This is a genomic window from Desulfoprunum benzoelyticum (assembly GCF_014201505.1).
Classification (GTDB): Bacteria; Desulfobacterota; Desulfobulbia; order Desulfobulbales; family Desulfocapsaceae; genus Desulfoprunum; species Desulfoprunum benzoelyticum.
Map to the genome: position 1 here is coordinate 1 of NZ_JACHEO010000020.1, position 56,479 is coordinate 56,479.

The 56,479-nt window shown below is 60.9% G+C and carries 51 protein-coding genes (1 of these 51 cut by a window edge); 27 read left to right on the forward strand and 24 right to left on the reverse strand.

Going from position 1 to position 56,479, the window contains the following annotated elements; genetic code table 11:
• Positions 1-107 precede the first annotated feature (107 nt).
• The 3 genes from HNQ81_RS14105 to HNQ81_RS14115 all read right to left on the reverse strand — a co-directional run bounded on the left by HNQ81_RS14105 (position 108) and on the right by HNQ81_RS14115 (position 3,648).
• The gene (locus HNQ81_RS14105; RefSeq protein ID WP_205240261.1) at positions 108-920 is read right to left on the reverse strand and encodes a DNA ligase; all 813 of its coding nucleotides are present in this window, start codon (positions 918-920) and stop codon (positions 108-110) included.
• A 204-nt stretch (positions 921-1,124) separates the two neighbouring features.
• Positions 1,125-2,486 (reverse strand): sigma-54-dependent transcriptional regulator, encoded by a 1,362-nt coding sequence (locus HNQ81_RS14110; protein WP_183351951.1) that lies wholly within the window; start codon positions 2,484-2,486, stop codon positions 1,125-1,127.
• Positions 2,476-3,648: a sensor histidine kinase gene (locus tag HNQ81_RS14115; RefSeq protein ID WP_183351952.1), complete on the reverse strand. Its 1,173-nt coding sequence runs from the start codon at positions 3,646-3,648 to the stop codon at positions 2,476-2,478. The genes HNQ81_RS14110 and HNQ81_RS14115 overlap by 11 nt, the downstream gene beginning before the upstream one ends.
• A gap of 350 nt (positions 3,649-3,998) precedes the next feature.
• Between HNQ81_RS14115 and HNQ81_RS14120 the strand changes: the two genes are divergently transcribed.
• Positions 3,999-5,084: a peptidoglycan bridge formation glycyltransferase FemA/FemB family protein gene (locus tag HNQ81_RS14120; RefSeq protein WP_183351953.1), complete on the forward strand. Its 1,086-nt coding sequence runs from the start codon at positions 3,999-4,001 to the stop codon at positions 5,082-5,084.
• A 240-nt stretch (positions 5,085-5,324) separates the two neighbouring features.
• Positions 5,325-6,071 carry a cytochrome c biogenesis CcdA family protein gene (locus HNQ81_RS14125; RefSeq protein ID WP_183351954.1) on the forward strand — a complete coding sequence of 249 codons (747 nt, stop codon included), beginning with the start codon at positions 5,325-5,327 and terminating at the stop codon, positions 6,069-6,071.
• A gap of 4 nt (positions 6,072-6,075) precedes the next feature.
• Here HNQ81_RS14125 and HNQ81_RS14130 read toward each other — a convergent pair whose 3' ends face one another.
• The gene (locus tag HNQ81_RS14130; RefSeq protein ID WP_183351955.1) at positions 6,076-8,184 is read right to left on the reverse strand and encodes a thioredoxin domain-containing protein; all 2,109 of its coding nucleotides are present in this window, start codon (positions 8,182-8,184) and stop codon (positions 6,076-6,078) included.
• Positions 8,185-8,368: 184 nt separating this feature from the next.
• On the opposite strand from HNQ81_RS14130, the gene rarD reads away from it, so the two are divergent.
• A complete protein-coding gene (rarD, locus tag HNQ81_RS14135) occupies positions 8,369-9,274 on the forward strand; it encodes an EamA family transporter RarD (RefSeq protein WP_183351956.1) in 906 nt (301 codons plus the stop codon).
• A 17-nt stretch (positions 9,275-9,291) separates the two neighbouring features.
• Positions 9,292-10,185 (forward strand): DMT family transporter, encoded by an 894-nt coding sequence (locus HNQ81_RS14140; RefSeq protein WP_183351957.1) that lies wholly within the window; start codon positions 9,292-9,294, stop codon positions 10,183-10,185.
• Positions 10,186-10,333: 148 nt separating this feature from the next.
• On the opposite strand, the gene HNQ81_RS14145 is transcribed toward HNQ81_RS14140, so the two are convergent.
• The 14 genes from HNQ81_RS14145 to HNQ81_RS14210 form a co-directional block, all read right to left on the reverse strand.
• The gene (locus tag HNQ81_RS14145; protein WP_183351958.1) at positions 10,334-11,617 is read right to left on the reverse strand and encodes a TRAP transporter large permease; all 1,284 of its coding nucleotides are present in this window, start codon (positions 11,615-11,617) and stop codon (positions 10,334-10,336) included.
• Complete coding sequence (locus HNQ81_RS14150) at positions 11,614-12,279, reverse strand: TRAP transporter small permease (protein ID WP_183352003.1); 666 nt, start codon at positions 12,277-12,279, stop codon at positions 11,614-11,616. The genes HNQ81_RS14145 and HNQ81_RS14150 overlap by 4 nt, the downstream gene beginning before the upstream one ends.
• Before the next feature lie 99 nt (positions 12,280-12,378).
• The gene (locus tag HNQ81_RS14155; RefSeq protein WP_183351959.1) at positions 12,379-13,386 is read right to left on the reverse strand and encodes a TRAP transporter substrate-binding protein; all 1,008 of its coding nucleotides are present in this window, start codon (positions 13,384-13,386) and stop codon (positions 12,379-12,381) included.
• A 262-nt stretch (positions 13,387-13,648) separates the two neighbouring features.
• Positions 13,649-15,781: a Tex family protein gene (locus tag HNQ81_RS14160; RefSeq protein WP_183351960.1), complete on the reverse strand. Its 2,133-nt coding sequence runs from the start codon at positions 15,779-15,781 to the stop codon at positions 13,649-13,651.
• 64 nt (positions 15,782-15,845) lie between these two features.
• On the reverse strand, positions 15,846-16,652 hold the full coding sequence (gene folP, locus HNQ81_RS14165) for a dihydropteroate synthase (RefSeq protein WP_337833460.1): 807 nt from the start codon (positions 16,650-16,652) through the stop codon (positions 15,846-15,848).
• Positions 16,649-18,625, reverse strand: coding sequence for an ATP-dependent zinc metalloprotease FtsH (gene ftsH / locus HNQ81_RS14170; protein ID WP_240191736.1), 1,977 nt, complete (start codon positions 18,623-18,625; stop codon positions 16,649-16,651). The genes folP and ftsH overlap by 4 nt, the downstream gene beginning before the upstream one ends.
• Positions 18,626-18,781: 156 nt before the next feature.
• Positions 18,782-22,006 (reverse strand): carbamoyl-phosphate synthase large subunit, encoded by a 3,225-nt coding sequence (carB, locus tag HNQ81_RS14175; RefSeq protein WP_183351961.1) that lies wholly within the window; start codon positions 22,004-22,006, stop codon positions 18,782-18,784.
• A gap of 73 nt (positions 22,007-22,079) precedes the next feature.
• On the reverse strand, positions 22,080-23,201 hold the full coding sequence (gene carA / locus HNQ81_RS14180) for a glutamine-hydrolyzing carbamoyl-phosphate synthase small subunit (RefSeq protein ID WP_183351962.1): 1,122 nt from the start codon (positions 23,199-23,201) through the stop codon (positions 22,080-22,082).
• Positions 23,202-23,769: 568 nt separating this feature from the next.
• Complete coding sequence (locus HNQ81_RS14185; RefSeq protein WP_183351963.1) at positions 23,770-24,315, reverse strand: hypothetical protein; 546 nt, start codon at positions 24,313-24,315, stop codon at positions 23,770-23,772.
• Positions 24,316-24,418: 103 nt separating this feature from the next.
• A complete protein-coding gene (gene cmoB / locus HNQ81_RS14190; protein WP_183351964.1) occupies positions 24,419-25,381 on the reverse strand; it encodes a tRNA 5-methoxyuridine(34)/uridine 5-oxyacetic acid(34) synthase CmoB in 963 nt (320 codons plus the stop codon).
• A gap of 11 nt (positions 25,382-25,392) precedes the next feature.
• Positions 25,393-26,139 (reverse strand): carboxy-S-adenosyl-L-methionine synthase CmoA, encoded by a 747-nt coding sequence (gene cmoA, locus HNQ81_RS14195; protein WP_183351965.1) that lies wholly within the window; start codon positions 26,137-26,139, stop codon positions 25,393-25,395.
• 221 nt (positions 26,140-26,360) lie between these two features.
• Entirely contained in the window at positions 26,361-26,741 is a 381-nt protein-coding gene (gene pspC / locus HNQ81_RS14200) for an envelope stress response membrane protein PspC (RefSeq protein ID WP_183351966.1), read from the reverse strand.
• On the reverse strand, positions 26,738-26,989 hold the full coding sequence (locus HNQ81_RS14205; RefSeq protein ID WP_183351967.1) for a phage-shock protein: 252 nt from the start codon (positions 26,987-26,989) through the stop codon (positions 26,738-26,740). The genes pspC and HNQ81_RS14205 overlap by 4 nt, the downstream gene beginning before the upstream one ends.
• Positions 26,990-27,024: 35 nt before the next feature.
• A complete protein-coding gene (locus tag HNQ81_RS14210) occupies positions 27,025-27,705 on the reverse strand; it encodes a PspA/IM30 family protein (RefSeq protein WP_183351968.1) in 681 nt (226 codons plus the stop codon).
• 189 nt (positions 27,706-27,894) lie between these two features.
• On the opposite strand from HNQ81_RS14210, the gene pspF reads away from it, so the two are divergent.
• From pspF to HNQ81_RS14230, 4 genes are all read left to right on the forward strand, one after another.
• Complete coding sequence (gene pspF, locus HNQ81_RS14215; RefSeq protein WP_183351969.1) at positions 27,895-28,929, forward strand: phage shock protein operon transcriptional activator; 1,035 nt, start codon at positions 27,895-27,897, stop codon at positions 28,927-28,929.
• Between the two features lie 106 nt (positions 28,930-29,035).
• The gene (locus HNQ81_RS14220) at positions 29,036-29,983 is read left to right on the forward strand and encodes a calcium/sodium antiporter (protein WP_183351970.1); all 948 of its coding nucleotides are present in this window, start codon (positions 29,036-29,038) and stop codon (positions 29,981-29,983) included.
• 220 nt (positions 29,984-30,203) lie between these two features.
• Complete coding sequence (locus tag HNQ81_RS14225; RefSeq protein ID WP_183351971.1) at positions 30,204-30,872, forward strand: biotin/lipoyl attachment domain-containing protein; 669 nt, start codon at positions 30,204-30,206, stop codon at positions 30,870-30,872.
• A gap of 31 nt (positions 30,873-30,903) precedes the next feature.
• Positions 30,904-31,839, forward strand: coding sequence for a biotin--[acetyl-CoA-carboxylase] ligase (locus HNQ81_RS14230; RefSeq protein ID WP_183351972.1), 936 nt, complete (start codon positions 30,904-30,906; stop codon positions 31,837-31,839).
• On the opposite strand, the gene recO is transcribed toward HNQ81_RS14230, so the two are convergent.
• The 3 genes from recO to HNQ81_RS14245 all read right to left on the reverse strand — a co-directional run bounded on the left by recO (position 31,830) and on the right by HNQ81_RS14245 (position 34,743).
• Positions 31,830-32,627: a DNA repair protein RecO gene (gene recO / locus HNQ81_RS14235; protein WP_183351973.1), complete on the reverse strand. Its 798-nt coding sequence runs from the start codon at positions 32,625-32,627 to the stop codon at positions 31,830-31,832. The two genes, HNQ81_RS14230 and recO, sit on opposite strands and share 10 nt — an antisense overlap.
• Positions 32,628-32,630: 3 nt before the next feature.
• Positions 32,631-33,632 carry a helix-turn-helix domain-containing protein gene (locus HNQ81_RS14240; RefSeq protein ID WP_183351974.1) on the reverse strand — a complete coding sequence of 334 codons (1,002 nt, stop codon included), beginning with the start codon at positions 33,630-33,632 and terminating at the stop codon, positions 32,631-32,633.
• Positions 33,633-33,726: 94 nt separating this feature from the next.
• The gene (locus HNQ81_RS14245; RefSeq protein ID WP_183351975.1) at positions 33,727-34,743 is read right to left on the reverse strand and encodes a peptidylprolyl isomerase; all 1,017 of its coding nucleotides are present in this window, start codon (positions 34,741-34,743) and stop codon (positions 33,727-33,729) included.
• 328 nt (positions 34,744-35,071) lie between these two features.
• Here HNQ81_RS14245 and HNQ81_RS14250 point away from each other — a divergent pair, with 328 nt between their 5' ends.
• The 14 genes from HNQ81_RS14250 to dsrP all read left to right on the forward strand — a co-directional run bounded on the left by HNQ81_RS14250 (position 35,072) and on the right by dsrP (position 48,449).
• On the forward strand, positions 35,072-35,575 hold the full coding sequence (locus tag HNQ81_RS14250) for a TlpA disulfide reductase family protein (RefSeq protein WP_183351976.1): 504 nt from the start codon (positions 35,072-35,074) through the stop codon (positions 35,573-35,575).
• 183 nt (positions 35,576-35,758) lie between these two features.
• Positions 35,759-35,965, forward strand: a complete 207-nt coding sequence (gene extJ / locus HNQ81_RS14255) for a selenite/tellurite reduction operon protein ExtJ (RefSeq protein WP_183351977.1) — start codon at positions 35,759-35,761, stop codon at positions 35,963-35,965.
• 193 nt (positions 35,966-36,158) lie between these two features.
• A complete protein-coding gene (locus tag HNQ81_RS14260) occupies positions 36,159-36,872 on the forward strand; it encodes a class I SAM-dependent methyltransferase (RefSeq protein WP_183351978.1) in 714 nt (237 codons plus the stop codon).
• Positions 36,869-37,582 carry a precorrin-2 dehydrogenase/sirohydrochlorin ferrochelatase family protein gene (locus HNQ81_RS14265; protein ID WP_183351979.1) on the forward strand — a complete coding sequence of 238 codons (714 nt, stop codon included), beginning with the start codon at positions 36,869-36,871 and terminating at the stop codon, positions 37,580-37,582. The genes HNQ81_RS14260 and HNQ81_RS14265 overlap by 4 nt, the downstream gene beginning before the upstream one ends.
• A gap of 54 nt (positions 37,583-37,636) precedes the next feature.
• On the forward strand, positions 37,637-38,464 hold the full coding sequence (gene ccsB, locus HNQ81_RS14270) for a c-type cytochrome biogenesis protein CcsB (RefSeq protein WP_183351980.1): 828 nt from the start codon (positions 37,637-37,639) through the stop codon (positions 38,462-38,464).
• On the forward strand, positions 38,454-39,737 hold the full coding sequence (gene hemA, locus HNQ81_RS14275; protein ID WP_183351981.1) for a glutamyl-tRNA reductase: 1,284 nt from the start codon (positions 38,454-38,456) through the stop codon (positions 39,735-39,737). Before ccsB ends, hemA begins: the two co-directional genes overlap by 11 nt.
• Positions 39,734-40,234 carry a hypothetical protein gene (locus tag HNQ81_RS14280; RefSeq protein ID WP_183351982.1) on the forward strand — a complete coding sequence of 167 codons (501 nt, stop codon included), beginning with the start codon at positions 39,734-39,736 and terminating at the stop codon, positions 40,232-40,234. The genes hemA and HNQ81_RS14280 overlap by 4 nt, the downstream gene beginning before the upstream one ends.
• A gap of 187 nt (positions 40,235-40,421) precedes the next feature.
• Positions 40,422-42,524, forward strand: a complete 2,103-nt coding sequence (locus HNQ81_RS14285) for a carboxy terminal-processing peptidase (RefSeq protein ID WP_183351983.1) — start codon at positions 40,422-40,424, stop codon at positions 42,522-42,524.
• A 195-nt stretch (positions 42,525-42,719) separates the two neighbouring features.
• The gene (locus HNQ81_RS14290) at positions 42,720-43,262 is read left to right on the forward strand and encodes an RsbRD N-terminal domain-containing protein (RefSeq protein ID WP_183351984.1); all 543 of its coding nucleotides are present in this window, start codon (positions 42,720-42,722) and stop codon (positions 43,260-43,262) included.
• Between the two features lie 64 nt (positions 43,263-43,326).
• A complete protein-coding gene (gene dsrM / locus HNQ81_RS14295) occupies positions 43,327-44,343 on the forward strand; it encodes a sulfate reduction electron transfer complex DsrMKJOP subunit DsrM (protein WP_183351985.1) in 1,017 nt (338 codons plus the stop codon).
• A gap of 47 nt (positions 44,344-44,390) precedes the next feature.
• Positions 44,391-46,019 (forward strand): sulfate reduction electron transfer complex DsrMKJOP subunit DsrK, encoded by a 1,629-nt coding sequence (gene dsrK, locus HNQ81_RS14300; protein ID WP_183351986.1) that lies wholly within the window; start codon positions 44,391-44,393, stop codon positions 46,017-46,019.
• Positions 46,020-46,046: 27 nt separating this feature from the next.
• Entirely contained in the window at positions 46,047-46,442 is a 396-nt protein-coding gene (dsrJ, locus tag HNQ81_RS14305) for a sulfate reduction electron transfer complex DsrMKJOP subunit DsrJ (RefSeq protein WP_183351987.1), read from the forward strand.
• Positions 46,442-47,266: a sulfate reduction electron transfer complex DsrMKJOP subunit DsrO gene (dsrO, locus tag HNQ81_RS14310; RefSeq protein WP_183351988.1), complete on the forward strand. Its 825-nt coding sequence runs from the start codon at positions 46,442-46,444 to the stop codon at positions 47,264-47,266. The genes dsrJ and dsrO overlap by 1 nt, the downstream gene beginning before the upstream one ends.
• 7 nt (positions 47,267-47,273) lie before the next feature.
• The gene (gene dsrP / locus HNQ81_RS14315; protein ID WP_183351989.1) at positions 47,274-48,449 is read left to right on the forward strand and encodes a sulfate reduction electron transfer complex DsrMKJOP subunit DsrP; all 1,176 of its coding nucleotides are present in this window, start codon (positions 47,274-47,276) and stop codon (positions 48,447-48,449) included.
• Positions 48,450-49,232: 783 nt separating this feature from the next.
• Here the strand turns inward: dsrP and HNQ81_RS14320 are convergent.
• Positions 49,233-50,027 carry a prepilin peptidase gene (locus HNQ81_RS14320; protein ID WP_183351990.1) on the reverse strand — a complete coding sequence of 265 codons (795 nt, stop codon included), beginning with the start codon at positions 50,025-50,027 and terminating at the stop codon, positions 49,233-49,235.
• Between the two features lie 67 nt (positions 50,028-50,094).
• On the opposite strand from HNQ81_RS14320, the gene HNQ81_RS14325 reads away from it, so the two are divergent.
• The 5 genes from HNQ81_RS14325 (at position 50,095) to HNQ81_RS14345 (ending at position 55,061) form a co-directional block, all read left to right on the forward strand.
• Positions 50,095-50,883 carry a dihydroorotate dehydrogenase electron transfer subunit gene (locus HNQ81_RS14325; RefSeq protein WP_240191735.1) on the forward strand — a complete coding sequence of 263 codons (789 nt, stop codon included), beginning with the start codon at positions 50,095-50,097 and terminating at the stop codon, positions 50,881-50,883.
• On the forward strand, positions 50,871-51,812 hold the full coding sequence (locus tag HNQ81_RS14330) for a dihydroorotate dehydrogenase (RefSeq protein WP_183351991.1): 942 nt from the start codon (positions 50,871-50,873) through the stop codon (positions 51,810-51,812). Before HNQ81_RS14325 ends, HNQ81_RS14330 begins: the two co-directional genes overlap by 13 nt.
• A gap of 109 nt (positions 51,813-51,921) precedes the next feature.
• The gene (locus tag HNQ81_RS14335) at positions 51,922-52,761 is read left to right on the forward strand and encodes a shikimate dehydrogenase (protein ID WP_183351992.1); all 840 of its coding nucleotides are present in this window, start codon (positions 51,922-51,924) and stop codon (positions 52,759-52,761) included.
• Positions 52,762-52,801: 40 nt separating this feature from the next.
• Positions 52,802-54,073, forward strand: a complete 1,272-nt coding sequence (aroA, locus tag HNQ81_RS14340; RefSeq protein WP_183351993.1) for a 3-phosphoshikimate 1-carboxyvinyltransferase — start codon at positions 52,802-52,804, stop codon at positions 54,071-54,073.
• A 172-nt stretch (positions 54,074-54,245) separates the two neighbouring features.
• The gene (locus HNQ81_RS14345) at positions 54,246-55,061 is read left to right on the forward strand and encodes a CsgG/HfaB family protein (RefSeq protein WP_183351994.1); all 816 of its coding nucleotides are present in this window, start codon (positions 54,246-54,248) and stop codon (positions 55,059-55,061) included.
• 68 nt (positions 55,062-55,129) lie between these two features.
• Here the strand turns inward: HNQ81_RS14345 and HNQ81_RS14350 are convergent, their stop codons facing one another.
• Both HNQ81_RS14350 and mltA read right to left on the reverse strand, forming a co-directional pair.
• Positions 55,130-55,930: an SAM hydrolase/SAM-dependent halogenase family protein gene (locus HNQ81_RS14350; protein ID WP_183351995.1), complete on the reverse strand. Its 801-nt coding sequence runs from the start codon at positions 55,928-55,930 to the stop codon at positions 55,130-55,132.
• Positions 55,923-56,479: the 3' end of a murein transglycosylase A gene (gene mltA / locus HNQ81_RS14355; RefSeq protein WP_183351996.1), read on the reverse strand. It continues 649 nt past the right edge of the window; 557 of the gene's 1,206 nt are visible here — the last part of the coding sequence; its start codon lies off the right edge, out of view — the gene reads right to left on this strand; it ends in the stop codon at positions 55,923-55,925. The genes HNQ81_RS14350 and mltA overlap by 8 nt, the downstream gene beginning before the upstream one ends.

The following is a 56,479-nucleotide window of genomic DNA, read 5'->3' on the forward strand; positions in this document are numbered from 1 at the left end:
ATACAATGGTTGATCGGTTAACCTATATAGCCTTACAAACTCAGCCGGTCCCGCAGCGCCTGCTCAAGCTGGCTGAAGTTCGATGGTAATCAGATTTTGAATTAACATCAGGGGTCGCTGCGCACCCGCAAATAGGTGGGAAAACGCGGCAAGCCCTTGGCAGTGAAACCGCGGTATCGATAGGTGATCACCGTGCCCACGGGCGGCGGATTGCTGCGCTCGGCATCGCTCAAACCTGAACCGATACGAAATTCGCCGTCTTCGTTACGACAGCTGAATGCGCCCAGCCTGCCTGTGTACTTGCCTTTACCGGGGTGGTGCGCAGTCACTGTGCATTCCGCATCGTGCACGCTTTTCAACTTGAGCAGCTGATTGCTGCGTCCGCCTTGATAGGGCGCCTTTGGATCGCGCAGCATCACTCCTTCCCCGCCACCCGCTTCTATCTGCCGTAAGAACGCCTGCACCTGGGCAAAATCGTGTACCGGTTGCTGCGGGATACAGACGATGTTGGCCTGTGGATGTGCGTCCAGCCATTTCTGCAACACCGCCAGACGCTCATAGAGGTTGCCTGGCGCCTCCGGCACGTCGAAAACGTGGAGCTTGAGCTTCGACCAGTCGCCGCGATAGCTGCGCACCACAGCGGAGATGCGCTCAAATTGCCCACGACCGCTATACAATTCGCCATCAAGGGCAAAGGGCGGAAAATCACGGGTAAATTCAGGGGGCGGGGTAAAGGCATAGCCATTCCGGCTGAGCAGTTGCCTGGTGTTCCAGAAGGCACGTACGCCGTCGAGCTTTTCACTCATGGCCCAGCCAAGCACATTTTGTTGTTGGTACTCTTTGGCCAGCAGCAGGGCTTCTGCCTGTGCGGCGCCATTGAATACAAGCATGCCAACAAGCGACAGGCAAAGACAGTGCATGCCGGTTTTGCAATTTAGCCAGAATTGACGGATAGTTGTCAACATTGCCGAACCTCTGTGTTGAGGAAGTGGAATTGCCGTTGGACTTTATAGTGGCCTTTGAAGGAATACCATTGTATCGGATTGTTGCATTAAAGATTTTCGCGCACTTTTTCAAATCCGCGTCGGTGGAGATGGTCCTTTCGTGAGCATATGCCCCCGGGCTCAACCCTGCCGGCCGAGTTTGTCGCGCAGGGTCTTGCGGTCGATGCCGAGGATGGCGGCGGCCCGGGTCTTGTTGCCGTCGACGCTGGCCAGCACCGCGCGGATGTAGTCGGCCTCGTGTTCGGCGAGGCGGCGGTCGAGCCGCCGGGGCAGATCGAGCACCGGCCGCAGCGTCGCCGGCAGGTCCGCCGGCTCGATCCGCTCGCCCTCGGCCAGAAGCACCAGCCGCTGCACCAGGTTCTCCAGTTCGCGGACGTTGCCGGGCCAGTGGTAGGCGACCAGCCGGCGCAGGGTCTCGTCACTGAACAGGGGCGCCGGCCGCCCCAGGTCGCGGCCATACCGGGCGCGGAAATGGTTGACCAGCAGCAGCAGGTCGTCGCCGCGCTCGCGCAGGGGCGGCAGGGGGATGTCGATGACGTTGATGCGGTAGTAGAGATCCTCGCGGAACAGGCCGCGGTCGATGAGCTGCGCCAGGTCCTTGTTGGTGGCGAACACCAGCCGGGCGTCGATCCGCACCGGCCGGCTGGAGCCGAGCCGGTGAATGATCTTTTCCTCGATGGCCCGCAGCAGCTTGGCCTGCATGGCCGGGCTGGCGTCGCCGATCTCGTCGAGGAACAGGGTGCCGCCGGCGGCCATCTCGAAGAAGCCGCGGCGAGAGGCGACCGCGCCGGTGAAGGCCCCCTGGACGTGGCCGAACAGCTCGCTCTCGATCAGATGCTCGGGGATGGCGGCGCAGTTGACCGACACGAACGGCGCCCCCCGGTGCTCGCCGGCGTAGTGGATGGCGCGGGCGACCAGTTCCTTGCCGGTGCCGCTCTCGCCGGCGATAAGGACCGTGGCCGCGGTTCCGCCGGCCCGGTCGATGAGCCGGAAGACCCGCTGCATGGCTGGTGAGCGGCCGACGATGCCGTGGGCGCCGTCGATTGCCGGGGCGTGGTCGTGGGCCAGCCGCCGCCGGGCGAGTTTGGCGACCACCGCGCCCACCGTTTCGACCAGCTCGTGCTCGGTGAAGGGCTTGGCCAGGTAGTGTTCGGCCCCGGTCTTGACCGCCTCCACCGCGCCCTTGATGGTCGGGTAGCCGGTGACCATCATGATCTCGGTGTCCGGCAGGGCGGCGCGCACGTGACCGACCAGCTCCAGGCCGCTGGCCCGGGGCATGCGCAGGTCGGTGATGATCAGGTCGAAGGGCGTCGTCGCGAGCAGGGCCAGCGCCTCCTCCACCGAGGAACAGGCGGCGACCCGGTAGCCCTGATCCTCCAGCTGGGTCTGGATCACCTCGCGCGCGTCGGCGGCGTCGTCCACCACCAGGATGCGGCAGTGTTCCGGGGTCAGGAGCGCCTCGGTCGGTCGATCAGCTGCCATGTTCCGTCCTCCCCTTCGCCGCGGCCGCAGCTTCAACCTCCGCATCCCTGCGGGTTGGCAGGGAGATGGTGCAGATCGTGCCCCGGCCCGGGCGGCTCTGTACGTCGATGCGCCCGCCGTGGGCAGTGACGATGCCGTGCACCACCGACAGCCCCAGGCCGGTGCCCTCGTCCACCTCCCGGGTGGTGAAGAACGGCAGGAAGATCTGCTCCACGGTGGCCGCGTCCATGCCGGTGCCGGCGTCGGCCACGACCAGGCGCACCTCGCCCTCGCCCCGCTCGGTGCGCAGGCTGAGGGCGCCACCCTCGGTCATGGCCTGGACCGCGTTGAGTGCCAGGTTGACGAGCACCTGGGTGAGCTGGGCGCTGTCCGCCTCGATGGGCTCAAGGCCTGGGGCCAGGTCGGTGACCACGCGGATCGCGCTCCTGGCAAAACGCGGCTCGAGGATGGCCAGCCCCTCGGCGATCACCCGGTTCAGGTCGACCGGGCCGGTGCGGCCCACCCCGGGGCTGCTGAACAACAGCATCTTGCGGATGATCTCGCGGGCGTGCAGCGAACTCTGGATGATCCGCTCCAGGTAGCGACCCGCCTGCTCGGGTGCATCGATCTTCTTCGCCGCCAGTTGGGCGAAACCGAGGATGGCGGCCAGCGGTTCGTTCAGCTCGTGGGCCACGCCCGCGGTGAGCTGGCCCACCTTGGCGAGGCGGTCGGCGTGGCGCAACTGGCTCTCCAGCCGGGCGCGCCGCTCGTTGGCCAGATGGATCCCGATCATCAGACTGACCTGGCCGGCGATGGCCTGGAGCAGCTGGCGTTCCTCGGCCAGGAAGGGGTCGCCAGCCGGGTCGGCGGTCCGCCCCCGGTCAAGGGCGAACACCTCGATGGCTCCGCGCTCGTCGCCCTCCAGCGGCAGGTCGGCGTGCAGGACCTGGGTGGAGGCGGTGAACCCGTCGCTCTGAAACTCCTGCCCGGTGACGACGATGCGGGCGCATACCCGTTCCGGATCGTGGAAGGCCGAGGGCAGCACCCGGACAATGGCCTGCAGGACCTCGGCAAAGGTGGTTCCGCTGTGGGCGACGATCTTGGCGATCTCGTACAGGCAGGAGAGTTCCTTGTTGCGTTCGATCAGTTTCGCCCGTTCCTCGAGCAGGGCCTGTTCCTGCATGCTGTCACCTCCCTGATAAATCGCGGTGGCGGTCTCCCCGGGATGGGGAAGATTTGGTCACCGGGGAAAAACGCCCCGTTTTTCCTGTCCGTTCACCACTGGAAAAGCGGACAAAGGGCGCCCGTCGCGCGGTTGGGCACCGACATCAACTCCCTGTTGATGCGTACTTCTCGTCCAACATTTGCCTTTTCCTGTCGTCGCGGTCCCTGATTGGACAACCCGGCATGGATGTTGCTTCGATACACAACAGACCATGCCGGCCCCTTTCCGGGGTCGGCTCTTTTTTTGTTCCGTCAGCCCGCTGACGCCCTGCGATCGCACCGCAGGCGCCACTGAAAGGAGAAGACGCCGTGCATCCCACGCTCACGCCGAAACGACCACGGGAATTGTATCCGACCGACATCCTGTTTCAAAGCAGGTATTGGGGCGAAGTGAAATCCCGCCTCGGCTGGCGGACCTACGCCTTCGAAATCGACGGCTCGCCGGCGGCCCGCGACATGCTGGTGATCGTCAAGCCTTTCGGCCCGGACGGGGTGGCCGCCTACGTCCCCCAGGGACCGGAGTTCGCCCCGCCGCAGGAGGAGTACGGCCCCTTCCTCGAATCGTTGTCCGAATCGGTGGTCGACCAGATCGACGCGAATCTCACCTTCATCCGCTACGATCTGCCGTGGGAATCCCCCTATGCCAGCGAGATGCGTGCACAGCACTGGGTCGATTTCCCCGAATCCCGGGTCCGCGAGATGCGCATGAATTTCGGCACCGAGCGCTGGAACCTGCGCAAGGCGCCGGTGGACGTGACCGTGGCCAACACATTCGTGGTCGACCTGGACGGCGACGAGGCCCACCTGCTCGGCCGTATGAAGGCCAAGACCCGCTACAACATCCGACTCGCCGAGCGCAAGGGCGTGGGCGTGGAGGTCGGCGCGAAGGAAGAGCTGCCCCTCTTCTATCGAATGTACGTGCAGACCGCCGAGCGCAACGGTTTTGCCGCAAGCGACTACCGCTACTTCACCGCCCTGTTCGACGCCGACCGCAGCCTGCCAACCGACCCGGAGGTGGTGCTGCTCATGGCCCGCCACCAGGGCGAGCCCCTGGCCGGGGCGATCCTGGTCCTGTCCGAACAGGGGGCTCTCTTCCTCCACGGCGCCTCGGCCAACCACCGCCGGCAGTTGATGGCCCCCTATGCCCTGCACTGGCAGGCCATGCGCTACGCCCTGTCCCGCGGTTGCCGCACCTACGACATGGGCGCGATCTCGCCCGGTGACGACCCCGGCCATTCCTTTCACGGCATGTACCGGTTCAAGACCGGGTTCGGCGGCCGGATCGTGCACACCACCGGTTCCTGGGACTATCCGGTGCGCCAGGACCTCTACCAGGATTTCCGCAACTGGGAGACGGTGCTGGCCCAGCACGAGCCGGGTTTCGCCGCGGACTGAGGCGACCGTCCCCCCGCGATCCTGGACCGTCGCGGCGGGGCGATCCCGGGGCGATCGATATGGAACTGAGGGATGATGCGGGCGATCCGCCCGCTCTGTTCCCGTGATCTCTTGGAGTCTGCCGGCAAACATGGTACCTTGGGGACAATCGGCGGTCGCAGGCGGGCGGGATGTCGCCTTGCTGGCGCCGTCATCCGAGTGGCCGTGCGCCGCTGAACCCTCTCATGGTACAACGAGACAATGGAATTACAGGTCCTTATCAGTAAATGGCTGACCCAGATCGCCGCCTATCTCCCCTTCGGTTATTCCTTCGGCGCCGGCATGGTGTCGGCGGTCAATCCCTGCGGCTTCGCGATGCTGCCGGTCTATCTCACGCTCTATCTCGGGGCCGAGGACAGCAAATTCTATTCCCAGTCGGCACTGTTGCGCATCATTAAGGCCCTGTGGATCACGGCGGTCGTCACCGCCGGCTTCGGCCTGCTGTTCGGCATTACCGGCGGCGTCATCACCCTGGGCGGCACTTTCCTCAACCGGATGATCCCCTGGCTGTCGCTGCTGGTCGGCATCGTCCTGATCATCCTCGGGGTCTGGACCCTGATGGGACATTATGTGTCGTTGCCGTCGCTGCTCCGCTTTTCCGAGCGCTTCGGCGACCCCCGGCGCATGCGGGTGTGGGATTTCTTCATCTTCGGGATGGCCTTCGGCGCCACCTCGATGAGCTGCACCCTGCCGATCTTCCTGCTGGTGATGGGCAGTTCGATCGCCTCCGGCGACCTCACCGTCGGCATCCTCCAGTTTGTCAGTTATATCTCCGGCATGGGCAGCGTCATGCTGGTGCTGACGCTGGGGATCGCCGTGGTCAAGCAGGGGGTGGTGGTCGGGGCGCTGCGCCGGGTCCTGCCCCATGTCCAGAAAATCTCCGCTGTTCTCCTCTTCGTCGCCGGGGCCTATATCGTCTACTACTGGACCGCCAGCGAGCTGCTGTAGTCTCTTATTGCCCGAGGATGCGGGCCAGTTCCGCCGCATCGCCGGTCTCCAGCCGGCAGCTGAAGCCTTCGCATACCTGGGCGACGGCCCGGCCGTCCTTCTTCCCGACCTCGGCGATGAACGGCAGCAGGGTGGCGAGGTAGTCCTGGTTGCGGGCGCCGTCAGCCACCAGCACCGTGGTGTCGGGCAGATAGCGCCTGTTGACGGCGCCGAGCAGCAGTCGGGTGTCGTCGTCGTCCGGATAGCCGGCGATCACGACCTGCCGGGCTCGGCCCTGGTCGAGCAGCTGTGCCGCCAGCATCAGGGGCAGGGCGGCAGGCTGTTCCTCGAGGGTGGCGGCGGCGGCGCGGATGGTCTGCCGGCCCAGCTCTCGCCAGGAGTCGTCGCCGGTCAGGCGGGCCAGACGCAGCAGGACCAGCGCTGCCACCGAGTTGCCGGATGGTTCGGCGCCGTCGTAGCGATCCTTGGTCCGGACGATCAGTCCGCCGGCGGCCGGGGTATCGAAGAAACCGCCGGCCGGATCGGCAAAATCGGCGACCATCGTCGCGGCCAGCTTCAGGGCCTGCTGGAGGCGGAGGGGGCGGTGGTCGGCGGCATACAGGTCGAGAAAGCCCTGGATCAGGAAGGCATAGTCGTCGAGACCGGCGTCAAACCGGGCCTCGCCGTCGCGCCAGCGCCGCTTGAGCCGGCCCTCGACCAGCAGGTGCTCGAACAGGAAATCGGCCGTCTCCTCGGCCGCCTCGAGATAGCGCGGTTCGGCGAGGATGCGGCTGCCCTTGGCCAGGGCGGTGAGCATCAGGCCGTTCCAGGCGGTGATGATCTTGTCGTCGAGACCGGGCCGGGTCCGGCGGTCGCGCCGCTGCAGCAGGGCCTGGCGACCGTGGTGAAGCAGGGCGGCGATCTCCTCCTCGCTGCGGCCGAAGCGTTTGGCCAGATCGCGGTCGTCCAGCGCCCGGTAGAGGATGTTGCGGCCGGTGAACTCCCCGCCCGGATCGCCGAGGGCGTTGCCGCCCGGCTCCACCCCGTAGGCGGCCTTGAAGACCGGCGCCTCGCCCGGGGCGAGGACCGCGTCGATCTCCGCCTCCTGCCACAGGTAAAAGGCGCCTTCGCCGTGCTCCTCCGGATCGTAGGGGTTTTCGCTGTCGGCGTCCTCGGCCGAGAAGAAGCCGCCATGCCGGCGCAGATCCCGGAGGCAGTAGTCGAGGGTGGCGCCGGCGGTTGCGGCGTAGCCGGAGTGACCGGTCACCAGGGAGGCGTCGAGCAGGACGGCGGCCAGCTGGGCCTGGTCGTAGAGCATCTTCTCGAAGTGCGGCACCCGCCACTGCCGATCAACGGCATAACGGTGAAAGCCGCCGCCGACATGGTCGTAGATGCCGCCGGCGGTCAGGGCGTTGAGGGTGGCGACCAGCATCTCCATGGCATCGCGGTCGCCGGTCGCGAAGGCGTGGCGGAGCAGCAGCTCGAGGTAGGCCGGTTGCGGGAACTTATTGCCGCTGCCGAAGCCGCCGTAACTGCGGTCATACATGGCGCCGAGCGCGGCCAGGCCCTTCTGCGGCAGATCGGCGGCGAGATCCGCCTCGGCCTGGGCGGGGGCGGTGAGTTGCCGCAGCCAGGCGGTGATCCGGGCGGCCGAGTCGTTGATCCGACCACGGTCGCTGCGCCAAACCCGTTCGATGGCGGTGAGGATGTCGGTGAAGCTCGGACGGTCGGCGATCGGCCGGGGCGGGAAGTAGGTGCCGGCGAAAAAGGGCTGGCCGTCAGGCAGCAGAAAGACCGACAGCGGCCAGCCGCCGGAGCCGGTCATCGCCTGGGTCGCGGTCATGTAGATCCGGTCGAGGTCGGGGCGCTCCTCGCGATCGACCTTGACCGGGATGAAGAAACGGTTGAGCCGGGCGGCGACCGCCTCGTCCTCGAACGACTCGTGGGCCATGACGTGGCACCAGTGGCAGGTCGAATAGCCGATCGACAGGAAGATCGGCCGGTCCTCCTCCCGGGCCCGGGCGAAAACCGCATCGGACCAGGGCTGCCAATCCACGGGATTGTAGGCGTGCTGCAGCAGATAGGGGCTCTTCTCGTTGATCAGGCGGTTGGCTCTTCGGGTATGGTTCATCATCGACTCCTTTGGTCAGGGATGCCGGACACCCCGCGGGCTGCGGGTGGGTGGCAGGGACGCCGGCTCCCGTTTTTGCTGGCGGGATCTGGGCACATCTGCTAGAACGGACGGTTCCGTAGAATCAGAATAAGCATTATCGCCACCGCGTCGAATCAAATTCACCCGCGGCCGCTTTGGAGAACACATGGCCCGTTACAGCGGCATCATCGCCGCTTCCTGTGCATATATCATCTGGGGCGTCCTGCCGGTCTACTGGAAGGCCCTGCAGACCGTCCCGGCGCTCGAAATCCTCTGCCACCGGATGACCTGGTCGCTGTTCGTGACCCTCGGGATCATCCTCTGTGTCCGCCGCTTCGCCGCATTCCGGCAGGCCCTCGCCAACCGCCGCAATCTCGGGATCTTCGGCGCCTCCGCCCTGCTGCTCGCGGTCAACTGGCTGATCTATATCTGGGCGGTCAACGCCGGCTACATCCTCGAGGCCAGCCTCGGCTATTTCATCAACCCGTTGATCTCGGTCGTGTTCGGGGTCTTTTTCTTCAAGGAGCGGCTGCGCCCCGGTCAGATCGCCGCCCTGGTCCTCGTCGTCATCGGGGTGCTTTACCTGACGATCTACTATGGCCGCTTTCCGTGGATTGCCCTGTCGCTGTCGGTCACCTTCGCCGTGTACGGCCTGCTGCACAAGAAGAGCAGCCTGCCGTCGATGGACGCCCTCGGCATCGAGGTCCTGCTGTTCTTCCTCCCGGCGGCCGCCTATCTGCTGCTTGTCGAGTTCACCGGCAGCGGCGCCATCCAGGGCGGCACGACGATCACCGCGATCCTGCTGATCGGGGCCGGGGTCGTCACGACCCTTCCCCTGCTCCTCTTCGGCTTCGCCGCCCACAAGATTCCGTTGTCGACCCTGGGGCTGCTCCAGTATATGGCGCCGACGATCAGCTTCTTCATCGGCATCCTCCTCTACCATGAGGAGTTTCCGCGGGAGCGGATGATCGGTTTCAGCATCATCTGGACGGCGCTGGCCCTGTACCTGGCCGAAGGGACGATCCGCCGGGTACGGGGCCGGCGGGCGGTGCTCGGCGAGCTGCGCTCGTGACGGCGGGGAGAATGGCGATGAACGAAAAGTCGACGGGATGGCTGCCGGTGGTCTGCCTGGTGACGGCGATGGTGCTGTGGGCCAGCTCGTTCATCGCCCTGAAGATCGCCTTCCGTTCCTATTCGCCGATGATCGTCATCTGGGGCCGGATGCTGGTCGGCAGCTTCTGTTTTCTCTTTCTGCTGCCACGGTTGCGCCAGGTCCGCATCCGCCGCCAGGACCTGCGCTTTCTCGTGCTGATGGCGGTGTGCGAGCCCTGCATCTACTTCATCTTCGAGGCCAAGGCGATGGAGCTGACGACCGCCTCCCAGGCCGGGATGATCACCGCCATCCTGCCGCTCCTGGTGGCGGTCGGGGCCACGATCTTCCTCGGCGAGCGGATCGCGCGGCAGACGATCGTCGGATTCGCCCTGGCCATTGCCGGCGCCGGCCTGCTCAGCGTCAGCGGCGAGACGACGGTCGAGGCCCCGAATCCCCTGCTCGGTAATTTTCTCGAGTTCCTGGCGATGGTCAGCGCCATGGGCTACACGATTTCGCTCAAACACCTCAGCAGCAACTACTCGCCGCTGTTCCTCACCGCGATCCAGTCCTGGGTCGGAGCGGTGTTCTTTTCCTTCTTCCTCCTCTCGCCGTCGACGATCCTGCCGACAACGTTCGTCCCGCTGCCGGCGATGGCGGTGTTCTACCTCGGCAGCTGCGTCACCATCGGCGCCTATTTCCTCTACAATTTCGGGGTCAGTCAGTTGCCCGCCAGTCAGGCCTCGGCCTATATCAACCTGATCCCGGTGTTCACCGTGATCATGGGCTTCCTCTTCCTCGGCGAGACCTTCACCCGGCTGCAGGTCCTGGCTTCGCTGCTGGTCTTTCTCGGGATCTACGTCAGCCAGAAGCGGCCCCGTCCTCTGGCCTGAACCCCGGCGTGGGGGCGGCCGTCAGGCAGGGCCTGGCGCGGAGGGGCGGCCGTCGGTTGCGGCGGTACGGTGACGGGAGGGGCAGGGAGGAGGAGGGCGGAGACGGGAACGGATGCCGGGGCGGAACGCCCGCCCCGGCTTCGGGAACTCACATCATGCCGAGGACCTTCGGCAGCCACAGCGACATCGTCGGCCAGTAGGTGACCCCGACCAGGAAAACGAGCATCGTCAGCAGCCACGGCCAGACGGCGACGGTCAGCTCGGTTATCCCCATCTTCGTCAGGCCCGAGGCGACGTAGAGGTTGAGCCCGACCGGCGGATGGCACATGCCGACCTCCATGTTGACGACCATCATGACGCCGAGATGGACCGGATCGATGCCGAGTTTCATCGCCACTGGGAAGACGATCGGGGCGAAGATCAGCATGATCGACGACGGTTCCATGAAGTTGCCGGCCATCAGCAGCAGGATATTGACGGCGAACAGGAAGGCGATGTGGCCGAGGCCCTTGTCGAGCAGCCAGTCGGTCAGGAGTTGGGGGATGTTCTCGTTGGCGAGGATGAACGAGAACATGACGGCGTTGGTGATGATATAGAGCAGCATCGCCGACATGTTGGCCGAGTTGAGCAGGACCTTGGGCACGTCTTTCATCCCCATGTCCTTGTAGATGAAGACGGCGACGACGAAGGAGTAGACCGCGCTCATCGCCGCCGCTTCGGTCGGGGTGAATATGCCGCTGTAGATGCCGCCCATGACGACGATGATCAGCATCAGGCCCCAGACCGAGGCGCGGAAGGTGCGGAATCGCTCACCCCAGGAGGCCTTCGGCTGACGCGGGTAGTTGTTTTTCTTGGCCCGGTACCAGGTCGTGCCGCCGAGCATGGCGGCCATGATCAGGCCGGGGATGACGCCGGCCATGAACAGGGCGCCGACCGAGGTGTTGGTGGCGATCGAGTACATGACCATGACGATCGAGGGCGGGATCAGGATGCCCAGGGCTCCCGAGGTGGCGATGACGCCGGCGCCGAAGCGCAGCGGAAATCCGGCCTTGACCATGCCCGGGATCAGGATCGAGCCGATGGCGACGACTGTCGCCGGCGACGAACCGGAGACGGCGGCGAACAGGGCGCAGGCGACAACGCCGGACAGGGCCAGGCCGCCGTACCAGTGGCCGACCATCGAGGTGGCGAAGTTCAGCATCCGCTTGGCGACGCCGCCATGGGTGAGGAAGTTGCCGGCGAGGATGAAGAAGGGGATCGCCATGATCTCGAACTTCTCGATCCCGGAAAACAGTTTCAGGGCCACCGATTCGAGGGGCACCTGGGTCATGGTGAAGAGAAAGGTCAGAACCGTCAGGCCGAGGGAAATCGAGATCGGCATGCCGGTCAGCATCAGGACCAGCAGGACGCCGAAGATGACAATCGCGCTCATCGTTTGTCCTCCTTGTCTGTTGCCGTATGGAAAGGTTCACGCACTGAAATCTGCGGTTCTTCGGCCGGGATCTTGATCTCCTCGACGCCCTCGACATGACCGTGGTCATGTTTCGGCAGTTCGCCGGAGCGGATGAAGTTGACCGTGACCTGGAGGAAGCGGAAACACATCAGGGTGGAACCGAAGGGGACGGCGCTGTAGACCGCCCAGGTCGGCCACTCGAGGTCGGGGGTCGTCGGCCCGGCGAACATGTCGGGCGAGGCGAGGCCGAGTTTGGAGTAGACGGCGTAGTGCATGCCGTTCTCCCACACGAAGTTGAAACCGAAGAAGGCGACGATGGCGGTGAAGGTCGCTCCGGCCAGCAGGCCGAAGATGATGAACTTGCCGCGCAGCGGTTTCTTCATCTGGTTGATCAGAACGTCGACACCGACATGGATGCCGGTCCGGACCCCGTAGGCGGCGCCGAACTTGGCCATCCACACGAACATGATGATGCACAGTTCCTGGGCCCAACCGAGATTGAGTTCGAGCAGCCAGTCCTGGACCACCGGTATGGGCCAGCCGGCGGCATAACGGTGACCTACCGCCACAAAGATGATCAGGGTCGCCCCTGCCATGAGGAAGGTGATGAACCATTCCTCCAGATGATTGAGAAACTTCATTGCTGCTGCCATGACTGCTGCCGCCTCCTTCCCGGAATGAGGGCAGGGCGGCCGGCATTGCAGCCGGCCGCCCTGCTTCGTCCTTGATGTCAGTCGATATTACTTCTGGAAGCTGACTGCCTGATATACGGCGTCAATAGTCTCCTTGCCGATCCGGCTGGCCATCTTGTCATGGACCGGCAGCATCGCCGAGCGGAAGGCGGCCCGCTCTTCCGGGGTCAGGACGGTGACTTCGGTCTTGCCGGAGGCCTTGACCGCCTCGAGATCCTGGTCGTTCTTCTCCTTGGCGATATTGTTGGCGTAGTCGGTAGACTCTTTCATTGCGGTCTCGAGCTGGGCACGGATGTCGGCCGGCAGTTCATCCCAGAATTTCTTGTTGACGATGACCGCGTAGCCCAGGTAGCCATGGTCGGTGATGGTCATGTATTTCTGGACCTCGTGCATCTTCTGGGTATAGAAGTTGGAAATCGGGTTCTCGGTGCCGTCGACGACGCCGGTCTGCAGGGCCTGATAGACCTCGGAGAAGGCGAGCATCTGGGGGATGGCCTTGATGGCGCGCATCTGCTCTTCCAGAACCTTCGAGTTCTGGATCCGGAGTTTCTTGCCCTTCAGGTCGGCGGGAGTCTTGATCGGGGTGTTGGCGGACATCGATTTGAAACCGTTGTCCCAGTAGGCCAGGCCCTTGATTCCTTTCGGCTCGAGTTTGGCCAGCAGCGTCTGGCCGGCTTCGCCTTTGGTGACCTTGTGGAGGTCGTCATAGTTGTTGAAGATGAAGGGCAGGTCGAAGACCTCGAAGTCCTTGACGCCCAAGGGGCCGAATTTGGCCAGCGACGGGGCGAGCATCTGGACGGCGCCGAGCTGCAGGGCTTCCATCTCCTCCTTGTCTTTGTAAAGCTGGCTGTTGGGGTAGACATCGACCTTGACCTTGCCGCCGGTCAGTTCCTCGGCCCGTTTCTTGAAGAACTCGGCCGCCTGGCCTTTGGGGGTATCGACGGCGACGACATGACTGAACTTGAGGTTGATGGGGTCGGCAGCAAATGCCGGGGCTGCCAGGAAAGCAGCTGAGATCGTCAATGCGGTTAACGCCTTTGTCACAGTTCCAAACATGGTTCTCCTCCGTTAACATGGTGATGATGCGTGATACCCGGTCGAGTCGGGGACAATTGCCGTGCCTCCCCGGGAGCAAGCCGGATGCCCTACTTCTACTCACTGTTAAAGCAAGATCGGGACCAGGTATGCAATTTTATATCAAACCCTGCAAGATCGTTTCATTCGAAATGATAGAGGTCCAACCGGTGGTGATGAATTGGCGGAATTTCACCCATTGGCCGCTCTCGGCGTAGGGGAAATCCGCCAAGACGGCAGGTCGTCAGTCCTGCGTTTTCATCGACAGGGAGATACGTTTGCGGTCGCAGTCGACCTCCAGCACCCTGACCTCGACCTGCTGGCGGACCCGGACGACCTCGGCCGGATCCTTGACGAAACGGTCGGCGAGCTGGCTGACATGGATCAGTCCGTCCTGGTGGACGCCGATGTCGGCGAAGGCCCCGAAGCGGGTGACATTGGTGATGATCGCCGGCAGCACCATGCCGGCCTGGAGATCCTGAAGGCGGTGGATGCCGGCGGCGAAACGGAACGGGACGAAGGATGTGCGGGGGTCACGGCCCGGCTTCGCCAACTCGTGGACGATGTCTTTCAGGGTCGGCATGCCGATCTCCTGTGACAGATAGCGTTCCAGGACCAGGTTGTCCCTGGCGGCGGCCGAGGCCATCAGCTGCTCGACGGTGACGCCGGCATCAGTCGCCATCCGGGCGACGAGGCCGTAGCGCTCGGGGTGGACGGCGCTGGCGTCGAGGGGGTTGGCGGCGCCGCGGATCCGCAGGAAACCGGCGCACTGCTCGAAGGCCTTGGGCCCGAGGCGTGGTACCCGGCGCAATTCCGCCCGGCCGGCAAAGGGACCGTTGGCGTTACGGTGGGCGATGATGTTGCCGGCCAGCGTCGGCCCGAGACCGGAAACGGCGGTCAGCAGTTCAAGGCTGGCGGTGTTGAGCTCGACCCCGACGGCATTGACGCAGCTGACGACGGTCTCGTCGAGGGCCTTCTGCAGCTCGGCCTGGTCGACATCGTGCTGGTACTGGCCGACGCCGATGGCCTTGGCTTCGATCTTGACCAGTTCGGCCAGCGGGTCCTGCAGCCTCCGGCCGATCGACACCGCCCCGCGGACGGTGATGTCGTAATCGGGAAACTCGCGGCGGGCAGTCTCGGAGGCGGAATAGACCGAGGCCCCGTCCTCGTTGACCAGGGTGATGATAATATCCGCCGGCAGTTCGAGGCCGCGCACGAATTCTTCAGTCTCCCGGCCGCCGGTGCCGCTACCGATGGCGATGGCCTCTATCCCCTGTTCACGGACCAGGCGGGCAACGATCCGCCCGGCCTCTTCGGCCTGCTTCGGCCCCAGCAGGGGGTAGACCGTCGCGGCAAGGAGCAGACGGCCCTGAGCGTCGAGGCAGACCAGCTTGGCGCCGGTGCGGAATCCGGGGTCGAGCGCCAGCACCCGTTTTTCTCCCAGCGGCGGCGCCAGCAGCAGGTGGCGGAGGTTGGCGGCGAAGATCGCGATCGCCTCCCGGTCGGCCCTGCCTTTCAGCTCCCGCCGCAACTCGTTTTCCAGGGACGGGGCGAGCAATCGCCGGTAGCCGTCGGTGAGCGCCATCCCGACCTGTTGCCGCGCCGGCGACGACCGGAGGTGGCGGGCGGCGAGATCGTCGAGCGCCAGGTCCTCGGCCGGCCTGACCGTAAGCGTCAGCACCTTCTCGTTTTCACCGCGGAACATCGCCAGCAGACGGTGACCGGGGGCCTTGGCGGCCGGTTCCTGCCAGTCGAAATAGTCACGGAATTTGGCGCCCTGGTCCTGGTGCTTTTTCACGACCTTCGAGCTGATGTCCGCCAGCTCCTGAAACAGCCGGCGCAGACCGGCCCGGCTGGGGAGATCCTCGCTGATGATCTCGGCGATGATGTCCCGGGCCCCGGCCAGGGCCTCCTCCTCCGATGCCACCCCTTTCTCCGGGGCGATATAGGGCCGGGGATCGACCGGCGATGGCGGCTGGCTGAACAGGGCCTGGGCCAGCGGTTCGAGCCCCTTCTCCCTGGCGATCATCCCCTTGGCCCGCCGTTTCGGGCGGAAGGGCAGGTAGATGTCCTCGAGCCGGGCCAGCGTCGTTGCCGCCTCGAGTTGCTGCTGCATGGTCTCGGTGAGGACCCCCTGGGTCGCCAGCGATTCGGTGATGGCCGTTCGCCGCCTGGCGATCTCGGTCAGGGAGTGCAGCTGATCGCGGATGGCGGTGACGGCAACCTCGTCGAGGGAGCCGGTCGCCTCTTTGCGGTAACGGGCGATGAAGGGGATGGTGGCGCCGGCGGCCAGCAGGTCGACGGCGGCCTGGACCTGGACGGGGGAGAGTCGGTGTTGATCGGCGATAATGGCGATCGGGTCGGAGGCTGAGGTCATGATCCGCGGGTGGTTGCAGGTGTCAGGCCGTCGCCTACGACGGCTGGGCGATGATCAAAAGACTTTACTCGGCCTGGGCGATGGCCTCGGCCAACCGGACGGCCAGCCGGGTCGAGGCAACATCATGGACCCGGAGGTAGGAGATGCCGTGGTTGACGCTGAGCGCCGATACTACGGCGGTCAGCTGATCTCTCTGGGAGGCGGCGAGGCCGGTCAGCTCGCCGAGAAAGCGCTTGCGGGAGTGGGCGAGAAGAACCGGCAGGCCGAGCGCCGTGAACCGGCTCAGGTGTTTGAGGATGCTCAGGTTATGGTCGGCGGTCTTGCCGAAACCGATACCCGGGTCGAGGATCAGGCGATCGCGATCGACACCGCTGGCGGTCAGCCAGTCGATCCGCTCCTGAAAGAACTTCAGGAGATCGCCGACCACGTTGTCGTAGACGGGATTGACCTGCATATCGGCAGGAGTGCCCTGCATGTGCATGACGATCACCGCTGCCGTCGAATTCTGCACGACGTCGAGCATGTCGGGATCGTGGCGCAGGGCCGAAATGTCGTTGATGATGTCGGCCCCGGCGGCCAGCGCCCGGCGGGCGACCTCGGCCTTGACGGTGTCGATCGAGATCGGGATCCGGTGGCGCCTGCGGATGGCCTCGATGATCGGGATGGTGCGCTGCAACTCGTTATCGAGGGAAACCGGCTTGGCAAAGGGCCGGGTTGATTCGCCGCCGATGTCGATGATGTCGGCGCCGTCGGCGATCAGGTTCTCGGCATGGGCTACGGCCAGATCGAACGAATAGAAGGAGCCGCCGTCGGAAAACGAGTCCGGGGTGACGTTGAGGATGCCCATGATCTTTATGGCGGCTGGGGTCACTGGCGGTTCCCCTCCTGCTCCGGCGGCGGATCGGCTGCCTCGGCCTCTCCACCCTTCTCCCGGGATACCGCCTGCTCCTCTTCGACCGCCGTTTCGGCGGCCGGAGGGGTCTTTTCCGGCTGGGTCTTCGTCCTGGCGGTCGGCTTTTGCGGCTTGAGCTTGTCGGTGTACATGCCCGGCCGCAGGTCCTCGATCATCCCGACGATGTCCTCGAGGACGATGGTCTCCTTCTCGAGCAGGTCCTCGGCCATCCGGGTCAGGATGTCGCGGTTGTCCTCGAGCAGCCTGGTGACCTTGTCCGCCGCCTCGACGATGATCCGCTTGACCGCGACATCGATCTGGCGTGCCGTCTCTTCGCTGAAATCCCGGTGCTGGGCGATCTCCCGGCCGAGGAAGATCTGCTCTTCCTTCTTGCCGTAGGTCAACGGCCCGAGCTCTTCGCTCATCCCCCATTCGCACACCATCTTGCGGGCGAGAACGGTAGCCCGTTCGAGGTCGTTGCCGGCCCCGGTGGTGATCTCGTCGAAGATGATCTTTTCGGCGATGCGGCCGCCGAACAGGATGCAGATCGAATTCTCGAGGAAGCTCTTCGAGTGGGTGTACTTTTCGTCGACCGGCAGCTGCATGGTCAGGCCGAGGGCGCGACCGCGGGGGATGATGGTGACCTTGTGGATCGGGTCGGTCCCCGGCAGCAGCCAGGCCACCAGGGCATGGCCCGCCTCGTGGTAGGCGGTGATCTTCTTCTCCTTGTCGGTGATGATCATCGACCGCCGTTCGGCGCCCATCATGATCTTGTCCTTGGCCTTTTCGAGAATCTCGAGGTTGATCGTCTTGGCGCCGGTGCGGGCCGCCATCAGCGCCGCCTCGTTGACCAGGTTCTCGAGGTCGGCGCCGGAGAAGCCGGGGGTGCCGCGGGCCAGCACCTCCATGTCGACGTTCGGCTCCATCTTGGTCTTTCTGGCATAAATTTCCAGGATCTGCTGGCGGCCGCCGACATCGGGGATCGGCACCACCACCTGGCGGTCGAAACGGCCGGGGCGGAGCAGGGCGGGGTCGAGGACGTCGGGGCGGTTGGTGGCGGCAACGATGATGACCCCTTCGTTCGATTCAAAACCGTCCATCTCCACCAGCAACTGGTTGAGGGTCTGCTCGCGTTCGTCGTGGCCGCCGCCGAGGCCGGCGCCGCGATGGCGGCCGACGGCGTCGATCTCGTCGATGAAGATGATGCAGGGGGCATGCTTCTTGCCCTGGGTGAACAGGTCGCGGACCCGGGAGGCGCCGACGCCGACGAACATCTCGACGAAGTCGGAACCGGAGATCGTGAAGAAGGGGACATCGGCCTCACCGGCGATGGCCTTGGCGAGCAGCGTCTTGCCGGTTCCCGGCGAGCCGGCGAGCAGCACGCCCTTCGGAATGCGGCCGCCGAGGACCGTGAATTTCTGGGGGTCCTTGAGAAAATCAATGATCTCTTCCAGTTCTTCCTTGGCCTCGTCAATCCCGGCCACATCCTTGAAGGTCACCTTGTTCTTGCCCTGCTCCATCAATCGCGCCCGGTTCTTGCCGAAGGACAGCGCCCCTCCCTTGCCGCCGCCCTGCATCTGCCGCATGAAGAAGATCCAGACGCCGATCAACAGCAGCATCGGGAACCAGGAAACGAAGACGGTCATCAGCCAGGAGTCCTTCTGGACCTCCTTGACGGTGATGTCGACCCCGGCCTTGCGCAGCATCGGAATGATTTCGCTGTCGTTGATCGGGTAGACGGTCTTGAACGGCTTGCCGTCCTGCAGGGTCCCCGAGAGGACATCGCCGTTGATCTGGACCCGGGTGATGGCCTTGCTGTTGATGTTGGCTATGAACTCGCTGTAGGTGAGCGACGACAGACTTTCCTGGGGTTTGTTGAAAAGATTGTAGAGCAGGATCATGGTCAGGCCAATCACCAGCCACATGCTCAGATTTTTATAGAATGTGTTCAAGAAGACCTCCGGTGCTCCTGTTTTGATAATGCAGTGAACTTGGGCGGATCATCGGGCCGTGGGGAGCTGGATGAACCGGCTCGAGGACCCGACTCAATCGTTTAATGTAAGGCATCATCTGCCGCTGTCGAGGGGAATTCCCCTTTTTTCCGCTGTCTATTGTAGCGATCGCGTGAAGTATTGTACAGGCTGAACGCCGATCGCCTTACGTTTCATCTCCTGCATCGCCGTGACCACCGCAGCGGCGCCGGTGACGGTCGTGGTATAGGCGATATGGAAATCGAGCGCCGCTCTTCTGATGCTGTAGGAATCCTCGGTCGTGCGTTTGCCCAGGCTGGTGTTGACGATCCACGAAATCTCGCCGTCCTGGATCCGGTCGAGGATATGGGGCCGGCCCTGGGATATCTTGTTCACATGCTCGCAGGCGATGCCGTTGTCCTTGAGGAAAGCGGCGGTCCCGGTGGTGGCGCAGATCATGTACCCCATCTCGTCGAGGGAGCGGGCGATCGCCAGTATCGCCGGCTTGTCGCTGTCGCGGACGCTGATGAAGACGTTGCCGGACTGGGGCAGTCGGCCGCCGGCGGCGAGATGGGCCTTGGCGATGGCCAGGCCGAGGTTGTCGTCGATGCCCATGACCTCGCCGGTCGATTTCATTTCCGGGCCGAGCAGGGTGTCGACATTGGGGAAGCGGTCGAAAGGGAAGACCGCCTCCTTGACCGCCCAGTGGCTGATCTCGACCTCGGTCATCAGGCCGAGGTCGTCAAGGCTTGCACCCATCATGACCTTGGTCGCCAGTTTGGCCAGCGGCACCCCGGTCGCCTTGCTGACGAAGGGCACGGTCCGCGAGGCCCGGGGGTTGACCTCGAGGATGTAGAGGACCTTGTTCTGCACGGCGTACTGGACGTTCATCAGGCCGATAACCCCGAGTTCCTCGGCCATTGCCCGGGTCGCCTGCTTTATCTCCTCGATCAGCTGCGGCGACAGGGTATGGGGGGGCAGGACGCAGGCCGAGTCGCCGGAATGGATGCCGGCCTCCTCGACGTGTTCCATGATCCCGCCGATAATCGTCCGCCGGCCGTCGCAGAGGGCGTCGACGTCGACCTCGATGGCATCCTTCAGGAACTTGTCGATCAGGATCGGGTGTTCGAGAGTGGCGATGCCGATGGCGGCCATGAAATCCCGGATCCCCTGGTCGGTATAGACGATCCGCATGTCGCGGCCGCCGAGGACGTAGGAGGGGCGGACCACCACCGGGTAGCCGATGCGGTTCGCCGCCGCCAGGGCCTCGTCGAGGGTCGTGACCGTATCGTTGTCGGGCTGGCGCAGGCCCAGCTTCTGCAGGAATTTCTGGAAGCGTTTGCGATCCTCGGCCCGGTCGATGGCGTCGGGCTGGGTGCCGATGATTTTGACCCCGGCCTTCTCGAGCGGCACGGCGAGGTTGAGCGGGGTCTGGCCGCCGAACTGGACGATGACCCCCTCCGGCTGCTCCAACTCGATGATGTTGAGGACATCTTCCCGGGTCAGCGGCTCGAAGTAGAGCTTGTCCGAGGTGTCGTAGTCGGTGGAGACGGTCTCGGGGTTGGAGTTGATCATGATCGACTCGACCCCGATCTCCCGCAGGGCGAAGGCGGCATGGACGCAGCAGTAGTCGAACTCGATGCCCTGGCCGATGCGGTTCGGGCCGCCGCCGAGGATGACGATCTTGCGGCGATCGCTGCGGGTCGCCTCGTTCTCCTCCTCGTAGGTCGAGTAGTAGTAGGGGGTGTAGGACTCGAATTCGGCGGCGCAGGTGTCGACCAGTTTGTAGACCGGCAGGACGCCGAGCTGCCTGCGCAGGCCGCGCACGTCGTCGGACGAGGTGCCGGTCAGCCAGGCCAGCTGCCGGTCGGAAAATCCCTGCTGCTTGCAGGTGCGGAGGAAATCGCGGTCCAGGCCCTGGAAGCCGCGCTCCCGGATCCGGCCCTCGGTGTCGACGATCTGCCGGAGATTGTGGAGGAACCAGGGGTCGATATGGGTCAGGGCGTAGATCCGGTCCGGCGTGAACCCGCGCTTCATCGCCTCGTAGATGTGGGCGACGCGCCTGGAGTTCGGCACCCGCAGGCCCTGCTCGAGATCTTCGCTGTCGAGATGATCGAGCCGGTCCCGGCCGTCGCCGCCGAAGCCGAAGCGGCCGGTCTCGAGCGAGCGCATCCCTTTCTGGAAGGCCTCCTTGAAAGTCCGGCCGATGGCCATTGTCTCGCCCACCGATTTCATCGCCGTCGTCAGCACGTCGTCGGCCTGCGGGAATTTCTCGAAGGTCCAGCGCGGGATCTTGACGACACAGTAGTCGATCGTCGGTTCGAACGAGGCGTAGGTCTCGCGGGTGATGTCGTTCTTGATCTCGTCGAGAGTGTAGCCGACCGCCAGCTTCGCGGCGATCTTGGCGATCGGGAAACCGGTGGCCTTCGAGGCGAGGGCCGAGGAGCGCGACACCCGGGGGTTCATCTCGATGACCATCAGCTCGCCGTCGGCCGGGTTGACCGCGAACTGGACGTTGGAGCCGCCGGTCTCGACCCCGATCTCGCGGATGATGGCGATCGCGGCGTCGCGCATCTCCTGGTACTCGCGGTCGGTCAGGGTCTGGGCCGGGGCGACGGTGATGGAGTCGCCGGTGTGGACCCCCATCGCATCCATGTTTTCGATCGAGCAGATGATGACGACGTTGTCGTTCCTGTCGCGCATGACCTCGAGTTCGAACTCCTTCCAGCCCAGCAGGCTGCGCTCGAGCATGATCTCGGTGGTCATCGACAGGTCGAGCCCGGAACGGCAGAAATCCTCCAGTTCCTGGCGGTTGTAGGCGACCCCGCCACCGGTGCCGCCGAGGGTGAAGCTCGGGCGGATGATGATCGGGAAGCCGATGGTGTCGGCTGCCGCCATCGCCGCCTCGAGGGTGTGGACGATCGCCGACTCCGGCACCTTGAGGCCGATGGCCTGCATCGCTGCCCGGAACTCCTCGCGCCCTTCCGCTTTCTTGATGACGTCGATATTGGCGGCGAGCAGTTCAACTCCGTACTTTTCCAGGGCCCCGGTTTCGGCGACCTTGATCGCGGTGTTGAGGGCGGTCTGGCCGCCCAGGGTCGGCAGGATGGCGTCGGGCCGCTCCTTTTCGATGACCTTGATCACCATCTCCGGGGTGATCGGTTCGATATAGGTGGCGTCGGCCAGTTCCGGGTCGGTCATGATGGTGGCCGGGTTGGAGTTGATCAGCACCACCTCGTAGCCCTCTTCCTTCAGGGCCTTGACCGCCTGGGCCCCGGAATAGTCGAACTCGCAGGCCTGGCTGATGATGATCGGCCCGGAGCCGATGATGAGGATCTTGTGGATGTCGGTTCGTTTCGGCATGATTGTCGCCCGTTTGGCTGAATGTATGGCCTGTCGTCCGGTTGATGGTCGATGCCGCGGCGGGGGCCGCGGCCTATTTGCGCATCATGGCGATGAAGCGCTCGAACAGGTACCTGGCATCGTGGGGGCCGGGGGCGTATTCCGGGTGGTACTGGACCGAGAAGGCCGGATGACGCCTGTGGCGCATGCCCTCGACGCTGTTGTCGTTGAGGTTGATGTGGGTGAGTTCGACCTCTTCCTTGTCGAGGCTGTTCATGTCGACACAGAAGCCGTGGTTCTGGGAGGTGATCTCGACGTGGCCGGTCGTCAAGTCCATGACCGGCTGGTTGCCGCCGCGGTGGCCGAACTTGAGCTTGTAGGTCGAGCCGCCGTAGGCCAGGCCGAGGATCTGGTGGCCGAGGCAGATGCCGAAGATCGGTTTTTTGCCGAGCAGGGCCCGCACGTTCTCCACCACCCCCTGTATGCCCTCGGGGTCGCCGGGGCCGTTGGAGAGGAAGATGCCGTCGGGGTTCATCGCCAGCACGGTGGCGGCGGCGGTGGTCGCCGGCACGACCTGGACCCGGCAGCCCAGTTCGGTCAGGATCCGCAGCTGGTTGTACTTGATGCCGAAATCGTAGGCCACGACCTTCAGCGGCTGGTCAATGCCTGGCTGGGCGGTGGTGAAATCCGTGCCCGGCACCGGCCGGCCGTCGGCCCAGCCGTAGGGCTCGCGGCAGGTGACGATTTTGACCATGTCCTGGCCGATCAGCCCGGTCGAATCCTTGGCCCGCTGCACCAGGGAGGCGGGATCGAGGTCGACGGTCGAGACGACGCCCTTCATCGCCCCGCGGGTCCGCAGGTGCTTGACCAGGGCCCGGGTGTCGAACCCCTCCACTCCGAGGACGCCGTGCTGCTGGAGGAATTCGGCCAGTGTGGCGCGGGAGCGGTGATTGGACGGGGTGGCATGGTATTCCTTGATCAGAAAGGCCTTCGGATGGACGGCGGCCGATTCCATGTCTTCCGGGTTGACGCCGTAGTTGCCGATCAGCGGGTAGCTCATCGTGACGATCTGACCGGTATAGGAGGGGTCGGTGAGCACTTCCTGATAGCCGCTCATCGAGGTATTGAAGACGACCTCGCCGATGGCCTCACCGGGGCCGGTAAATGACGTTCCCTCGAAGATCCTGCCGTCTTCCAGAGCAATGAGTGCTTTCATGAGCATTCCTTTGTCGGGGCCTGCACCGGACCGTCCTGCCTTTATCCGGAGTATTGGGGAGTAGCGGCGGGGAACTGGGCCGGTCCTCGCGGGGAGGGCCGGAGGCGACAGCGCCTGCCGGAGCTTGGTTGTTTGCGATGGACGTTGCGGAGTCGTGCGAGGGGGTTCCGAATTGTCCGGACAAAACTATAATATATAACCCAGAATGCGCTGCGCCGTCAATGGGAAAGCCGTGGTGTTCACGGATTGTGCGTTTCTTCAGTGGGTTAGGTTAAATGGGCGGTATTTCGGATCTGGCCGGCCAAAAGGCGGTGACTGCAGGCGGGACTCAGGCCTGGCGCTGTCGACGCCCCCGGTCGACGGACCGATGGATGGGGATACGTGTCATCAGGGGTCGGAGAGGGTGATGGCGATGGCCCGGGGCCGGCGCATCCGATCGCTACGGCACGGGGAGCGACCCGAAGCCTGCCATTTTCGGAGATGTGAAGGTTGCGATGACGGACGCCGGGGGCATCCCTCCTGACGGATGGATGCCCCCGGTGTGGATGGGACGGCTGTGGAAACGGGATCAGGAACCGAAAGAATCGATGAACAGCTGTTCGATGGCGTTGCGGCCGGCGTCGCTGAGATAGCGGGTGCCGGAGCCGACAAAGGTGTCGTACTCGATTTTCGGGGTATCGGGAACCCAGCTGTTCTTCCAGATGTACCACTGCTTGGTCGGCTGGTCGAAGACGTGCAGCGGGCGGTTGAACATCTTGGCCAGCTCGACGGCCCAGCCGGTGCCGCCCTTGACCGATCCGTCCTCCTGGATCGAACCGATCACGAAGACCTGGTGACCGCTGTTGACCATGTGGAAAATGGTCTGCAGAACCTTCCTGATCTTCTCGGTCTCATAATAGGTCCGGCTCATCATCCGCGAGGCCAGTTCCATGCTGATATCGCCGCGCTCCAGCTCTTCCTGGCTGAGGATGACGGTGTTTTTATCCCGGCTCAGCTTGTGGCCCTCGAACGAATAGATGACCTCGTTGATGTTGCGTTTTTCGGCCGCCTCGCCGAAGGTTTCCTCGGCCCCTTTCAGGCCGCTGCTGTACAGAGTGCATTTGGTTTGGTCCATGCCGTTACGCTCCTTGTGTCACGTGGAATTGGGAAGTGATGTGCAGGGATTGTATCCACAGTTGCGGCGAAAGGCAACGTCTCGCCGATCTTTTCGATCCCGGTTATCCTTTTTTTCGGCCGCGCAGGAACACCCGGTGCGGCGCCGGGTAGCCCTCGATCGTGGTCTGCGGGTCGTCGGGGCGGATGAAATCGCTGTAGGATTCGAAATCCATCCACTCCGTCCGCCGCTGTTCGGACGAGGACATCGGGTGGGAGCCGAAGGTTTCGACGGCCTCGAATCCGGCCTTGACCATCCAGTGGCGCAGACAGGTGGCGGTGGGGACGAAGTAGACCCCGGGAGCCTTGGCATAGGTCGTTTCCGGGAACAGGGCGACCGGGTCATCGCCGGGGATCGCCTGCGACTCGACGATAACGGTGCCGCCGGGAACCAGGGCGGTGAACACGTCGCGCAGGGTGTCGATCGGTGAGGGGCGGTGGTAGATCACCCCCATCAGGAAGATGACGTCGAAGCAGGCGGGAAAGAGCGGCAGGTGCTCGACCCCGAGGAGATCGATCGCCAGCTCCTTGATGGCGGCGATGCCGTTGAGGGCCCTGAAGCAGTAGTAGTGCTGGACCGAGGGCTCGAACCCGAGGACCAGCCGGGGCCGGTGGGCGGCCATACGGAACATGTAATAGCCGTTATTGCAGCCGATATCGGCGATGGTCCTGCCTTTGAGATCGGGCAGGAACGGCAGTAGCCGCTGCCATTTGCGGTTGCTCCGCCACTCGGCATCGACATCGATGCCGAAGACCGAAAACGGCCCCTTGCGCCAGGGTTTGAAGGCCAGCAGATGCTGCCGGACCTGTTGCCGCAGGCCCTCGTCGATCTCGTCGGTATCGCCGAGGATGACGGTGTCACTGCAGCAGTCGACGCGGGCGGCGTGGAAGGCGGCCAGGGCCTCGCTGGGGCGGCGGTAGCGGAGGAATCCCTTCTTGTCCTGATTGACCCAGCGTTGTCGCTGGGCATGCAGGGCGGTCAGCGCGTCGGTACGGACGTGTTCGGGGAGGAGGTCGAGATATTCCATGATGCCGCGGGCTATTCCGGTTTGACTGCGATCAGCGACGCGAAGTTGAACCACTGGAAGAAGGGGGCGACGGCGGTGAAGCCGGCCTGGCGCAGCAGGGCGGTGTTCTCCTCGATCGAAAAGGGGATCAGGACGTTCTCCAGGGCCTCGCGCTTCTTGGCGATCTCCAGTTCCGAATAGCCGCGGCTCTTCTTGAATTGGTAGTAGATGTCGATGTATTCCCGATTCAAACGCTTGTCGTGGAGGATGATCTTCTCGCTCAGGATCAGGACCCCGCCGGGACGGAGGCCGTCGTACAGCGAGCGGATGAACTGTTCGCGGCGGATCGGGCGGATGAACTGCAGGGTGTAGTGAAGGAGGAAGGCCCCGACCGCGAGGTGGGGCGTGGCGGTGATGTCGGCCAGCTCGAAACGGATGCTGTCCTGCTTCGAGTACAGCTCGGCCTTCAGCCTGGCCTTGTGAAGCATCGGCGCCGAGTTGTCGATGCCGATGAAGCGCAGGCCTCGATCCGGGAGCAGGCGGGCCAGCTCGAGCAGGGTCGAGCCGGTGGCGCAGCCGAGGTCGACGATGGTGTCGTCGTAGTCGAGATGGGTCGTCAGCAGGCGGGCGGTCGAGACGACCACCTCCTTGTAGAAGGGGATCGAGCGGTCGAGCATGTCGTCGAAGACCTCGACGACCCGGTCGTTGAACTCGAAATCTTCGGCTCGCGTCGGCTGCTGGAAGATGGTGTCTTTGGGGCTGGTGGGAGGGGGCTTCACCGAAGGTCTGTATCGTTGTGGTTGAAGGGCGTGGCGACGTGTCGGTCGCTGTCCGGCTGTTGCAGATGACCGTCAGGGCTGCCTGCAGCGTCCTCCGCCTGGCGGAATTGCCGCTACTATACCCGCCATCCGAGCAAAATGCCACAACGCTGTCATCCTTCATTCCTGGCTGGCCGCCGGAGTCGTAACACCAGCGGTGTCCGGCTCCGGCGGCTGGAGGATCAGGAATTGAAGCGGCGCTCCCAGTCGTAATCCTTGCCGGTGACGGTGCTCTCCATCCGGCGTATCCGCCGATCGATGTTGTCGAACTGGCGTTTCAACCGTTGGGCGGCGCTGCGCGGCGAGTGGACGTAACTGTCGTAAAACTCCTGCTCGTCCTCGGACTCGATCGGTCGCACCGGTCTGGGCTTCATCAACAGGGCGGCAACCAGGTAGACCCCAAGCACCGGCCAGAAACCGCTCAACAGAAAGACGAGCACCACCGCCATTCGGACCCAGAACACCGAGAGGTCGAAATAATCGGCCACCCCGCGGCAGACCCCGAGCAGGACGCCGTCCCGTGACCGGTACAGGCCTCTTCCGTCATTACTGTATTTTCTCATCGTGTATACCCATCCTTTCCCTGACTTTCCATCAGGATCGTTTCAAGGGCTTCGACCCGTTTTTCCATCCGCGCCAGGCCCTGGTACAGTTCCTGGATCACTGCCGCCTCGTCGGTCCGGGCTTTCCGCCCGGACGGGGACAGTCCCTCCCGGCGGGCCTTGACCAGGGTCAGGACCGTGCCGCAGACGAGGGCGACCATCATGACGATGGAACCGAAGACAATGGCGACAGCGATGACAGTGTTCATGGCGGGTTGCTCCGTCGGGATTAAGGTGTGTGGGATTACTGTGCCGGTTTCGTGTCAGCACTGTATGTACCGGCCTTGATCTTTTCAAGTTCCTTTTCGATCTCGTCATCCCGGCCGAGATCGTCGAACTGGGAGTCGACGTCAGGCTTGCGGCCGAAATTGACGAGGTCGGCCTCGGCCTCCATCTGCTCGATCCGGCTTTCGAGTTTTTCGAAACGGGCCATACTCTCGCTGCTGTCCATGCGGCGGATATCCTCCTGCGCCCGCTTCTTGCCGGTGGCCCGGCGGTGTCGCTGGACCAGCATGCTGCGTTTCTCTTTGGCGGCGGCGAGTTTGTCTTCCAGTTCCACCATGTCGTGCTGGTACTGTTCGATCAGGCCGCCGTGATCGACGATTTCGCCGCGCAACGCCTCGGCCATCTCCGTGAAGCGGCGCTTTTCGAGCAGCGCCTCGCGGGCCAGGTCATCCTTGCCGCGGCGGACGGCGAGTGCCGCCCGTTCGGCCCACATCTGTTCGCGGGCCGCAACCTCGTCCAGTCGCCGCTCGGCCTTCTTGCGCCCGGCGATGACTCCGGCGCAGGACACCTTCAGTTCGACCAGGGTGTCCTCCATTTCCCGAATCATCAGTTTGATCATCTTTTCCGGATCTTCCGCCCGGTCGAGCATGGCATTGATGTTCGAACTCACTATATCTCTGAATCGCGTGAAAACTCCCATGGTCATCCTCCTATGGTTGAATGGTGTGGCACTATTGATATTGCAGGAAGTGTGCCAGACAAAATTTTACTCTGAATGTAAAGTAAATTTGGTGAGATAGGTTGATGGGAGGGTCTGACTGGAGGGTGATGTGTGGTCAATTACACTGATAAATAGTAAAATTATCCAAAATATGGCTTAATACATAGCATGGAGATCAAAATACCTGAGACACCCGGCCGCCAATCGTTCAGCGCCGGCGCCGGTGAGGCCCTTGGCCAGTCGGAACGCTTTCTCGAGTTCCAGGAGCGGCTGTCTCGGGTCGCCCCGGTGGAACGGCCGGTGCTGCTGATCGGTGAGCGGGGAACCGGCAAGGAACTGGCGGCCAGTCGTCTGCACTATCTGTCGCGGCGGTGGCAGGGCCCCTTTGTGACCCTGAATTGTGCCACCCTGGCGCCAACCCTGATCGAAGCCGAACTGTTCGGTCATGAAAAGGGGGCCTTTACCGGCGCCGAGCATCGCCGCAAAGGGCGGTTTGAGGCCGCCGACAACGGCACCCTGTTCCTCGATGAGATCGGCACGATTCCGCTCGAGGGTCAGGAGAAGATCCTGCGGGTCGTGGAGTACGGCTCCTTCGAGCGGGTTGGCGGCTCGGCGCCGGTCGAGGTCGACGTCCGCATCATTGGTGCCACAAATGCCGATCTGGCGGCGATGGCCGCCCGGGGAACGTTCAAGCCGGATCTGCTCGATCGACTCTCCTTCGAAGTCCTGTTTCTGCCGCCGCTCCGGCTGCGGGAAGAGGATATCCTGCTGCTGGCGAACCATTTCGCCGGCCGGATGGCCTTCGAACTCGGTCGTCCGACCCTGCCGGCCTTCTCCGACCGGGCGGCGCAGGCCCTCGAGACCCACAATTGGCCGGGGAATGTGCGGGAGTTGAAGAACGTTGTCGAGCGGGCGGTGTACCGGGCCGAGAGTGAGGTCATCGACGCGATCGATTTCGATCCCTTCCGCTCCCCGTTTGCCCTGATTCAGACAAAGCCGGTTGCCGCCGTCGCCGGAACGGCTGCCGCGCCGGACGAGCCGCAACCCCTGACGCTCCGCCCGGCGGTGGAGCAACTCGAGTTGCGCCTGCTGCGCCGGGCCCTGGAGGAGGGGCGATTCAACCAGCGCAAGGCAGCCGGGCTGCTCGGCCTGAGCTACGACCAGTTGCGGGGGCTGCTGCGGAAATACCGCGGCCGGCTGTGACCGCCGGCCTGCCGGGTGCGGTTGATTGTGGCGGCCGCCGTGACTACACTGATTGCAGTGGGCGTTGCCAGCAACCGATATCAATGTTTGACGGGAGATTTTTTGTATGATCCTGACGTATGCTCTCATCGTTGTCGCTCTCGTGCTGCTGTTCGGCGGGGCGGAATTGCTGGTCAAGGGCAGTGCCTCGCTGGCCGCCCGGGCCGGCTTGACACCGCTGGTGATCGGCCTGACGGTGGTGGCCTTCGGCACCAGTTCACCGGAGTTGGCCGTCAGCCTCAAAGCGGCCTTCGCCGGTCAGGGCGATGTCGCCGTCGGCAATGTGGTCGGCTCCAATATCCTCAATATCGCCGTTATCCTCGGTCTTTCGGCGGTCATCTGTCCGATCCGCGTCCACCTCCAGCTGATCAAGGTTGACGTGCCGATCATGATCCTTGCCACGGTTCTGCTGCCGGTGCTGCTCTTCGACGGGCGGCTGGGGCGGGTGGAGGGCGGGATGCTGTTCGCCGGCATCGTCGTCTATTCCATTTTCAACGTGATGATGGCGCGGAAGGGCGCGGCGGCGGAGGTGGAGAGCGAGTTTGCCGAGAGTGTGCCGAAAGCGACGAAGCACTGGTCAGTCGACCTGGCGCTGATCGGCGGCGGACTGGTGACGCTGGTTGTCGGTTCCCGCCTGCTGGTCGACAACAGCATCGAGGTGGCCAGGGCCTTTCAGATCAGCGAGGCGGTGATCGGTCTGACCGTGGTCGCTCTCGGCACAAGCATGCCGGAACTGGCGACCTCCATCATCGCCGCCCTTCGCCGCCAGCCCGATATCGCCCTCGGCAATGCGATCGGTTCCAATATCTTCAATATTCTTGGCACGCTGGGGCTGTCGACCATGGTGGTACCGATGACCGCCGGAGGCATCACCCTGATCGACTACGGCGTCATGGTCGGCACCTCCGTCCTGCTGCTGCCGTTTCTGATGACCGGGCCGCGCCTCGGCCGGCTCGAAGGGCTGGTCTTCCTCGGCGGCTATTGCGGTTACCTCGCCTTCCTGTGGCCCCGGTAGATGGGAAAGAGCGGCTGGTTCACAGTTCACCCCGGCTGGCCTCCCCGGGAGGTTGTGAGGGGATAAAGAAAACTTGCCATGGCATCATTATCTCAGTATAAACGTAGTTCTTCTGCGGCAAGGCGGACCGCCGGTTCACGCTGGCGGGGACAGCGGCCGCAGGCCGGTATGCAGTGCCGTTGCGTTTCACTTCCATCCTCTGTGAAAATCCTGTACGAATATGGCGAATGAAATAGATTTTGATGAAATTTTAAGTAAATATCGTTCCGATCCGTTCGATTATGTCGAGGTCTGCGCCACCCATACCGGGACCGTCAGCTTCCGGGTCGGCGAAGGCGGCGCGGTCGAGGGTCCGAGCGGGGAGTGGCAGCAGATCCCGGGAACGGCCCTGTACCAGATTACCCGGGAGCGCAACCCGAAACTGATCGCGGCCCGAACCAATGGCGTCGTGTCCGAGATCCGGTCCGAACTCGAAGGACAGTTCGTCGAGGCCGGCGAAAAGTTGATGACCATCCGGCACCCCCTGAAAAAAAAGGAGATCATCGAAAATATCCTCAAGGAGGTCCTGTACCTGTTCCGGGCCCCGGAACGGGCCAAATACTATTTCGCCCTCGATGTCCAGTCGCGGATCGAGAAGAAGGGCGCCAGGGCGGTGACCATCGAGGCCGGCGAGGAAGTGCTGACGATGTCGCTGATGAAGCGCGACACCCCGATCTACTACACCGGCGAGGGCGGGGTCATCCACTCCGTCTACTTCACCCCCGGGGTCTCGGTCAGCCAGGGCGAGCCGCTGCTCGGCATCTGCGCCCCGGAAAAACTGCCCCTCATTCAGAAGATCATCACCCGGGTCAAGGCCGACTGGGACAGTGAACAGGGTTTTTCAACCTGATAATCGGCAGCTTTCAAATACGGTGACGACGATGGAAGCCCGGGAATTTGGCAGGGTCGGCATTGCGGTCACCGTCGCCGAGGTCAACCGGCAGCGGCGGATCGAGGACCGGTCGCGGCGGCAGACCTGGCCTGCGGCCGACGTCGAGTCGATCCTGCGCTACGGCGCCTTTGTCGGTTCGGCGATCGAGTGTCACCCCGTGCTCGACCGGGCGATGGAGAGGGCACGGACGCACATCGCGGCGATGGAGCAGGGCGGCAGGTCGGTGTATAACGGCACGGTGATCCTCGCCGACCGTCTTGAACGCTCCAAGGGCCGTTTCGACCGGACCTGGCATGCCCCGGCCGGAGGGCTGTGGGGATGCCTGCTGCACGTCAACACCCTGCTGCCGCAGTCCCGCAATCTCATCTCCCTGGCCGTTGGCGTCGCCTGCTGCGAGGCGGTGCGGGAGATGGGGATCGCCGCCGAGCTGCGCTGGGTCAACGATGTCCTGGTGGGGGACAGAAAGGTGGCCGGTTTTCTGATCGAGAGTTTTTTCAGTCCCCGTTACCGGGAGGAGTACAACCTCATCGGCTTCGGCATCAACATCAACAATCGTCACTTCCCGCATGAACTGCAGGACACTGCGCTTTCCCTGGCCCAGGCCCTGGGGCGGCCGCTGGATATCAGTGCCTTTGCCCGGCTCTTCCTGGCGAAACTCTCGTTTGCTCTCGGTCTGCTCTACTACGAGGAGGAGCAGGGGCGGTACGACGACGGGGGATGGGAAGTGGAAGACCACCGGTTGCTGCGGTGCTGGCGGGAGCTGGCGACGACCGTCGGCCGACGGGTAGTTTTCGGTTTCAACGTCATGCAGGCCCCGCAGTACCAGGCGACCGTCAGCGGCATTTCCGGTTCGGGGGGACTGGTCATGGTGCTTGACGACGGTCATGAGAAGACCGAATACAGCGGCGAGATCCGTTATGTCTGAACCGGCCTGGCCGTAGTCCCGTCGCGATTGCCGAACGAGTCGAGCATGACCCATGAGTGGATGTCACGCTGGAAAAGATGCCTGCCATACAAGTGTAGCGCAGCGAGGCACTCCTGGCGCATGGCGTTCGTCAGCTTGAGGCGGTGCAGCTTTTGAAGAGGGAGTTCCAGGGCCGACTGCATGAGCCGGATCGATCCGGGGGAGAGGCGGGTGCCGGGATGGCCTGAGGCGGCGGCACAGCTGGCGCAGACAAGGCCGCCGCCCAGATGGCTGAAGACGAAGCCGTGGCTCGGAGACACCTTGATGCCGCAGGTCAGGCAGACCTCGAGCACTGGTCTGTAGCCGATAGCACTGTAGAACCTCAGGAGATACAGGAGCAGCAGCGACAGCCGTTGACTGCCCGTGTCGAGGCCGTGCAGGGCCCACAGGGTGAGACGGAAGACTGTTTCGTCCCGTTCACCCTCTCGCAGGGCCAGCAGGAGGAACTCACGGACCACCGAGGCGGTCGCGTACCGTGGGGGATCGGTCCGGAGACGGAGAAAGGGGGTGTGCAGGTCGGCCTCGTGGATGAAGACGAGGCCGCCGCCTGCCGGATCGGAGCAGGTGAGATGAAGGAAGCTGAATATTTCCAGCTTGTTGACGAAACGCCTCTTGCTCCGTTTCGCGCCTTTGGCGATACCGGTCGCCCGCCCACGCTCGAGGCTGAAAAAAGTGACGATGAGATCGGCCTCGCCATGGTCCCGGGTAGCGAGAACGATGGCCTCGACCTCATAGGAACGGGCCGGCATCGATCATTCGGAGAGGCTTTGCGGTATCGAGACCGTGATCTCTTCGCCTGCCGCTTTTTTCGGCAGGGTCAGAGGCAGATTGTTAAGGGTCAGTGCGGTGCCGGTGCCGGCCGGCAGGGTGATGACGATCGATTTCCCGGCGTCCCAGCTTTGGACCGCTCCGGCCGTGAAATTGAGGTGCTCCGCCGGTTGATCGTCGATCTTGACGGTGAGCCGGGTGGCTTCCTTGAAGGTGGCCTTGAGGGTGTAGGTGGCTGGGACCGGTAAAGCGCCGGGGGGATCTTCAGTCACGGCGGTTTGCGATGGAGCTGTCTGGCCATCGGCTGCTCCAGCCAGTTCCGACCCCGCCGGTGAGGAGGACGGCACGGTCGCCGGCGGGAAAGGCTGAAGTGACGTCATGCCTTTCTGGTCAGGTTCCGGCGCGGATCTGCCTGCAGCCTCCGGTGTCGAAGGCGGAGTGGGGGCCGGCGACGCTGCGGGGGACTGGTCCGGCGTGGCGGGAGGAATTTCCGCCGGTTCGCCGGCAACGGTCGCGGTCTCGTTGCCGCCCCTCAGCTTGTGGCTGATATAGGTGGCCGGGTTGAATGAAAAATACCAGCAGGCGGCGATCCCGATGATGAGCAGGGTGAGCAGCGACATGCCGACGACCGAAAACGAGGTGACGGACGGCGGTTCGGCCATACTGCTGGTCTGCTGGGCCAGCTCGGCGGGGGTGGGGGAGTCCGTTTCATCCTTCTTGGGCTGGTGCTTTTTCTGCTGATTGTAGCGGGTCCGGATTTCGTCAGGGTCGAGGGACAGATATCTCGCATAGATGCCGTAGAAGCCGCGGACAAAGGCGTCAGCCGGCAGGTTCGCATAATCGTCTTCTTCCAGGGCCTTCAGGCAGTTCGGCGAGATTTTCGTCGAATCGACGGCCTGATCGAAGGTCAGGCCCTGTTCTTCCCTTGTCCGACGCAGGAACGCCCCGAGAGTTTCCCTTTCGTTTTCGGATTGAGTCTTCATCATGTATCGGTTCCTGTGAGAAGGTGGGGGAGTTGTCTGCCGCCAGAGGTGATTGTGGCGGACCGGTCGTCAATCGGCCCTTTGTGGTGCATCCCGCTTAGAGCTTCTGGATATAGGCTTCGTTTTGCAAGTTGTCCAGCCATTCATCATAGGCCTTTTTCAGACGCTGTTCGTACAGACTGCTCCTGATCTCCTCTTTCACCTGTTCCAGAGGGGTCTTGACGACTATGGTTCCGTCTTCGTTGTTGAGAAGTTTGAAGAACTGGTAACCTTCCGGAGTTTCGATGATATCACTGATTTCGTCCGGTTTCAGATCCTTTACCGCCTGCTGCATGGAGGGCGCCATCTCCTCGAGTTGAAAGAGCCCGATATCCCCGCCATCGGCGGCCGACGGCAAACTTGAATATTTGCGGGCGAGCGCCTTGAAGTCCTCGCCGTCTCTGGCCATCTCCAGAACCTTTTCGGCTTCTTTCCTGGCTTTGTTCCTGTCGGCTTCGCCGATCTCCGACGGGGCGTCCTGACCTTTGGGCCAGGATATCCCTATCTGCAACAGATAGAATCCCCCGCCACTCACCTGGGTGGTATAGCGGCTGTCATAGTAGTCCAGTATCTCTTCATCGGTAATGACCACCTTCGATCTGACATCGGCATTGACGACTTTGCTCTGGAGAACCTGGTCGCGCAGGTTTTCCCGGTAAGCCGTCTCCGTCAGTCCTTCTGCCTTCAACCTGGCCAGAAATTCCGGTTTGCTGAGACGGCTCTGGTCGAGCATCTGCTCAAAGGCGGCGTCGACCTCCGCATCGGCAACAGAGATATTCCCGGCCTTGGCCTTCTGGGCGATCAACCGTCTTTCGATGATCCTGTCGAGAACATGCTCGCGGGCCTGCTGCAGGGTCTCGGCCAGTGATGTCGCCGGGGTCTTGGCCGAGATGTCGCGGTAGAAACGCTCGCCTTCCTTTTCCAACTCGGAGAGGGTGATCACATCGTCATTGACGACGGCGACGACGCGGTCGACAAGTTCAGCAGCGCCGTTATGGGGGGTAGAGACGATAAAAATAAACAGGATCAGAAGAAAAAATCTTGCCGGTATGGATGCGTGTGCAACTTGTTTCATGGCGGTTTCTTGATGCATGTGTTGTCTCTGACAGGATTCAGTTATGTATTTATCGATGCAAGTAGCCGTGCCGGATGGGAGATTGTCTTGTGGGCGGAGAACAGGGGAAATTCATCAATATCTCCAGCGACAATTCAAGAGCACCAGTGTAGCATGTTTTTTTGTTTTGTACACGATATCTGCGTCCGGTCTTGACAGCGCCGGGGCGGATGACGGCGAAATATGGTGCGCCTATTCCCTGCGGTGTTGACTTTCCATGCGGGTGGAGTATTGTATTTCATAAAAAGATTACATAGATTCGCGTGGCTACTCGAATGGGAGTGTGTTGATGAAAAAAATATTGAAAACTCTTGTAATTATCATATGTGCCGCCGTCATCGGCGGTTCCGCCCTGGTCCCTGCGAAGGTCCTGGCCAGCACCAAAATGCCGGCCTTTGCCCTCGAAGATGTCCGGGACGGGCAACGCATCGATAGCGACAGCTTCGAGGGCAAGGCGTTGCTGATCACTTTTTTCGCCACCTGGTGTCCTCCCTGTCTGCAGGAAATTCCCGCTCTGGTCAAACTGCAAAACGAATTCGGGCCGAACGGCTTCTCCGTTGTCGCCCTGTCAGTCGATCAGGGAGGCAGGGCGGAGGTGGCCGAACTCGTCGAACAGCAGGCCATCAATTATCCGGTCCTGATGGCCGATGCCGCGACCGCGGAAAATTTCGGCGGGGTGTATGGCATTCCGGTCTCGTTCCTGGTAAACAAATCGGGCAACGTGGTGAAGCGGTATCCCGGGCTGGTCCCCCATTCAGTGATGGCAAAGGATGTACAGAGCCTGATCGAATAAACCTCGGAGAGGTTGACAGTTCAGGGGAAAAAGATATAATATTATGCAATTGATTGGTTTTGTAGATTGTATAAGAAAAGAGGTATGCGGTTTCGTCTGCGATGGGGAATTGGCACGACGCCCTTCGCGTATGTCCCCTGACGATCAGTCCGGGAAAATATTCAGCGCAAAAGGAGAACAACGATGAAAAAAAGATTGGCAACGGCAGCATTGGCTTTGATTTTCGCATTGAGCATGGCAGGCGTCGGCATGGCCGCAAAAGTGAATTGCACCGTAAAGTCCGTCGAAGGCGACACGGTCACGATGACCTGTGAAGATGCCGGCAAGATGAAAGCCGACGACAAGGTCAAGGTAACGACTTCCAAGGCTGGTGGCGTTGAAGGTTGCTGATTGACACACCGTCGCGTTTTTTGTACCATGAGGGGTCGGTTGACGGAAAGTCAACCGGCCTTTTTTTATTCAATGTTCATCTCCAGTTCAAGAGGTTGTGGTCCTGCTCCTGGCGGAGTGCCGTCCGTATTTCCCCTTGTCCGTATGAACGTGCTGATGTGAACAATCCCGGGGGACACCGAAAGGAGAACGAATGGATATCAGGACTCTCCCTGAACGGGAGCGACAGATATATAACCGTTTGCGGCAGAAATATTCGCTGACCTTTGACAGCTTGAAACTCGGCGACACCACTATCCGTTTACTCAAGGTCGCCGACCTTGGGGAAATCATCGGTGATCGCGATCCCTTCGCCGATGTGACGCAGTTTCCGTTCTGGGTCAAGCTCTGGGATGCCGCGATCATCCTGTCGTATGTGCTGACCAGGGTTCCCGGGCGCGAGGGGCGTACCCTCCTCGAACTGGGGGCAGGCCTTGGTGCGCCTGGTCTGGCCGCGGCGGCCTCGGGTTTCGACGTCACCATCAGTGACTATGAAGAGATCATCAGGGACTTCCAGCAGGTCAGCGCCGCCGCCTCCGGCCTTCACAACGTCAAACTGACCCTCCTCGACTGGCTTGATCCGCCGCAACTTCCTGCCTTTGATGTCCTTGCCGGCGCCGAGATACTGTTCCGCGAAGAATTTTTCGCCCCGCTGCTGCGCGTCTTCGCCACCTATCTCAAGCCTGACGGAGTGGTCTATCTGGCCCACGACGCCCGGCGACAGAGCCTGCCGAAATTCCTCAAGCTGGCGGAAAAGGAGTATGACATCGGCGTTGCCAGACAGAATTACATCAAGGATGGCAGCCCCGTCTCGATTATCGTCAATCGTCTGGTCAGAAAAGGAGCCGGGAAAGAAGGAAACGCATGAGTGGTCCGACCCCCCTCTATCCTGTCAACCTGAAAATTGCCGGGCGACTCTGTCTCGTCGTCGGCGGCGGTCCGGTCGCGGTCCGCAAAGTCGGGGCTCTGCTGATTGGCGGCGGCAGGGTCAGGGTCGTCAGTCCCGAAGCTGTGGCGCCGCTGCGGCGACTGGCCCAGTCCGGGAGGATAGAATGGCGGCAGCGCCTCTATCGGACAGGCGACCTGGACGGAGCCTTTATCGTCATCGCCGCGACGAACAGGCCTGAAGTGCAGCGGCAGGTTGCCAGGGATGCGGCCGCCGGCCGGGTCCTGCTGAACAGCACGGATGACCCGGCGGCCTGCGACTTCCAGGTGCCTTCCCAGTTGAAGCGCGGTGATCTGCTGATTACCATATCGACCGGTGGCGCGAGTCCGGCATTTTCCAGGCGGATCAGGGAGAGCCTCGAAGCGGAGTTCGGCTGGGAATACGGGGTGACCGTCGATCTTCTCGGCCGGCTGAGAGCGTTGGTGATGGGCGGTGGCGGCGATGCGGCGGACCATGCGCCGGTTTTTCGGGACATCTTGGAGTTGGATCTCGCCGGGCGTATCCGGGATGCGGATTGGGATGGTCTGGTCGGGATGTTGAAGACTGCGTTGCCTCCGCATCTCGACCCGGAACCTGTCGTTCGGTCCCTCGTCGAGGTCGCCAACCGAGAGAAGAAAGAGTATCCCTTGTGAACCGGGGATCGGTCGGTATGCATCCTGTTCCGCCATCCTTGTATTGAGGATAAAATGAGCGAAATCAGCTACCTGCTTTTTCAGGCCGTTATGTTGGTGACCTTTCTGGCCTGTTCCACCTACAGTGTGTTCTTCGTCAGCCAGAAAAACAGGGTGCGCAAGGTGGCGAGGATACTGCTGGTCTCGTCAGGGATCCTCCAGACCCTGTATATCCTTTCGCGGTATCAACTTGTCGGTCATGCCCCGATAACCTCGCAGCATGAGACTGTTGTCGTTTTTGCCTGGGCCACCACCTGGGCATACCTGTCGTTTCGGTGGCGCTATACGGTCAAGAATTTCGGCGCCTTTGTCTCCCTGTTGATCATGTTTCTTCTCGTCCTGTCCTCCCTGGCATCAAGGGAGGTCAGTGAACTCGTGCCGGCCCTGCAGAGCTGGTGGCTCCCCGTGCATGCCGGGGTTTCGCTCTTCGGTTATGGTTTTCTTGCCCTGGCCTTCTGCGGCGGCCTGATGTATCTCCTCCAGGAACGGGAGCTGAAGAGCAAGCGTTTCGGCTACTTTTTCCCCCGTCTGCCCTCTCTCGAGGCGCTGGATCAGCTCAACAGCCATTGCCTTACCGTCGGCTTCGTCTTTCTGTCTTTAGGCATCGTCAGCGGTTCGGTCTGGGCCAGACAGGCATGGGGAACCTACTGGCACTGGGATCCGAAGGAAACCTGGTCGCTGATTACCTGGTTCATCTACCTGATCCAGATCCATCAACGGTTCACCGCCGGTTGGCGGGGAAAGCGGGCGGCGATCATGGCCATATTGGGTTTTGCCGCTGTCGCCTTCACCCTGTGGGGGGTCAGTTATCTGCTTGGCGGGGTGCACAGCTATGCCAGGTGAACGCATCATACTCCTCGGGGTCAATCACAAGACGACCCCGGTGGAGGTCCGCGAGAGGATGGCCCTCTCAAGCGGCTACGAACAGCCGCTAACCGCCCTGAAGCAGATCGGGACGATACGGGAATGCTATCTGCTGTCGACCTGCAACCGGGTGGAACTGTTGCTGGTGGCCGAACCGAGCGATCAACTGATAGACAACATCCTCTCTTTCCTGTTCGGAGACCGTATCGCGAAAGAACAGTGCCGTGAGTATCTGTACATCTATTACGATCGGGACGCGGTTCACCATCTCTTCATGGTTGCCGCCAGTCTCGATTCGATGATCGTCGGGGAGGCCCAGATCCTCGGCCAGCTGAAGGAAGCCTATCGCCATGCCTCCCGGTTTGGCTGCACCGGGCCGTTGCTCAACCGTTTGCTGCACAAGTCTTTTTCGGTCGCCAAACGGGTCAGGACAGAGACGGCGATCGGCTCGGCTGCCGTCTCGATCAGCTATGCCGCGGTCCAGCTGGCGAAGAAGATTTTCGGCAATATCAGGGACAAGAAGGTCCTGCTGATCGGTGCCGGGGAAATGGCGGAGCTGGCTGCCGAGCATCTCGTCGGCCAGGGGGTGGCCGAAGTCGTCGTCGCCAACCGGACTCTGGCCCGGGGAGTGGAACTGGCCAAGCGGTTTCATGGTCGGGCAGTCTCCTTCGACGAATTGATCAGTCAGCTCGAACAGGTCGACATCATCATCAGTTCGACAGGGGCGCCGACCATGGTTCTGCGCCAGAGCGACGTCCGGCCGGTCATGCGGGTCCGCCGGAACAGGCCCCTGTTCTTCATCGATATCGCGGTGCCGCGTGATCTCGATCCCGACCTCAACGACCTGGAAAACGTTTACCTCTATGATATTGATGATCTCAGCAGTGTCGTCGAGATGAACCGCACTGGCAGGGAGCGCGAGGCGGTCAAGGCGACGCGGATCGTCGACGAGATGACGCTCAGTTTTGGGCGCTGGATGGAGGGGATGACGGTCACGCCGACGATTCTGGCCCTGCGCAATAAGGCGGACGGCATATGCCGGGCCGAACTGGAGAAGACCCTGCCGCGCCTGACCGGCCTGTCCGAGGAGGAGAGACACGCCATCGAGGTCATGCTTTCGGCCATCACGGCGAAAATGCTCCATGCTCCTCTTGCCTATCTCAAGAGTGAATCCTGCGGCGGGCGGGATAACAGTGAGGCCAAGATCGATACGGTACGGACGATCTTCGATCTTGGTGGAGACGATCAATGAGCGCCTGCGTCGAGGAGCATCTCGACAACGAATGGTTTGTGGTGCGGCATTCCGGCGAGATTCCGGAGATCGCCCTCTATGCCGCCCGTCACTATCTGACCGAGGCGGAAGACGGGCCCCGGCTGAACCTGTCGCAGGATCAGTGGGGAAGGCTGCTGGACGCGGCCAGTGTGCGGTATCGGGAGATCGTCCTGCGTGATCTGCAGCTTGATAACCGTGACACCTCCATATACCGCGGCTTGGCCAGGTCGATCGCCAATTACCGCAGGTTCGAATCCTTCTGCCGCCGTCATGGCCTCGACATGCAGGATTTCTGCAGGGAGGTGGCGGCGGCTCTGCTGATCTTCCTTGCCGCCGAGGCGGCGCAAGTAGCCAGCGGCGACCGGAAATCCTGCATCAACTGCACCTTCACCGATTTGAACGATTTTGCCTGTCGAATCGGTCTCGTCAGCGATTCATTGCCGATGTCCATACGCCGACTGTGCCCGGAGGAATGATTTTCTCCTTGCTCTGACAGACCAGGGGTGATCGGACAAATCCTTACGCTCTGTACTCCATCCTGCTGAAATACGTACTTCCGTATCTCTTTGTCGTAGTATTTACGGCACGCTTTTGGTATGTCTTTTAAGGTTAAGGGTCAGACTTTGCGCCTGAATTCCGTTTTTCTCTTTATCACTGAATGACATGAAATATCTCACACCACCAGTTTTCGCCCTCCTGCTGCTTTTGAGCTGTCCCCTGCTTGGCTTCGGGGAAAGTGCCGACAACCGGTCTTCAGCGGATTTTCTGAAGCGGAACAGGCTCATCGGCTATATGCTGGCCAAGCAGCTACCGACCGTGCATCTCAGTGACAAATCCATGGACGATGAGCTGGCGCAGGCGGCGTTCACCCTCTATCTCAACCAGCTCGATTTCCAGAAGAGATTTCTGCTGCAGAAGGATGTCGATCAACTCAGGGCCTTCGCCCCGTATATCGACGACAACCTGGTGCAGGGAAACAACCCCCTGCCGGATGCGGGTATGGATATTCTTGGCGAAAGGATCGACCAGGCCGAGAAGATGGTCGAGGCCATCCTGGCGGCGGGAATTGATTTCAACGCCTCCGAAACCCTCGAGACCGATCCGAAAAAACTGGAATTTGCCAGAGACCTGCCGGGGCTGCAGGACCGGTGGCGCAAGATTCTCAAATCTGAGATTATCTCCCGCTACCTCGAACTTGAGGACGATGCGAAGAAGGCCAAGGAGAACAAAACTCCGGACGGACTGCTGCAGGAGGCGAGGTCAAAGGTAGCCAAGCGGTACAAGGAGATTTTCCGCCGCCTGCGCCAGGAAACGCGGCAGGACCATTACGACCGTTACTTCAATGCCGTCGCCCGGGCCTTCGATCCGCACACGAACTACATTCCGCCGGCCGGCAAGGAGCAGTTCGATATCAGCATGCGGGGCAGTCTCGAAGGGATCGGCGCCCTGCTGCGCGAAGATGACGGTTTCATCAAGGTCATGCGGATAATCCCCGGCAGTGCCTCGGCCAGGCAGGGGCGACTGCAGGCCGAGGATACGATTCTCCAGGTTGCCCAGGGGGGCGAAGAACCGGTGGATGTCACCGATATGCGGCTGCGTGATGCGGTTCGCCTGATCCGCGGCTCCAAAGGCAGCGAGGTCCGGCTGACGGTGCGCAAGGCCGACGGGTCGAAGGATATCATTCCCATTGTCCGTGACGTCGTCCAGATCGAGGAGACTTTTGTCCGGAGCACGGTGCTGAAAAATTCCGATGGCAGAAAGATCGGCCTGATCTATATCCCCAGTTTCTATCGCGATTTCGAAAAAACCAGCAACGGCGAAAACGCCAGGAACTCGACCGACGATACCCGTAAGGAGGTGCTGGCGCTCAAAAAACAGGGGGTCGACGGCATCATCCTTGATCTCCGCAATAACGGCGGCGGGGCCCTGGTCGATGCCGTCGATATCGCCGGTCTTTTCCTGCCCTCCGGACCGGTAGTGCAGGTCAGGAACAGTAACGGTTCGATCCGGGTCTTGAACGATGAAGACCCGGAAATGGTCTATAGCGGACCGCTCGTGGTCCTGGTCAATGTCTTTTCCGCCTCCGCCTCGGAAATCGTCGCCGCCGCGCTCCAGGATTATCGCCGGGCGATCGTCATAGGCGGGCCGACTACCCATGGGAAGGGGACCGTTCAGACCGTCATCGATTTCAACGACAACATCCCGCTGTTCCAGATCAATAAATACGATGATCTCGGGGCGTTGAAGGTGACGATCCAGAAATTCTACCGGATAACCGGGGGGTCGACGCAGTATAAAGGGATGGAACCTGATATCGTCCTCCCAAGCATCCTCGAAAGTCTCAAATCGGGGGAGCGGTTCCTCGAATACTCGATGCCGTGGAGCAGTATCGACCCGGTTACCTTCGCGAAGTCCCAGGCGGTTCCGGCCAAGCTCGATACCATACGCGCCGCCAGCGCCCACCGGGTTGTCAGGAATGAGAAGTTCAAAGCTATCCGGGACGAAATCGCCAGGGTGCAGGAACAGGTGGATAACTCCGTTATCTCGCTTGATATCGACGACATGAGGAAAAAGCAGGAGGAGGCCAGGCTGGCCAAGGAAAAGGTCGGCAGTCAGTTCGGCCTTTTCGGTGATGAGGCGCGGACTGACAGCGAGACCGCGGAGGATGAGGAAGACATGCAGTCAAGCGGTGCCGAGTGGTTGAAGGAAGTGCAGGACGACCCTTATATCCAGGAGGCTGAATTGATCATTGCCGATATGACCTGAGTGGCGGGGAGGGCGCAGGTGAAGAGACAAGCTCAGTCGATACTGCCTTCGGAGCCCTGGGCCGCAGTAAAATATCCTTGAAAAAGAAATGGAAAGATGCTAGAAATCCGCTTTTATGAATGGTCATTCATTCAACAGGGGTGGTAGATAAGATGCTGATGATATTGATATTAAATGATTCAAGGCGGTTAGCGGATGGACCTCGCTGAAGCGTTCAGGAATTATAAGGACAAGATTGTAGACCAATGGGTCGACTATACCCTGTCGACCTACCAGGCTTCCAGTTTCTTTAAAAAAGAACGGGACATGTTTGCCAACCCCGTTGGCGGCAATATTCGCGAGGCCCTGAAAAAACTGTTCTCCCTTCTTGTCAAGGGGGCTGGAACAGAACAGATGATTCCGCCCCTTGAGCAGATTTTGAAAATCCGCTCGATCCAGGAATTCTCTCCTTCACAGGCTGTAGCCCCACTGAACGCTGTCAAGCACATTACCAGAGAAATACTGGCTGCCGATAAAGAGCGACGCCACCTGGTTTCTGAGCTCTATGATTTTGAGTTCGCGGTCGATCTTGCGATCCTGGCCGCCTTTGATATCTACATGCAGTGCAGAGAGCGACTGTATCAGACCCGGATACAGGAGATCAAGACGGGCACCCATATCCTTACAGACAGTCGATGCCCGTCATCGTTGCAGAAAAATAAAGTTCAGGATTCCATTCCAAAGGTCGAGAGTATTTAGCTGGTGCCGGCCGATCGCATCGGTCCGGTACCTAATAACAGTTCATTTTGAAGTGAGGTAAGAAATGAAGTACGCCTTCTCATTTCTGGCAGTCATTGTGCTCATTCTGATTGCCGGGGTAGGATCCCAGATAGCGGGAATGCCATATTTTTTTGGTGTCTTTGTCCCCTATGTGGCCATCGCGATCTTCCTGGGTGGATTTGTCTACAGAGTGGTGCAGTGGGCCAAGTCGCCTGTTCCCTTCTCCATCCAGACCACCTGCGGTCAGGGAAAATCGCTGGAGTTCATCAAGCACAACCGGCTCGAAGCCCCGGATACCACCGCCGAGGTTGTCGCCCGGATGCTGCTTGAAATCTTCACCTTCCGTTCTCTGTTCCGAAACACCAAGTCGGAGATCCATGACGGGCCGAAAATTACGTATGAATCGTCGAAATGGCTGTGGCTGTTCGGTATCGTTTTTCATTATTCCTTCCTGATTGTCGTCATCAGGCACATGCGCCTCTTCCTCAATCCTGTGCCGGAAGTCGTCGCCTTTCTCGATTGGGCCGACAGCATGTTCGAGATCGGGGTCCCAAGCATGTATATGACGACTGCCGGATTGATCGGTGGTGCGGCACTGTTGTTCTCCCGGCGCCTGGTCAACCGGCATGTGCGGTATATTTCTCTTGTGAACGACTACTTCCCGCTCGTCCTCATTTTTGCCATCGGGGTGACCGGCGCCCTGATGCGCCATTTCCTGCGCGACGGGATCGATATCGTCGCCATCAAGCAGCTGGCGGTGGGCCTTGTGACCTTCTCCCCGGTCATCAATGGCGAGATCGGCGCAATCTTCTATATCCATGTCTTTCTCGTCGCCACCCTGCTTGTCTATTTCCCCTTCAGCAAGTTGATGCATCTCGGCGGCGTTTTCCTCAGCCCCACTCGAAATATGAAGAACAACAGCCGGGCGGTACGCCACATCAACCCCTGGAATCCGGATATCAAACCGCATTCGTACGCCGGCTATGAGGATGAATTCCGTGAGTTCATGGTCGATGCGGGTATTCCAGTCGAGAAAGAGTTGCCGGCGCAAAAAGATTGAAGACTAACAGTTGAGACCCACAACCAGCTTATAAGGAATAGACAACGATGGCAGTTCCAAAATTAGAACAATTATCGAAAAGCGTCGTGCAGGGACCATCCTTGGCAACCGGAGCGATACCGACCAGGGACTGGATGGATATCCCGGTACATTTCAAGGAGGGCAATTACGCCTATCCGGCAAAAAAAGAGAAGGTCGAATACCTCGACAGTCAGAAGGGGCTTTCCTTTCCCAATGCCCGCATCTGGTCGCCGGAGGATGATGACTGGAAACTTCCCGAGGACTGGAAGGAGATCATTCTCAACGGCCTGAAGGAACGCCTGGGCAAGTTCCGGTCATTGAAGATATTCATGGACTGCTGTGTCCGCTGCGGTGCTTGTGCCGATAAATGCCATTTCTTCCTCGGCACCGGCGATCCGAAAAACATGCCGGTAATGCGGGCTGAACTGCTCAGATCGATCTACCGTAATGACTTTACCCTCGCAGGAAAACTTCTCGGTCGGATGGCTGGTGCCCGGGAAATGACGGTCGGCGTTCTCAAAGAATGGTTCATGTATGCCTACCAGTGTACGGAGTGCAGACGTTGTTCCGTTTTCTGCCCGTATGGAATCGATACAGCTGAAATTACAATCATATTGAGGGAATTGCTGCATCTGGTCGGTGTCGGCATCAACTGGATCCTGGAACCGGTTTCCAACTCCAACCGAACCGGTAACCATATGGGACTCCAGCCTCATACCTATAAAGACAATGTCGAATTTCTGGCTGATGACATCGAAAACCTGACTGGGGTAAGGATTAATCCACCTTTTAATAAAAAAGGTGCGGAAGTCCTTTTCATCACTCCTTCGGCAGACGTTTTTGCCGAGCCCGGTCTCTATACCGCGATGGGGTACCTGATCCTGTTCGAGGCCATCGGACTCGATTACACTTGGTCGACCTATGCTTCGGAAGGCGGTAACTTCGGTTTGTTCACCAACAACGAATCGATGAAGAAACTCAATGCCAAGATGTACGCCGAGGCGAAGCGCTTGGGAGTCAAATGGATCCTTGGCGGTGAGTGCGGTCACATGTGGCGTGTCCTGCATCAGTACATGGATACGATGAACGGTCCGGCTGATTTCCTTGAGGTGCCGAAATCGCCGATCACTGGAACTGTCTTTGACAATACGGCTTCAACCAAGATGGTTCACATCAGTGAGTTTACTGCCGATCTGATCAAACATGGCAAGTTGAAACTTGATAAGAGCCGCAACAGCCATGTCAAAGCGACCTTCCATGATTCCTGCAATCCCGCACGGGCTATGGGGCTTTTGGATGAACCACGATATATCCTCGACCACGTTGTCGATTGGGTGGAGATGCCTGAGAACACGATTCGGGAGCAGACCTTCTGCTGCGGTTCAGGTACTGGTTTGAACACCGATGAGATCATGGAACTGAGGATGCGTTCGGGATTACCTCGAGCAAACGCGGTTAAATACGTGCATGAGAAACATGATGTCAACATGCTTTCCTGCGTCTGTGCCATTGACCGGGCGACACTGACTTCGCTCATGGATTACTGGAATCCCGGAGTACGGGTATGCGGTATATCCGAGCTGGTTGGTAATGCCCTTGTGCTTGAGGGTGAAACACGGGGCGAGTTGGATGACGGCCTTAGAACATTGCTTTAAATCCTGACCGGGATAGAGGAGCCACACATGTATAATAAAGGAACTATCATACCGGGGCTGGTGATCTTCATCGTCTTCGTGACTTTCCCCCTTTGGTATAACGGATTGAATGCCGGTCCCGTGCCGAAACCTGACCTCCCGGTTGGCGAGAAGGAGTGTGTCGCTCCTGCCGGAGAGATGAGAGATAATCATATGAAATTGCTGAACGAGTGGCGTGATGCCGTCCTCCGAGACAACGATCGGGCCAACGTCAAGGTTGGCGGCAAAGAGTATCGCAAGGGACTGCAGATGGCGTGCATGCAGTGTCATACCGACAAGGAGAAGTTCTGTGACTCCTGTCACACCTATGCTGCCGTATCCCCCACCTGCTGGGATTGCCACCTGACCCCCGCCGAGGCGGCATCGAAGAAGGAGACGCACTAATGGATAATACGAGAAGAAAATTTCTGAAGATCGCCGGAGCCGCCGCCCTTGCCGGCATGAGTGCACCTGCGATAGTGAAGTTGACCTCCCATACCGCCTTCGCCTCCGAGGATGCAGGGCATGCGACGCCAGCTCATGGTGAAGCCGGAGCCCATGGCGAGCCGGTTTCAACCGGGGTTCGTCTGGGCATGGTTATCGATATGCGGGTTTTTGCCGTTCAGCCGATGCTGCTTGATCAGGCTATCGCCGCCTGCAACAAGGTCCATAATATCCCCCATTTTACTGATCGCAAAAATGAGATAAAATGGATATGGAAGGCTCCCTATGCCAATGTCTTTCCGGAACAGGAGACCCTTCATAAATCGGAAATGGCAAAGACCAAACCCTTTGCCGTTCTCTGCAATCATTGCGACAACCCCTCCTGCGTCAGGGTCTGTCCGACCAAGGCAACCTTCGTCCAGCCGGAAAACGGCATCGTCGGTATGGACTTCCATCGCTGCATCGGCTGCCGCTTCTGTATGGCTGCCTGCCCCTACGGGGCGAGGAGTTTCAACTGGCAGGATCCGCGACCGTTCATCACCAACTACAATCCCGATTTCCCGACCCGGATGCGCGGGGTGGTGGAGAAGTGCAACTTCTGCGGCGAGCGTCTGGCTCTCGGCCTCGAACCTGCCTGCGTTGAGGCCTGTAAAGGCACGGGTGCCATGGTCTTCGGGGATCTCAACGATCCGGCCTCGGAGATCAGAGGGGTTCTTGACAAGGAATTTACGATTCAGCGAAATCCTGCTGCCGGCACCAGACCGTCAGTCTACTACATAGTGTGAGGTTGTCATGATCGAGAAAGTATTAAAAGGCAAATCAACATACTGGATGTGGCTTGCGGTGCTCGGCACCTGTATTGCCATCGGTGCGGCCTGCTACGTGCGGCAGTACATGTTCGGCCTGGGGTTGACCGGTATGAGCCGTGACGTTTCCTGGGGGCTGTATATTTCCCAGTTCACTTTTCTGGTCGGTGTTGCGGCCGGAGGTCTGATGCTGGTGCTCCCCTACTATGTCCATGACTACAAGGCCTTCGGCCGGATCACGATCCTCGGCGAATTCCTCGCCATCTCGGCCCTGATCATGTGCCTGATGTTCATCATGGCCGATCTCGGTCAGCCGCTGCGGGGCCTCAATGTCGTCTTTTTTCCGACCCCTGGTTCCATGCTGTTCTGGGATATGTGCGTCCTGTGGGGATATCTGATTCTCAACTGTCTCTGCGGCTGGGTTATCCTGACCGCCGAGCGCAAGCAGGTCCATCCGCCGAAGTGGATCTACATCTTCGTGTATATTTCGATCCCCTTCGCCGTTTCGATCCACACCGTCACCGCCATGCTGTACTGCGGTCTGCCGGGCCGGCACTTCTGGCTGTCGGCGATCATCGCTCCGCGGTTCCTGGCATCGGCCTTTGCCGCCGGCCCGTCGCTGATCGTCCTCGCTTGCCTGGTCCTGCGCAAGTTCGCTAACTTCGACGCCGGCAAGGAGGCGATCCAGAAACTGACCACGATTATCATGTATGCCGTGATCATCAACACCTTCTTCTTCCTGCTCGAGTTCTTCGTCGGCTACTATTCGGGGATGCCGGGACACATCCATAGTCTTGAGTACCTGTTCTTCGGTCTCGAGCATGATGGTCATGTCTACAACAATCTCGTCCCGTTCATGTGGACGGCAACGGCCTTCAGTTTCACCGGCCTGGGAATATTAGCGTATATGAAAATCGCCAAGGTTTTCGATTATCGTCTGGTCGGTGTCGCTTCAGCCCTGATCTTCCTTTCCCTCTGGGCCGATAAGGGGCTCGGGTTCGTATTCGGCGGATTTGTACCGAATCCCCTCAACGAAGTTACCGAGTATATTCCGACAGCCAATGAACTGGGGATCACCCTTGGTATCTGGGCGACCGGCTTTTTCATCCTGACCCTGCTGTATAAGATCGCAGTCGGTGTTGAACACGAGATTGAAGCGTAATCCGGTGCCATCCAAAGAAAAGCCCCCGAATTTTCGGGGGCTTTTTTTTTGTTCCAGTCTCGGATATATTCCTACGGACAACTAATTCTGCCCATGTGACAGATGTGAAAACATTCGTAGCGCAAAGAAGAGTTCTGATACTCTTTTACACCTTCAGTAGTCAAACTCGCAATCTTTTGAATAACTTGGCGAAAGGACTGAATGAAGGTGGAGTCGAAGTCCGGCTGGAACAATTGAAGCCGTTGACACCGCCGCCATTTCCAGTCGGATCGTATATCGGAGCGCTAAAAATGATGGTTGCAGCTTTCCTCCGGCGCCCGGTCGCCGTAGCACCGCCTGACAAAACATGTTTTTCGCACTGGGACCTCGTTATCTGTGCCGGACCGACATGGTCGTATCATTTGAGCGGGCCGATGGTCTATTTTCTCCAGCAGTACTCTTCTGAAATGCTGGCAGGGAAAATCGTCCTGCCCCTCATATCCTGCAGGACCTATTGGCGGTTGCATGCCTGGGAGATGCGCAGGTATTTGTTGCGGTGCGGCGCCAGAGTCATGCCTCCCCGGGTCTTTCAGCATCCTTGTCCGGGTCTGTGGTGTGCCATCGGGGTCTTTATCAAAATCACCGGGAAAATACCCAGAACCTGTCGGTCATTGGTTCAACGGCATTGTCCGAGATTTGGGCACAGCCCGCAGCAGCTCGAAGAGGCAAGAGACCTGGGATCACGTCTTGCCGAGGTCTTGATGGCGGGACAAATCGATGAGAATTTCAGTGTCGAAGAAGTTGTCAGAACAGGGAACCGTCGAGATAGCTCAAATAGAGCGCGTTGATTTCCTGGAAGAAGAGCATATACAGCAAGGCGGCAAGCGAGAGAAAGGGGCCAAACGGGATTCGAGTCGCTAACCCTTCTTTACGTTCGATGACCATAACCAGGATGCCAACGAAAGCGCCGCTCATCGAGCTGGCAAAGATCACAAAAGGCAGTGCCTGCCAGCCGAGGAAGGCGCCGATCATGGCCAGCAGCTTGATGTCGCCGCCACCCATGCCTTCCTGCCGGCGCAGGAAGAAATAGATCAAGGCGATACCGTAGAGGACCCCGCCGCCGCAGACGATTCCGAGAAGGGAATCCAGCCACGAGATCAGAGGGGAGAAAAATGAGAGGACGAAGCCGATCACAATCCCCGGCAGACTGATCATGTCAGGGATGATTTGATGCCGGAGGTCGATGAATATGACCACCAGCAGGGCGGCGCTGAAGCAAAAGAAACCGCCGGCGGTGACGGTCAGTCCGAATCGATAGACAATAGCAGTTGAAAGTAGTGCTAATGCCGCTTCCACCAGTGGATATTGCAGGGAAATTCGGCCTCGGCAGTGGCTGCACCGACCACCCAGGAAAATATAGCTGAGCAGGGGGATGTTTTCGTACCACCTGAGACCTGCCTGACATTTCGGGCAGTGCGAGGCGGGAAAGACAATCGACTCCTCCGGTTGTGGCAGGCGGAAAATCACAACGTTGAGAAAGCTGCCGACAATGGCGCCAAACAGAGCGGCGAAGGTCAAGATCAAAGGTTCGCTGTGCATCAAGGTAATCCGGCCTTATTCTGTTTAATGAGTAACAGGTGCTGATACCGACAACAATGTATCCACAATGATGACCCAATACCAGGAAAAAGCTGTTGTTATTCGAAGAGAGCAACTGTCCGCCGACAACGTCCGTCTCACCTTCGAATGTCCGGACATCGCTGCCGCCGCCTACCCCGGGCAATTCGTGATGATCAGGGTAGGGACCGGCAACGACCCCTTGTTGCGGCGGCCTTTCTCCATCCACCAGGCCCACAAGGAAGGCCTTCTTCAGGTCTATTTCAAGATTGTCGGGCGGGGAACCGAGATGCTTGCCGAGGTCGGGGAGGGTGCGGAAGTTTCGATTCTCGGACCACTCGGCAGGGGTTTTCGTCTTGTCGAGTCGCCCGCCTGCCTGGTCGGAGGGGGGCTGGGGATTGCCCCGCTCCTCTTTCTCGCCCGGGAATTGAGCCGGCTGCAGCGGGATTGTGGACTTGATACCGTTATCCTCGGAGGTCGCAGCAGAAGCGAAGTTGAGCCACTGGTAAAAGATTTCGAACAGTTCGGGATGACCGTGGTAACGACTACGGACGATGGATCGTACGGTCAGCGTGGTTTCGTCACCGCCGCCTTTTCCTCTCTCTCTCTGCCTGCTTCATGCGCTGTCTATTGCTGCGGCCCGGAGCCGATGATGGCCGGGATGAACGTCCTCTGTCGAGCGCGTGGAAATTCCTGCCAGGTCTCGGTCGAGAGCGTCATGGCCTGCGGCATGGGGGCATGCCTCGGGTGCAGCAAACCAACCCGGGGTGGCGGCTATGTCCATGTCTGTGTCGACGGACCGGTCTTCGATGCGGAGGAGATGGTATGGAATATCTGAACGGCGGCGTGCGGATCCCGGATCTCCGCGTCGATATCGGTCCTCTCTCTCTTGCCAATCCGGTGATGACTGCCTCCGGGACCTTTGGTTATGCCCGGGAATTCGAGTCACTCCTCAACCTCCGCCGTCTCGGGGCCATCATCGTCAAGGGGATATCTCTTCATCCCCGCTCCGGCAATCCGCCGCCTCGGATCATTGAAACCGCCTGCGGCATGTTGAATGCGATCGGCCTGCAGAATGTCGGAGTCGACCGGTTTATCGTGGAGAAGATCCCCTACCTCGGCACGCTCGGGGTGCCGATTATCGTCAATATTCTTGGTGACAGCCTCGATGAGTACCGGCACATCACCGAAAAGCTCTCGGGCTGCGGAACGGTTGCGGCCATCGAGATCAACATTTCCTGCCCCAATGTGAAAAAGGGCGGCGTCGCCTTCGGCGCCGATCCGGCGATGGCGGCGGCGGTCACCCGTACTGTCAGGGAGGCGGCCGCCGTTCCGGTGATCGTAAAACTTTCGCCCAATGTCACCGATGTCACGGTCATCGCCAAGGCCGTCGAGGATGGCGGGGCCACCGCCGTGTCATTGATCAACACCCTGATTGGCATGGCCATCGATCTCAAGCGGCGCCGGCCGGCGCTGGCCAATGTCTGTGGCGGTCTATCCGGTCCGGCGATCAAGCCGGTGGCTCTGCGCATGGTCTACCAGGTCGCCCAGGCCGTTTCCATCCCGATCATCGGCATTGGCGGGATCGCCACGGCAGAGGATGCGCTTGAATTCATGCTGGCCGGAGCGACGGCGGTGCAGATTGGGACTGCCAACTTCGTCAACCCGCGGGCGAGTGAGGAGGTTGTCGATGGTATCGGCAACTATGTGCTGCAGGAAAAACTTCCTTCGGTCCGTGAGGTCATCGGAGCCCTGGAGACCGGATGAACCTGTCACTGACCTGCAGACGCTCTTCCCTGTTGCAGAGCGATTGCCCGGATGTCGACGATCGGTTGAAACATCAGAGAAGAGATATCTGAATCCAACAGAGCCAACTATGGCGGAAATTAACGGGAAATCGGAGGTGTATGGGATAGTCGGCAACCCCGTCGGCCATTCACTGAGTCCGCTCATGCACAACGCCGCCTTCGCCGCCCTGAGTGAAAACCGGGTGTACGTGGCGTTTCAGGTGGATGACATCGTTGATGCGGTCAAGGGTATCCGTGCCTTGAATATCAGGGGGGTGAGTGTGACAATCCCGCACAAGGAGTCGATCATTCCCTGCCTCGATGCGGTTGATCCGGTGGCGTTGAAGATCGGGGCCGTCAATACGGTCAATGTCGTCGGCCAGGGGGAGGCGAAACTTCTCTGCGGCTCCAACACCGACTGGGTTGGGGCCAACCGGGCCCTCTCCAATCATATCGAACTGCAGGGGCGACACGTCATGCTCCTCGGCGCCGGAGGATCGGCCAGGGCCCTCGCCTTTGGTCTGATGGAGGCCGGGGCCAGGGTCAGTATCTGTAGCCGGACCGAGGCGCGGGGGCGAAAACTGGCGGCCGACCTGCGCTGCCCGTGGCACTCTCTGACCGATATCGAGCAGTTGGCCGGGGACGTGCTTGTCAACGCCACCTCCGTCGGTATGGGTCCGAAGTCCGATGAAAGCCTTCTCCCCAGTGGCCATCTCAAAAACTTTGCCGTCGTTATGGATATCGTCTATTCTCCATTCGAAACGAGGTTGCTGCGAGATGCCAGGGAGGCCGGGTGTAAGGTTGTCTATGGCCTGGAGATGCTGCTGTATCAAGGTGTGGCCCAGTTTGAACTGTGGACCGGCCAGGCCGCCCCGGTGGAGCTGATGCAGAAGGTGTTATGGCGGGCCACCGGAAACAGCGCGCAATAATAATGAACGTGACAGCAGGCGTGTATGACGAGGGAAGACGATGATTGAGATCCAACCGGTACCGTCGGTCGATGCGGAATTGAGTATTCCGGGTTCCAAGAGCCTGACGCAGCGGGCACTGATTGCCGCCGCGCTGGCCAGGGGAGAGAGCAGACTCTGCGGTCCTCTGGTCAGTGAGGATACGGAATACTCGGCTCAGGCGCTGGCCCGGCTCGGGGTCAGGATTGACCGGGAAGACCGGGAGTGCTGGGTCGTCGAGGGCAACGGCGGTACCGTTCATATGGATGGTACGACGATCTATCTCGGCAACAACGGTACGGCGACCAGGTTTCTCACCTCCGTTGCCGCTCTTGGCAATTCGGCTGTCACCATCGACGGTGACGAACGGATGCAGCATCGACCCATTGGCCCGCTGATCGCTGCCCTGCGCGGCTGGGGGGTCGACATCGTTTCGGTCAGGGGCACCGATTGCCCGCCGTTGCTCGTCAATGCCCGGGGGATCACGGGCGGGAGGACGGTTTTGCCGGAAGGCAAGAGCAGCCAGTATCTCTCCTCGCTGCTGCTTGTCGCCCCGTATGCCCGACAACCGGCCAGTCTTGAAGTCGACGGCGAGGTCCTGTCGAAACCCTATGTCAAAATGACCCTGTCGGTCATGGCCGATTTCGGCGTTCTTGCCGACTGTACACCTGATTTCAAATCGTTTTCCATCCCGCAGGGGGTGTATCGGGGACGGCACTATCGGATCGAGGGCGATGCATCGAACGCCTCTTATTTCTGGGCCGCCGCCGCCGTTGCCGGCGGCCGGGTTACCGTGACAAACGTTCCGGCACTCTCTCTCCAGGGTGATATCGGTCTCGTACCGCTCCTGGCCCGGATGGGATGCGAAGTGACGCAGGTTGGCAACGGTCTCTGCGTTGAGCGACAGGGAGGGCTCGAGGGTATCTCGGTGGATATGGGAGACATGCCGGATGTCGTCCCAACCCTGGCGGTTGTCGCGGCCTTCGCTCATGGGCGGACGGAGATCGCCAATATCGCCCACCTGCGGATCAAGGAATGTGATCGGCTGCACGCCGTCGTCACCGAACTGCGACGGATGGGAGCCGAGGTCGAGGAACAGGGGGAAGCGATGATCATCCATGGCGATGGCGGTGCATCGCTCCACGGGGCGGAGATAGAGACATACCGGGACCACAGGATGGCGATGAGCTTCGCCGTGGCTGGATTGAAGGTCCCGGGGGTGCGCATCACCGATGAGGGATGCGTCGCCAAATCGTTTCCCGATTTCTGGAGCAGGTTCGCGCTGTTGACGTGAACCACCTGGTGTACCGGGATTTCATCCTGAGTGTGGGGAGGAATGGCGGCATGGGTCGTGCCGGCCCTCCTCTCAATGTCAGGATGGAACCTCGGCCGATCGGAGGAGTTGAAAAAATGATCAGATAGTAGGCGGTAGTATCGAGACCAACCATTCGATGAGGGAGATAAAAATGCGAGCTGCTGTTTTGATTTGTCTGGCCATATTCCTGGCGTCCTGTACTCCAATCCAAACCGGATCGGCGGGCTCCAAGACGACGATTACCGGTGCCGCCGGCGGGAGTGCCGCCGACAACGCCAACACCTCTTTCGAGCGATGTGCCGAGTCGTTCGGGACCCTGGCGCTGCTGGAAGACCAGGAGGAGGACTGGTATTACATCATCATCCATGAGTACAGGCTTCCGCCGACCTCCAAACTCCTGCGCCTGATGGCTCAGCAGTCCAACTGTTTCGTTGTCGTCGAACGCGATCGCCGCGGCATCCGGGCGATGGAGAAGGAGCGTGAACTGCAGGCATCCGGCGAGATGCGGAGTGGCAGCAATTTCGGCAAGGGACAGATGGTGGCGGCGGATTACACCCTGACCCCGAGCGTGACCTTCAGCAGCCAGGATTCCGGTGGCATGGGAGCGGCCGTTGGGGGCTTGATGAGTGCCTTCGGCGGCAGCGCCGGCACAGCGCTCGGCATTGCCGGCGGCATGAAGAAGCGGGAGGCGAGCACGATGCTGACCCTGGTTGAGAACCGTTCCGGGGTGCAGATCGCCGCAGCGGAAGGCAGTGCCTCGAAATTCGATTTCGGCCTGCTGGGAGGCATCTTCAGCGGCAGCGGTGGAGTCGGGCTCGGCGGTTATGAAAAGACCCCGCAGGGCAAAATCCTGGCGGCCGCATTCGCCGATTCATTCAATCAGATGGTACGGGCCCTGAAAAATTACCGTGCCCAGGAAGTCAGAGGCGGACTCGGCAAGGGCGGGACGTTGAAAGTCGGCAACTGAAAGGGCTACCGCAGTCCTTTCTCATTGCCATTGCCCTGTCGTGTACCCATGACAGGGCAATGTCCACCTCAACGGCATTGGCGGCTGACGATGACTTCGTCGCCGATGCCGATGCCTGTCACCAGTGCCGCATCACCGCCGACTACGGCGATCTCGATGAATCCCTGGCTGTCGGTCAGGGCTATGAGTTCCCCGCGCTGTCTGTCTGCATAGACGGAATTCAGATTATCGATCACCAGGGTTCCGATCTGAAAGGTGACCGTTCCACCCCCCCCGAAATCCTTGACTCTTTGCTCCGGTAGATTGGTGCGGAGATTGCCGAAATTGTCTTTGGCGAGCACGCTGCCAACCAGTCGTCCACCGCTCTGGTATGGCTCGTTCTCGCTCAGTCGGACGCAACTCTCCCGCGGCACGGGTCGGCCTGTCTCGGCGATGTCCATCCCCCCTGCCAGTCGGGCGGCGACCGGGGCCATGATGTCACGGCCGTGAAAGGTAGGACTGACCGGAGATCGGAACAGGCGTTCGTTGGTGACATGGTAAACGATAGTTGAATCGAGGTTGAGAAACGGGGTGAAAATGCCGTTGTCCGGCCCGACGAAGGTCTGCCCGGCCGAGCGGAGGGCGAGGATACGCCGCCTGGAACCGACGCCGGGATCGACGATTGCCAGGTGAACTGAGGCGGGTGGAAAATAGGGGGCGGAACCGGCCAGGATCCGACAGGCATGGAAGACGTCCTGGGGTGGGATGGTATGGGTGATATCGATGATGTTGGCGTTGCCGAGACCGGTGAGCAGGACGCCTTTCAAAACGCCGACATACTCGTCCGCGGCCCCGAAATCCGTGGTCAGGGTAATGATGGGATCATTCATCTTTTTTCAGCCCGTTTGTCGATTTTTCCACAAGGATATACAACGATCCCTTTTCCCGCATCAGTCCCGCCGCATGCCGCGCTTCATCGCCGTCGCCCAGGAACAGATCGAGACGGTTGCCGCCCCGGATCGCCGCGCCGCTGTCCTGGGGGAAGACAAAACGGTCAAGGGCACGCCATCGCTGCAGGTGGCCATTCCGGTCGACGACCGGCTGCCGGGATTTGAGGAAGGCCACCGTTCCCAGGGGGATCTCGGATGGATCGACGGCGACCGACCGGCCGGCGGTCAAGGCGATATTGCCGCTGCCGAGGACAGTCCCTGTTTTTCCCCAGGCGAAAAAGATAAAACGGGGATTGGCGTGGAGGATACGCTGCGATTCCCCGGGATGGGCATGCAGGTACTCGACAATGCCCGGCAGGGTGGCCTGCTCGAGCGTCAGCCGGCCCTCGTCGACAAGCAGTCGGCCGATGCTGCGGTACGGGCGACCGTTTGATCCGGCGAAACGCACCGGTCTGCAGGAGCCGTCCCGGAGGCGGATTTTTCCCGATC

What these genes read in the sequence shown, in the direction of transcription:
- HNQ81_RS14105 (WP_205240261.1), bottom strand. Translation starts at nt 920, where the DNA reads ATGCACTGTCTTTGCCTGTCGCTTGTTGGCATGCTTGTATTCAATGGC.
- HNQ81_RS14110 (WP_183351951.1), bottom strand. Translation starts at nt 2,486, where the DNA reads ATGGCAGCTGATCGACCGACCGAGGCGCTCCTGACCCCGGAACACTGC.
- HNQ81_RS14115 (WP_183351952.1), bottom strand. Translation starts at nt 3,648, where the DNA reads ATGCAGGAACAGGCCCTGCTCGAGGAACGGGCGAAACTGATCGAACGC.
- HNQ81_RS14125 (WP_183351954.1), top strand. Translation starts at nt 5,325, where the DNA reads ATGGAATTACAGGTCCTTATCAGTAAATGGCTGACCCAGATCGCCGCC.
- HNQ81_RS14130 (WP_183351955.1), bottom strand. Translation starts at nt 8,184, where the DNA reads ATGATGAACCATACCCGAAGAGCCAACCGCCTGATCAACGAGAAGAGC.
- rarD (WP_183351956.1), top strand. Translation starts at nt 8,369, where the DNA reads ATGGCCCGTTACAGCGGCATCATCGCCGCTTCCTGTGCATATATCATC.
- HNQ81_RS14140 (WP_183351957.1), top strand. Translation starts at nt 9,292, where the DNA reads ATGAACGAAAAGTCGACGGGATGGCTGCCGGTGGTCTGCCTGGTGACG.
- HNQ81_RS14145 (WP_183351958.1), bottom strand. Translation starts at nt 11,617, where the DNA reads ATGAGCGCGATTGTCATCTTCGGCGTCCTGCTGGTCCTGATGCTGACC.
- HNQ81_RS14150 (WP_183352003.1), bottom strand. Translation starts at nt 12,279, where the DNA reads ATGAAGTTTCTCAATCATCTGGAGGAATGGTTCATCACCTTCCTCATG.
- HNQ81_RS14155 (WP_183351959.1), bottom strand. Translation starts at nt 13,386, where the DNA reads ATGTTTGGAACTGTGACAAAGGCGTTAACCGCATTGACGATCTCAGCT.
- HNQ81_RS14160 (WP_183351960.1), bottom strand. Translation starts at nt 15,781, where the DNA reads ATGACCTCAGCCTCCGACCCGATCGCCATTATCGCCGATCAACACCGA.
- carB (WP_183351961.1), bottom strand. Translation starts at nt 22,006, where the DNA reads ATGCCGAAACGAACCGACATCCACAAGATCCTCATCATCGGCTCCGGG.
- carA (WP_183351962.1), bottom strand. Translation starts at nt 23,201, where the DNA reads ATGAAAGCACTCATTGCTCTGGAAGACGGCAGGATCTTCGAGGGAACG.
- HNQ81_RS14185 (WP_183351963.1), bottom strand. Translation starts at nt 24,315, where the DNA reads ATGGACCAAACCAAATGCACTCTGTACAGCAGCGGCCTGAAAGGGGCC.
- cmoB (WP_183351964.1), bottom strand. Translation starts at nt 25,381, where the DNA reads ATGGAATATCTCGACCTCCTCCCCGAACACGTCCGTACCGACGCGCTG.
- pspC (WP_183351966.1), bottom strand. Translation starts at nt 26,741, where the DNA reads ATGAGAAAATACAGTAATGACGGAAGAGGCCTGTACCGGTCACGGGAC.
- HNQ81_RS14205 (WP_183351967.1), bottom strand. Translation starts at nt 26,989, where the DNA reads ATGAACACTGTCATCGCTGTCGCCATTGTCTTCGGTTCCATCGTCATG.
- HNQ81_RS14210 (WP_183351968.1), bottom strand. Translation starts at nt 27,705, where the DNA reads ATGGGAGTTTTCACGCGATTCAGAGATATAGTGAGTTCGAACATCAAT.
- pspF (WP_183351969.1), top strand. Translation starts at nt 27,895, where the DNA reads ATGGAGATCAAAATACCTGAGACACCCGGCCGCCAATCGTTCAGCGCC.
- HNQ81_RS14220 (WP_183351970.1), top strand. Translation starts at nt 29,036, where the DNA reads ATGATCCTGACGTATGCTCTCATCGTTGTCGCTCTCGTGCTGCTGTTC.
- HNQ81_RS14225 (WP_183351971.1), top strand. Translation starts at nt 30,204, where the DNA reads ATGGCGAATGAAATAGATTTTGATGAAATTTTAAGTAAATATCGTTCC.
- HNQ81_RS14230 (WP_183351972.1), top strand. Translation starts at nt 30,904, where the DNA reads ATGGAAGCCCGGGAATTTGGCAGGGTCGGCATTGCGGTCACCGTCGCC.
- recO (WP_183351973.1), bottom strand. Translation starts at nt 32,627, where the DNA reads ATGCCGGCCCGTTCCTATGAGGTCGAGGCCATCGTTCTCGCTACCCGG.
- HNQ81_RS14240 (WP_183351974.1), bottom strand. Translation starts at nt 33,632, where the DNA reads ATGATGAAGACTCAATCCGAAAACGAAAGGGAAACTCTCGGGGCGTTC.
- HNQ81_RS14245 (WP_183351975.1), bottom strand. Translation starts at nt 34,743, where the DNA reads ATGAAACAAGTTGCACACGCATCCATACCGGCAAGATTTTTTCTTCTG.
- HNQ81_RS14250 (WP_183351976.1), top strand. Translation starts at nt 35,072, where the DNA reads ATGAAAAAAATATTGAAAACTCTTGTAATTATCATATGTGCCGCCGTC.
- extJ (WP_183351977.1), top strand. Translation starts at nt 35,759, where the DNA reads ATGAAAAAAAGATTGGCAACGGCAGCATTGGCTTTGATTTTCGCATTG.
- HNQ81_RS14260 (WP_183351978.1), top strand. Translation starts at nt 36,159, where the DNA reads ATGGATATCAGGACTCTCCCTGAACGGGAGCGACAGATATATAACCGT.
- HNQ81_RS14265 (WP_183351979.1), top strand. Translation starts at nt 36,869, where the DNA reads ATGAGTGGTCCGACCCCCCTCTATCCTGTCAACCTGAAAATTGCCGGG.
- ccsB (WP_183351980.1), top strand. Translation starts at nt 37,637, where the DNA reads ATGAGCGAAATCAGCTACCTGCTTTTTCAGGCCGTTATGTTGGTGACC.
- hemA (WP_183351981.1), top strand. Translation starts at nt 38,454, where the DNA reads ATGCCAGGTGAACGCATCATACTCCTCGGGGTCAATCACAAGACGACC.
- HNQ81_RS14280 (WP_183351982.1), top strand. Translation starts at nt 39,734, where the DNA reads ATGAGCGCCTGCGTCGAGGAGCATCTCGACAACGAATGGTTTGTGGTG.
- HNQ81_RS14285 (WP_183351983.1), top strand. Translation starts at nt 40,422, where the DNA reads ATGAAATATCTCACACCACCAGTTTTCGCCCTCCTGCTGCTTTTGAGC.
- HNQ81_RS14290 (WP_183351984.1), top strand. Translation starts at nt 42,720, where the DNA reads ATGGACCTCGCTGAAGCGTTCAGGAATTATAAGGACAAGATTGTAGAC.
- dsrM (WP_183351985.1), top strand. Translation starts at nt 43,327, where the DNA reads ATGAAGTACGCCTTCTCATTTCTGGCAGTCATTGTGCTCATTCTGATT.
- dsrK (WP_183351986.1), top strand. Translation starts at nt 44,391, where the DNA reads ATGGCAGTTCCAAAATTAGAACAATTATCGAAAAGCGTCGTGCAGGGA.
- dsrJ (WP_183351987.1), top strand. Translation starts at nt 46,047, where the DNA reads ATGTATAATAAAGGAACTATCATACCGGGGCTGGTGATCTTCATCGTC.
- dsrO (WP_183351988.1), top strand. Translation starts at nt 46,442, where the DNA reads ATGGATAATACGAGAAGAAAATTTCTGAAGATCGCCGGAGCCGCCGCC.
- dsrP (WP_183351989.1), top strand. Translation starts at nt 47,274, where the DNA reads ATGATCGAGAAAGTATTAAAAGGCAAATCAACATACTGGATGTGGCTT.
- HNQ81_RS14320 (WP_183351990.1), bottom strand. Translation starts at nt 50,027, where the DNA reads ATGCACAGCGAACCTTTGATCTTGACCTTCGCCGCTCTGTTTGGCGCC.
- HNQ81_RS14325 (WP_240191735.1), top strand. Translation starts at nt 50,095, where the DNA reads ATGATGACCCAATACCAGGAAAAAGCTGTTGTTATTCGAAGAGAGCAA.
- HNQ81_RS14330 (WP_183351991.1), top strand. Translation starts at nt 50,871, where the DNA reads ATGGAATATCTGAACGGCGGCGTGCGGATCCCGGATCTCCGCGTCGAT.
- HNQ81_RS14335 (WP_183351992.1), top strand. Translation starts at nt 51,922, where the DNA reads ATGGCGGAAATTAACGGGAAATCGGAGGTGTATGGGATAGTCGGCAAC.
- aroA (WP_183351993.1), top strand. Translation starts at nt 52,802, where the DNA reads ATGATTGAGATCCAACCGGTACCGTCGGTCGATGCGGAATTGAGTATT.
- HNQ81_RS14345 (WP_183351994.1), top strand. Translation starts at nt 54,246, where the DNA reads ATGCGAGCTGCTGTTTTGATTTGTCTGGCCATATTCCTGGCGTCCTGT.
- HNQ81_RS14350 (WP_183351995.1), bottom strand. Translation starts at nt 55,930, where the DNA reads ATGAATGATCCCATCATTACCCTGACCACGGATTTCGGGGCCGCGGAC.